Raw genomic sequence first — 55077 nt, 5'->3', positions numbered from 1 at the left:
AAAGCAGGAAATAAACACTAAGATTATCGCTGTCCAGATGTGTCTAGACTTTGGTAATTTTGGGTAAGTTTTATAGAACGGAACGTCCTTACATTGAAAATCGTAATTTGGGGCGTGAACTACCACACACTGACCTTATGTACAGTGCGGGCTTCCCAATTCATCAGGAATAGCCTCTAGAACTTTGTAGTTCTATTGGTCTGACATTCCCTCCAAGGGCAGAAGTCCTGATTCCCAAGACCCAAATCTTTTGCTTGTGACACTTACCTATTAGCTTGGTTTTCGCTTACGGCATTGGCCTTACAAGGCTTACACCTCGTATTAGTTGAGAACGATTTCGGTTTTTCCCGCCTTATATCCCATCACTGATTTAGAGTAGCAAATTCAGTGGGGGACTTACGGCGAATAGTTAAAACCCTTGCACCAAGGTGGCGCGAGCTAAACTATCTAAAACACCACCAACTATGTTCAATGCCAAAAATGCCAGGATAGGGGAGAAATCCATACCACCCAAGGGGGGAATTATGGAACGAAATAGATTGAGGTAGGGATCACTAATTTGGCTTAAAGCCGCAAATGGTTGACTAGACCAGTCAACCGTAGGGAACCAAGTCAACAAGACTCGAATAATCAGCAAATAGCTGTAAAGGGAGACAAAGGTGGCTAGGGTTGTAATTAGTAAATTCATGGGTAACTTTCCTGTTAAATGTCAAACATAGATTCATGATTGATTTTAATTTAGCTCACGTCGCATTGTGTAGCCAATCAATATAACTAAGGGAAAGCTTAAGAATGCTCATTAACTTCCTGGGATGAGTTGCTGTTGACATTACCTAATTGCTTCCGCACATCATCAATTGTGGCATTAAGTTGGGCAATTTTATCTTCGAGCGATCGCCTGGTTGCTTCTATTTCCAAACTTTCATGAGCAGAAGCTCTCATTTGCCGTTTTTTAGCCCCTGTTTGGCTATCATTTTCCCCAGTAGTTAAACCGTCATTTTCTTCATCTGCAAATTTAGCATCTAAGCGCGAAGTAATCACTGCCCCTAAAACACCACCAACTACACCCCCAATCAATGACCCCAGTAACAAACCACTAGCAAAACCATCTTGCTGACTCATATTTTTTACCGTCTTCTCGAAAATAAGCAACTTTGACAATACTTTAGCTATTTTCCGGCCTTAGCGGCATCCTAGCTTAAGTTCCAAAAATGCGATCGCCCGCATCACCCAACCCTGGTACAATATACCCATGATCATCAAGCGTTTCATCAATAGTAGCGGTGTAAAGGATTAAGCCAGGATAGACAGCAGCCAATTTTTTTAACGCTGGGGGAGCAACAACTACAGATATAATCCGAATTAACGCCGGATCAACACCTCTTTGGCTCAATTCCGCCATTACTGCCATTATAGAGCCTCCAGTAGCCAACATCGGCTCAGTAATTAACACCCGCGTTTCGGGGGCAAATCTTTCAGGTAATTTATTTAAATAACAAGTAGGTTCTAGAGTTTCTTCATTTCGCACCAAGCCAACATGGTAAATTGATGCCAAAGGCAGTACACCCTGCGCTCCCTCCAACAAGCCTAAACCAGCCCGTAAAATCGGTACAACAGCCACGGGTATGTGAGGATTAATAAAAGTTGCTGAACAGGTAGTCAGAGGCGTTTGCACCGTTGTTTCTTGAGTCGGCAACCACTCCCTAGCAGCTTCATAAGTTAGCCACCTGCCTAACTCAGTAATAGCAGAACGAAATAATACTGATGGTGTAGCTACATCACGGGCAACTCCCAACCAGTGTTGAATTAGGGGATGAGGTGGAACATAAACACGGAGTTGTTGTGTCATAGCTAGAAAAGGGCGACTGGATAATTGTCTTTTTACTGGAACATCATAGCAGAATTCACCGAATCAGGAGTCAGGAGTCAGGAGTCAGGAGTCAGGAGTCACCGAGTCAGGAGTCAGGAGTCAGGAGTCAGGAAGAAGAAAGGAGAAAGAAGAAAGAAGAAAGAAGAAGGTAGGGGCGCAGGGTCTGCGCCCAGGAAGAAGTCAGGAGTAAATAGGGGTTGCTGATAGTTAGCCATATAAACCGAAAACCTAGATATATTAAGAGTTTCCGGGTTAAAAAAGTGAATTATGTGCAAGCCCTAAATATATTTATTGATAAATCTTATCATTAATAGTTGACAAAGATTCTCAATCAGAGTTATATTATTCTCAAGTGTTCTCCTCTCTTTAAAGAATCGGCAGGCGGGATTAGTCAGCAGCAGCAGACTTTTCCCTCTTTTTTGGATTAAATTACAAATTATGAGTTCTGAATTATTTGATGTCATTATCATTGGTTCTGGTATTGGTGGTTTAGTGACAGCCACCCAATTAGCAGCCAAAGGTGCAAAAGTTATAGTTTTTGAAAGTTATCTTATTCCCGGTGGTAGTGCCGGTTATTTTCAAAGCCAAGGATATACATTTGATGTCGGTGCATCAATGATTTTTGGCATGGGAAATAAAGGAACAACCAACTTACTCACCCGTGCCTTAGATGCAGTCAATGTTAATCTCGAAACCATTCCTGATTCTGTCCAGATTCACTATCATTTACCCAATGGCTTGGACTTAAAAATTGATCGAGATTATGAAAAATTTCTCCAAAATCTAATTGCTTATTTTCCCCAGGAAGCCAAGGGAATCAGGCGATTTTATGATGAATGTCAAAAAGTTTTTAATTGCCTGAATAATATTGAATTATTATCATTAGAAGAACCTAAATATCTCCTGCGGGTATTTCTCAAAAATCCTTTAGCTTGTCTAGGTTTAGCCAAGTATTTACCCTTAAATGTAGGAGAAGTGGCACGAAAGTATATTCAAGATCCTCAGTTATTAAAATTTATTGATATCGAGTGTTATTGCTGGTCAGTAGTTCCAGCGGACATGACACCAATGATTAATGCTGGTATGGTTTTTTCTGATAGACATTATGGAGGAGTTAATTATCCTAAAGGAGGAGTTGGGAAAATTGCCGAAAAATTGGTAACAGGTTTAGCACAATTGGGGGGTGAAATTCAATACCAAGCGCGAGTGACAAAAATCATCACCAAACAGGGAAAAGCTGTAGGTGTACAATTAGCAAATGGTCAAGTTTATTATGGTAAAAAAATAGTATCTAATGCCACACGCTGGGACACCTTTACAAAACTACTACCAGCCGAAAAAATGCCAGTTAAAGAAAAAAATTGGCAACAACGATATATAAAATCGCCCAGTTTTTTAAGCTTGCATATAGGGGTAAAAGCATCAGTTTTACCTGGAGGAACAGAATGCCATCATATTTTATTAACAGATTGGCAGGAAATGACCACAGCAACAGGAACAATTTTTGTTTCTATTCCTACCCTCCTTGACCCGGATTTAGCACCACCAGGATATCATATTATTCATGCTTTTACACCTGACTGGATTAGTAATTGGCAAGGACTTTCCGAAAGCGAGTATACGGCTAAAAAAGAAATAGCAGCAGGGCAAATTATTGACAGATTAGCCGCAATTTTTCCTGGTTTAGATGCTGGGTTAGATTATTTGGAAATCGGGACTCCACGTACTCACAGACGCTTTTTACAACGGATAGATGGAACTTATGGACCAATACCTAAACGTAAGTTGTGGGGGTTATTGGGAATGCCTTTCAATCGCACTGTGATTCCTAATTTGTATTGTGTGGGAGATAGTACATTTCCTGGACAAGGTTTGAATGCTGTGGCTTTTTCTGGGTTTGCTTGCGCTCATCGGATTGGAGTAGACTTACAACTAAGAAAATAGTTGGGAATAAGATCCCCGACTTCTTTAAGAAGTCGGGGATCTTTTAAGCTCTTCTTCAATGATCAACTATTGCTTTGGTTTTACGTATCCAAGAATTTGATCAAGTTTCTTCTCTAATTCTTGGTTTTTCTTCTCCAAATTGCCAATTTTATCCATTAGTTTTTGATTTTCGGAACTCTCAGTAGCCGCCCGTAACTTGCGAACATCATGACCAAAACCCATCAAAGCTGGACGTTCTACATAAGTCACACGGTGTAAAACCCGCCAGGCTTTATTGGGTTTTCCGGCTTGAGCTTGACGTAACGCTCGTGCTTCCTCATCATTACTTGCTAACCATTCTGGATCAACCACATAGTTAAAGAAGTCTTGGAAGTGATTGGTGCTACCTTCGAGGTAGAAACTCATAAACCGATATCGGTCTACTTTTTCCCCGGGTAAAATGGGTCGGTCTTTGTAGTCGGTGATGCCTTTATACTCTAAACCACTCAAATCCACATTCAACTCAAAACCCTTACTCCGAGCTTCCGTTTTGCTCATGGTTTGGGTGAGGTTAACAGTGGCTAGGGCGGACAATTCAAACATAGCACCAGCTACACCAACATTCGCTTCTCCTCCCAAACTTGCATTCATGCTAAAAGAGCCACCAATGGTATGCTCTACCGTATTCGCAAAGCTTTGTTGCTCCGTTCGCAAGCCCCCATCAGCATCCCAAACGTAGGTATTGACGATGTTGCGTTTGCCAGCCCGAATTTGCAAACTTTCCATCCGTTTTTGCCAACCAGCAAAACTGTTCGTTGCTTGGACTCGTTTCTCTTGGTCGGCAATTTTGCTTTGAATTTCTGCTTGTTTCTGCTGGGAAGCGGTTTTTTGCTGCTTGGTTTTTGCTGCGGCTTCAGCTTTAATTGACTGAAGTTTTTCCTCCTCAGCCTTTTTCTTCTCCTCATCACTCATCTGAGTGCTGGGTTTATCTTCTTCCCGTTGTAGCCCAATAGTGCTTGGTCCCTGACCACTGTCGATATTCCGATCTAAAGAAGTTTCATCGACTAAACGCACATCAAAGTTAGAAAAGTAAGATTCTCGGCGTTTATCTTCCGCTTCAATTTGGCGTTTTAATTCATAAGCCTCTTTCAGGCGATAGTAACTAGCGGGATAAAGGGAACCATATTGGCTACGCATTTCGGGAACGTGTTTGAAGAAGCGATCGCTCGTCGCACTGCTGCCGGTCATCCCGTCCAAGCTACCGTTCATTGTGTAGGCAGGATTCATCAAAAAGGTGATGGTGTTGACATCTGGGGGAATGCCATCTACCGGCTGCACTTGGTAGCCTACCATTTTGCCAGTGCGGGCAAGTCGGGTGACAAACACATCTGCCAATGCAGAGACGACCAACGCATAGCCAATGTTTTTGGGAATAAATCGTGTCCCCAAATGGGGGAACTTAGTGCTTTCTTCTGGTGTGCCGCGTAGTTCCAGTTTATCGGTCATGCTCAGGGATGAACTGGAGGTGATACTACTCTCATTCTGGAATTGGTAGCTGAAGTCAAAGTTGGCTTTGTAACCCGCACGCAATTTGGCAATCCTTTTGGAAACTACAACCCCTCCCTCGACTTCATCATCTAATCCAGCAAAAGCTTCTATACTTCCACCCAAACCGCTATCTTGCGATCGCGTCCAATTAAATTCCACATCTTCCGACATGGTTAATTCTACAGATGTCGCACCGTTGTAATCTTCTTCTAAGGTCAAGTTTTCGCTGGGAACGGGGGGTGGTCCTTCGATGTAGCCCAACAACGTCGGCGCAAACTGGGCGTTACCAATCCATTTCAATTCCAAAGCCTCAACCCGCTTATCAGGGAGTAATGTAACTCCATTGGGTGAGGGATGAGCAAAGAAACGGCGCATCATCGCTACTTTCCGTTTAGTATTGGAATCTAAGGAAACGCTACTATACTCATTAGAAAGGAGGCTACTAGGGACAATGGGTAAAGTCTGATCATCTACAGTAATCGCCTCAATCACCGTACCGTGATTATTAGCCACTAAGTCTAAGACTTTTTGCACAGAACCTTCAGACCTGATTTCATTGAGAGGATAGTAAGCCACTAAATTGGCTTCTTTGCCAGTGAGACGCTCATACATATTTCCCTGAATTTCAGCTTGAGTGCGGGCGACTTTCCAGATACGGACTTCAGCGATTTTACCTTTAGAAAACTCTCCTGAGCCGTTGTAAGAGCCAATACAAATACCTGTACCAGCGGCAGTAGCAGATAGTGACACATTACTACTGTTTTTCTTTGCCACAAGCACCCCATCCAAATAACTAACAAAACCGTTGGTAGTGTTGCGTTTCCACGTCATGGCAATGTGATGCCAACTTCCATCTGTGGCAGTTGCACCCACGCTAATACCCCCGGTAGTACCTCCATCTGTAGAAATAACATGAGTATCACCCCAGCCAGCAATAATATAAGAGCCAGCGCTATCTTGCTGTCTGACAGCAGACTGTAAACTACTACCCTTGAACCAGTATTCGATCGTAACTGCGTCACCAGAGGTAATCTTGGCTGTGGTCTGAATATAATCATTCACCCCATCAAACTTCATCACCGTATTTCCCGGGTTCCCAATAGGAGCGGTACATCCCCACCAAATTGCACCGGATACCGTACCATTATTCCCTTGTCCAGACTGATCTCGAATAACTTCTCCCGTTGCTTCATTAAAGGGATAGTAGGCTAATAAACCGGGTTCATTACCACTGAGTAAGGTTTTGCTATTGACAGCGATCTCATCATCTGTCAAAGCTACTTCCCAGATACGAACTTCTGCCACTTTACCAAAAGGCTGTCCACCGCCTTGATAATTGCCAATGGCGTGAACATCACTAGCCACTTTCACAGTAGCTTTTTTGATATTCTCAAGTTTTTGCTTGGCGGTAGCATCATTGGGGGCTTTCTTGAGATTTTCTTCTGCATCTGCTAAGGCTTTAGCTTTGGTATTACCGACAGCCTTACCGTCAATATAGAATAAGGTGGTGTCGCCTTTTCCGAACGCGGCAAGATGATGCCATCCTTCAGACAATAACCCCATATTGAAACCACTATCATAGAAGTTTTGTCCTAGAGGATCATTGCTCAGAAAAGTCCCTAATTGTTTGCGATTTCTCACCAAAATATGATGATCTGCATCTTTCCCTCGGGTGAGCGTATTCCATTCTCCCGCTTCAGGCAAAGGATGGACAAACCATGCTTCAATACTCCAATCTTTGGGAAGATAGAGGGGTTGATTTAATTTAACAACACTATTGCTATTGTTAAAATTTAAGCAAGTCCGTTGAGCATCAGGAATCCACTGTTCAAAGGTAGCATTTTTACTATCCGCAGTTGCATCATAGTTAGTTTGTCGCATTCGTCCTTGGTTATCAAAATAACTCAGTTGGACATTACCTTCGCTAGTTTCTATAGCGTTAAGACGAGTCACAGGATTGACAAAACCAAGTACCGCTCCTTGAGTGACTAAACCCTTGCTATCTTTGGCAATTTGGGGCATAGTTTGGGGAGTTTGTTGGGTACTTTTTACTCCATTAAGGAAATCAGTGTTTAAGGTGTTGATTTCAGTTTGCAGGGTGGTAAGTTGAGCGATAACTTCTTTGAGACGATTTTCCCAAAGGCTTTTTTTCTTTGTCCCTTCGTTAATAATCTCAATGAGATTAGCTAACTCTTGTTCTTTGAGTTTGATGATTGCTTGTAAGTCATTTAAAGATGTGAGTAAATTTTCAACTTTCCCATTGAGCGATTTTTCTTCGACCTTGGTTAAACGAAACTTCTCATAGTCATTGTTGAGTCGTACCCTTGGGAATTTTACCTGATCTTTGTAAAACATTCCTCCACCTTGACTCAAGATTCTTCCCGTTTCTTTAATCTGGATGTAATAGTATCCATCTCCAGTATCAATCAATTTAAACTTATGGCGATCTGGATATTGCTGTAAATATTCATCACCCGTTAATGTGCCCCAATGATCCCCCTGATCATTCTCACCACCTCGAGACATATAGGATGATGCTGCTACGTAGCCAACGATTTTAACAATAAACCATCCATCTCCCTGATCCACGAAAGTCCATTGAAATTGAAAATTTCCCTGATCCACGAAGACCAATATAGGAGCCGACATTAAGAACGCAGCGGACAAGGACATCAGATTAATTGCTAATCCAGAGCCTTTATTTTCTAAATACCATGCTCGATAGTTGGCCGGATTATTTTTTTCTTTGTCGTAGGTAATTTGTTGATCATTTTTTTGCTGTCTTAGCTTTGTTACTTCTAGGCTAAGAGCATCTTTTTGAGCAATTGTAGCATTAAGATTGCTTAGTTTAGCCAATTTATCCTGCAAATCCTGTTTTTCTTTGAGCAGCAGAGTTTCTTGTTGCTCTTTTGATTGCAGTTGATTCATTTTAGCGACTAATGTTTTTTGATTATCCGCTAAAGTAGTTAAACTAACACTATCACTGTATTTAAACTCAGTAATACTTTCAGACATTAAACGGATGCGATGTTTACGAATTTCTAAAGATTGCCAGTTACCTTGAACATTAGCAATCTCAAAAGAACGTAACATACTAATCCCATCAGGAATCGTGACATTCCCAGAGACTCGATACCAACCTCCTCCTAAATCTTCAAATTTGTTTTGTTTAATTTGTTCAGGGGCAATAATCTGTTTTGCTTCAGCACTGCGACTGGCTTTTCCCCAATAGGAGAGCTTAAAAAGCTTCGTCCCTAAATTCTTGTTGTCTGCATTATCTAAATAGGCAAGATTAACAGCAGAGGAGGAAACAACCTTAAACTCAAAACTTTCCTCATAGGTTGCTCGTTCACTGACCGCAAACAAGTCATCATTGCTATACTTAACCGCATCTAACCCGCCCGCAAGTTTACGGCTAAGGGTAGCAGCACTGACATAAGCATCCCCATAAACAGTCCCATCCTGTCCATTAATGGAAAAGTCAATCACTTGTCCTTCTCCAATTGCTCCTAACCGCCAATAACCAACTAAACCGACTTCTTTACCTGTTAGTTGCAGGTACATATTATTTTTGATGTCTTCAGCCGTACGGCTTGTTTTCCAGATGCGGAGATCGCTGATTTTGCCTTGAAAATACGGATCAGTAGACCAATTACTACGGGCGATGTAATTCTTAGTCCGATTAATGGTTTTAGGAAGATGAACAGACCCTGTTTGGATGACTTCACCGTTTTTGTAGAGAGTAGCACTACCCGACTCGTCAATACTGGCGGCTAAGTGCATCCATTTTCCGGTTTCTAAGACTCCTTGGGCTGTAATACTTTGGGCTGTTGTTCCCTGAAAGACATGGAAGCCTAGATTATTGGTTGTTGCTTCATTGGCAAAGAGAATGTTTTCTACACCTGATCCACTGCCAAAGTCAATAATTCTTGACCAGTTGTTAAAACTGTCATACCATACCCATGCTTCTATGGTGATGCCTTGGGAGTAGTTATGATTCATTTCCGGCAGGGCAACATGGTCATCTACGCCATCAAAAACGATGCCCCGTCGTCTGCGAGAGACGAGTTTAATGTTAATAGCAGAGGCGGTTGTCCATTGACGTTCAATGACAAAATGGGTATCATCCAGTTTTTTGACGGGATAACTGTCGTTATAGTTTTCTGTTCCGGCAATTTGAACTTCATCGCCATTGTCTAAGCCATGATTAGGACAGGTTACTCGTAATTTACCATCAGCCGTCTTTTCGTAGGCTGTAATCATGCCATCAAAAATTAAGCCGCCTTCTTCTTCGTCTTGTTTTTCCCAGTAACCTAATCCTTGGGTTAATCCTAAGTCAAGGTCAAAGGTATTTTCATCAACGGTTTTGGCTCGATAAAGCCCTTGATAATCACTGGTCCCCATGATTTTCACCAAGTCGCCATTCGTCAATTCACTGGCTTTACCTTGGGTGGCAATTTTGACTAAATTTTCCGCATCATCTTCGTCTGTTCCTTCGGCTAATCCTGTGATCATCCCTTGGGGAGGGGGAGTTCTGTCGGCTAGGGCTTTGATTTCATCAAGGGTGTTTAAGGGCAGGAGGATTTCTCTGGTCTTACTGCGAATGATGGTTTTGTCGGGGGTTTCATCAATCTCTGCGAGAGTTCCGTCTCCAGCAATGGCAAAATTAAGTGTAGCTGTTCCTTTGTCAGTGGGAATGGCTAACATTAATCGTGTAGCTGTTTTTAACAGTTGCATTTCCCCGGACTGGGTTTGTTGTTCCTGTTGGAGGTCGTATTGGGTAGCGGTTAAGCCGTTTGTAATTGTTGTTCCTGATATGTCTAGGGTGCGTTTAATGATTCCAGCAATTTGACGAGGAACTAGGGTTTCATTGATTTCTTCAAAAACAGTATAATCTTTGACCTCAAATAACCCTTCTTCTGATGTCCGAATGGTGGTTAGTTCGACTTGCTTGGTTTTGCTGTTGTAAGCGAAAATATGCCAGCGATGAACATCATTTTCAATTGTCGGAACTAACACCACAGAAAACCAACCTTTATGTAGGTTATTTACCAAACATAATTCGGTGGTGGGTTCGTAGAAAAAGTTCCCGTCAGCATCACGAAAGTCTAAGGTGTCAATATTATTGAGGACTCCATTAGACCCCTTATTCATGTTCTTTGTGGGGGTGTGTTTCTGCTTACTGCGCTTAAACCGCACTTCTAATTTACGGTTTAGCTTATTAGTCATCCCGTCTAATACAAACCTGTCTACCAAAAGGGTATTAGACTTGGACTGACGGAAAATATAAATGTGTCCCAATGCCGAAATTGCTTGTACTGGAGCAACAGCAGTCTCCGTGTGGGTTCTGTAAAGTGACTTGAGAATAAATGCGCCTTTTTGGTCAGTGAGTTCGGCTTTTTCCTTGTCAATGACGGACTGATCATCTTTTTCTTCCTTGGGAAATTCCAGTTCTTGCCACCTTTCCCACCCAGTTTTTTCAGCTTCTGGAGTGTTAAGGTAACTATCTTCAAAGCCATCTTGCTTGACTGTGTACCAAATTTTTCCATCAATGTCAGTAGTGAGGACGACTACTTTACCTTCATGGGCAATGGTATTAATGTGTTGGAGTTTTTGCTGCGCTACTAATAGCATATTGTACCTGAAAAACGAATTACAACAGCAATTTTACCGCAATTCTCTTTAATTTCTCTGATTTGATTAGTAAAAGTGATATTTTGCCTAATTTTAAACGACAAAAACTTATAGTTACTTTTACTTAATTACTTAGTCATCTTTTTTCTTGCCTTTTTCCACTTTTTCAGCAAGCCCTATTTAGAAATCGGGATTCCACGTACTCACAGACGCTTTTTAGGACGGATAGATGGCACTTATGGACTAATCGGAAATAGATACCCGACTTTTTTAATAAGTCGGGGATATGGTATTTAGCGAAATAAATTTTTATGGGAAAAGCCAACTTTTTTAGGTACGTATTCAGAACAGTCTATGGCTGCTTCTGTGAGAACAGAATCAGGTTTGACAGCACATTTTAAATAATGGTTATTGGCAAAAAATTGACATTTTTTACAGGGAACTTTTTGTAGAATTTTACTTTTCACGCATACCCGATCATCTGTATTGGTGCGGATTTTATGAAAAAGTAGGAGAAACATAGCCCAAACAAAAATAAATCCCAGAGGAGCTAAAGATAGTGCTAAATCTGGTATTTGGATGTTGTGATATTGGACTTGGACTTTTTCTTGTTGAACTGCACTTTGAGCAATGGACAAATTGGTATTGTCGGCCATGAGTGTATTTCCCAATACCTGCTCTATATACATCTTATTTTCCTTAATAATCTATAATGGTTCTTAATTAACAAGTGTGACAGAACCAAGTGGCAAACCCCTCAATATAAAGTCTGTTTTAATTGTGACTGATGTTGAATTTTCAAACTTTTAATTTAAGTCTAGGATTTGTTTAGGTAAAGCTGTATATAGCTTCTGATTATAGGTTTAGCAAAAGTAAAGATTAGTTATCTCTGTCAATAGTTTTGTTTTTTATTATGTGAATATATACCTGAAGTGGTAGGTGGATATTAAAAATACAGTATTGTAATAGTTGTTTAAATTTTTGAATTTCTAGAAGACCGATACATTAGACCTCTCCGAAAATGAATGTAGAGACGTTCTATAGAACGTCTGTACAAGGGTTTCAAACCACGCACATTTAATTACCGGAGATGTCTATTAATTTAATGGTAGGGGTAAACCCTCGTGGTTGCCCTGATAGGGTTTTGGGGTAAGCACAGGATCATTGCCCCTACAGGGGACGAATGATAGTTGTTGGTGGTGCAATTTCTGGTTGAAAGATTCCTTGTAGTGCTTGTTCTAAGGTGGGTGCCATGATGATGCGATTTTCATAGGCTACAACTACTCTTACTAATGTTGGTAAACTATTTTGTGTGGCTTCTAAATAAATTGGTTCAACATATAGTAATGATTGCTCAATGGGAACTATTAACAGATTACCTTGAATTACTCTTGAACCTTGACGATTCCACAGAGAAATTTGTTGAGAAATAACTGGATCTTGATTTATTCTGGCTTCAATTTGTTCTTGTCCATAAATTAAGCGTTCTTTAGGAAAGTTATATAATAGTAATTTGCCATAATTTTCGCCATCAGAACGTGCTGCTAACCAAGCGATTAAATTGGTGCGTTGTTTGGGTGTGTAGGGAAGTAAGAGGATGAATTCTTCAAAGGAGACGTTGGGGAGACTGGTTATTAAATAGTAGGGTTCAACTTTACGGCTTTCGTTGTCATAGATTTCATTGGGAATTTGCCATTGATCTTCTCTGTTATAAAATACTTGAGGATCTGTCATGTGGTAGATCATTAAGCGTTCAGATTGAATTTTGAAATAATCTACTGGATAACGGAGATGACTGCGGAGATTGACTGGTAAATTCCTCAGTGGTTGAAACATTTTGGGAAATATTTTTGACCAAGCTGTAATCAATGGATCGGCGGCATCGGCAATGTAAAATCTGACTGTACCGTTATTAGCATCAATAACGACTTTGACGGAATTACGGATATAGTTAATACTATTTTTACCTGTGTCTGAGTAAGGATAGCGATCGCTTGTGGTGTAAGCATCAACTATCCAATAAAGATAATTTTCTTGGCCAGGAAATTGTTGATTTTTACCATCTATATGGGCATCTACCGCAACTAAATAAGGATCACTATCGAATTTTAAAAAAGGGGCAATAGTTTGAATTCGTTGGTTAATATTTCGTCGTAATAATACTTTAGTTTCTGGCAAAAAATCTCTGGTAAATACCATTTTCCAATCTTTTAAATATATAGAAAATAGCCATCTTTTCCATAGAGAGTTGATATGAATACCACCTAATCCATCATAGGTATTATAAACATTATCGCTGCCACTGGGATAATCTAATTCTTTAACTTTTGTCCCAGTCATAACATGAGTATTACTAATTTCTCCATAATAAATTCGGGGTTGTCCGATGGGAATACTGGCACGAATATTGGCATTAGAAGTATTTAAGACGCTACCATTTTGGCTAATATCTTTGACAAAATATTCTGGTAATCCAGCAGCAGCAACGGTATTAACTGGACTCATAGTGAAGCCATAACCATGAGTATAAATCATATTTTGGTTTACCCATGTTTGTGCGGGGAGAGGAACATCTGGATAATTTAATTCTCTCGCTGCAATTAGTACCTGTTGTTTTTCTTGAGTCCCGTTATTTTTAATTAAATATCTATCAATATCAGCATCAGGGAATTGATAATAAGGACGAATTTGTTGTAATTGACGATTGGTTTTTAATAATGGTTCTTGATCCCAAAGCCGAATATTTTTAATTGTTAATTCATTAGCTTTAATATCTGCTTCTGTGAGTTTTCCTGTGGGGTTAAATATTTGAGAATCAATGACATCTAAATTAAATGCTTGACGAGTTAGGTCAATATTTCGCATTATATAAGGTTGTTCTTTTTGTAATTCATTTGGCTCAACAATAAAACTTTGTACAGCCATAGGTAAAATAAAATTACCGATTAATATAAAAGTTATATACATACCTAATGTATAAATTGCCCAGCGATGATGTGAGGATTTTTGTTGCCAAAATACAGTTAACCACAATAAATATAAGGCTATAGCTACCGATAAAATATATAATATTGTATCTGCTGGTAATTGGGCTTTAACATCAGTATAACTAGCTCCATAACTCACTCCACGAACCGAGTAAAGCAGTTGATAACGACTCAGCCAATAATTTAAAGATACTACTAACATTAAACAGCCAGATAAGCCCAATAAATGGCGCATTTGTGGAGAAGAAAATCCTGGAAAAATAGCTTCTCTGAAGCTATTAGCTGATAATAAATAGGTGAGAATAACGCTAATAAAACCATATAGAGATAATCCTATTAACCAAAATCCTAAGAGTTCCCAGATCGGCAGATGGAAAATATAAAAACTGATATCTTTGCCAAATAATGGTTCAGAATGATCAAAGGAAATAGGATGAAAAGATAAGAGAATTTTTGACCAATATTGAGACATTATCCAGCCCAAACTGAGACTAAAAATAATAGCGATCGCTCTGAGGAAGAATTTGCTATAAATTAATATAGCCATGGACAATCCCCCAAATAATCCTAAATACAAAGGTTGAGAAATTATCTGTTTTCCCAACTGCAAAATTATATCTACTCGCAATAGCAGTGGCACTGATAAACTGGATTGATTAACTTTCCCTGGCCAATAAGAGAGGGCAATTTCTCCATATTGTGCTAACACTAAACACATCAAAAAAATTAATCCTAGGATTAGAGGTAAAAGCCATCGCAATTTAATTTTATTGGTATAATTATGCCATTGAGGAGATTGATTATTTGTGGGATACTGAGGACTAAGAAAAGTGGTTAATTTGCGACTAATTTTTATTTCCTGTATCGGACTAGAATTAGGAAAAGGGGGATATTTTAACCTTTCAGCTAAAGTGAGATTTCCTAACAAGTAAATGGCACTCAAACTCACAATAAATAACCATAAACTCCCCTGAGTTAACAATCTTTGTAGAAATACTTCTAGATAACCAACTTCCTGAAACCAAAAAATTTCCGCACCCAAATGAGCAGCTATATCTAAGAATAGCCACAAACCCAAACAGCCTATAAAAACTCTAATAGTTTTCATTTCTAAAACATTTAATGTCATTTTTAACTAGGATTTTAAACATTCTTGAATAAATCTTTGAGGTATTTCTCTACTTTCTCCCCAATGTTGATGAATATAGGAAGCATGAACATTAGGTAAATACCAACCTTCAAAACCTGTATTTTCATCACAATCATAGCGATAGGTATTAAATAATGGTTGGGGAGAATTAGTGATTAAATGAGAACGATGAAATTCATGGCCAAAAATATGTTTATTGCTATCAAGTAAAAAAGTATTTTCTAAAATTACCGCGCGACGATATCCTAATGTTAATCTTTTATCCATTTGTGCATGAGTGGGTAATATTCCCACCATTGGCCAAGAGTTACCGTCAAAGTCAATAATTTGCTCACACAAATACATCAATCCTCCACATTCAGCAATTGTGGGTATTCCTGCTGAAATTGAATTTTTGACTGCTTGAATTAGGCTAATATTTGCAGCTAATTGTTGTGCGAATACTTCAGGAAACCCTCCACCAAAATACATTCCTTGGATATCTTTTGGTAATTGATCATCATTTAATGGACTCCAAAATACTAATTCTGCTCCTAATTCTTCTAGTAGATCTAAGTTATCTTGATAGTAAAAATTAAAGGCTTGATCTCGCGCTACAGCAATTTTTACTGAGGAATTGGTAATTGGTAATTGAGAATTGGGAATTGGGGAAGATGATGATTTTAAAAGTGGTAGAAGTTTGTCCCAATCAAAGTAAGTATCACCTATATCTGCTAAACTATTAATTATCTGATCTAATTCTGGTAGTTCTGAAGTGGGAATTAAACCCAGATGACGGTCAGGAATGGTAATGTTATCTTGTCTTCTTAAAACACCAAGTATGGGTAATTGTAAAGGTGCAAGGGAAGTTTTTAATAATGATAAATGTCGATCACTTCCCACCCGATTTAATACTAAACCAGCAACTTTAATTCTACTATCTAAAGAACAATAACCGTGTGCAATTGCCGCTACTGAACCCGATAAGCGACTACAATCTATGACTAAGATGATGGGGATATCTAATAATCTGGCAACGTGCGCTGTACTTGCAAAGTCTGTTTTTCCATTTGTATTTGCTAACTGACCAATACCATCAAATAAACCCATTACACCTTCAACTAAAGTATATTCACTTTGCGGAGAATGATGGTTAAAGCATTTTTGAATATAATTTTCTGAGGTTAGTACAGCATCTAAATTTCGACAAGGAAGACCAGTTACATATTGATGAAACATAGGATCAATATAATCGGGTCCGACTTTGAAAGATTGTACTTTCACACCACGACGACGTAAAGATGCTAATAGGGTAAGTGTAACTGTTGTTTTCCCGACTCCACTCCGTTCTCCAGCAATAATTATAGACATAGATCAACAATTAAAAATTCAAAATTAACAATTAAAAACTAAGATTATATATTCTAACTCCTGACCACTGACAATTATCCTTCCCGTTGTCTTTCTTCAATTTTTGTTGGAGAAATCATACTGTTGATTTTTTCAATATCTGTCATCATGATAATAACACCTTTTACTGTTTCATTCATTAGGGGACTACAGGCAATATAACATTGGATTTGTCTGCCGCGACGATTAGTGCCATTAAGGAGTATTTCCTGGAACTTCTTTTTACCGGACATAATATCACGAATTGGATTTCGCAATTTTTCTACAGGTAAACCAATATCCAAGCTAAACCAAGATTTATGAACTACTTCCTCACTGTGTAAACCCCACATATCTTCAACTGTATGATTCCAAATTAAAATATTCAAGTTATTATCTAAGACTACCATTCCCATTTGCAGACAGCCTAAAATAGAAGAAAGAAAAATATTACTTTGGTCAAGTTCACTGGTGCGATCGCTTAATTCATGATTAATTGTTTGTAACTCCTCATTAGCCGATTGCAGTTCTTCATTCATTGTCTCCATTTCTTGATTTGTTGATTGCAATTCTTCATTGGTTGTTTCTAATTCTTCATTGGTAGATTGTAATTCTTCATTGGTTGTTTCTAGCTCTTCATTAGTTGATTGCAATTCTTCATTGGTTGTTTCTAGTTCCTGTCGAGAAAGTTGTAATGCTGTCTGGAGTTTCAGATAACGGGTGACATCATTAAACGTAACTGTTACACCCAGAATAATTTGATTATTATCTTGTAAAGGAATAACCCGCACATCTAAATTTTGAATTTCTGAATTAGACTGATAACGTTCAACATTTGTGAGTATAATCGGATGACGTTCATTATATACTTGCTCAATTACTGAGCGTAATTCCACAGGTCTATAGGATAATTCTAAATCCTGAAAAGGGCGATTTAAATCCTTTATTGTCAGACCAAATAAATTACGAGCTTGTTCATTAATCATAATTAATATGCCATTATTATCTACTACAACTTGGGCGCTAGATGCTGTATCAAAAGCCAAATCTCTAATGCGTATTTCTTGAGACAAATCAGTAGTTGATTCTTGATTTTCTAAATTGTTCATAACTAGTTGACGACTGCGGAAGTTTCCTAAAGCTACTTTTTCAAATACACGGTCTTTTAAATCTATAGGGATAAATAAATTAGAGTGCATAACTAGCATTTCTGCTTTTCCTAAAAACAGATAGCCATGATCATTAAGAGCAAAATGAAAGCGATTGATAATCTTTCCTTGGGTTTCCGAATTAAAATACATTAAGGTATTGCGACAAATCAATAAATCTAACCGAGAAATCGGGGCATCTTGAAGTAAATCATGACGACCAAAAATTACACAACGACGCAAATCTTGGCGAAAAACATAATTTTTATTGACTATATCAAAATATTTATCGCGTAATTCTGACGGGACTTCATCAATATTTTTGCTTGAATAACTAGCTTGACGAGCTTGAACGAGAGATTCTTCATCTACATCTGTTGCGTAGATTTTTACCCGATTACGAAACTCTTCTATTCCCAATATTTCCGCTATTATTATTGCTAAAGTGTAAGCTTCTTGCCCAGAAGCACAACCAGCACTCCAAAATCGAATCTGTTGATCTGGTTGTTTATTTTTGATGATATTAGGAATAACTTCTTTAGCTAAATATTCCCACGCTGAAGCATCTCTAAAAAAAGCGGTGACGTTAATTAAAATAGTATTAAATAAATTTTTAAACTCATCTGGATGAACTTCTAAATAATCTTGATAATTGACAAAAGTATCTATATTTAAAGTCTCCATTTCTTTAGTAACACGGCGCATTAAAGTTGAACGTTTATAACCTGTGAAATCAAAGCCTCGGTTGATTCGCAAATATTCGAGGAGGTTTTCAAAATCAGGGTCTTTCTGTGGGACATTCATAAAATAAATCATGATTTTGCTAAGAGGTTGTTTGAAAAGTATTATATGAAACCCATAATCTCCAAAAACCTAACCCCCCTTCCCCCCTTCCCTACAAGGGAATGGGGGTTTTAAAGCCTCTCCCCTGGTAGGGGAGAGGTTTGGAGAGGGGTCTGTTTACACATTAAAAACTTTTAAAACATCCTCTAATAAATGAACTACGTTATAGAGATACAGAATCACCAGATCCCCCCAGATACTCGACTTCTCAAAGAAGTCGGGTATCTATGTTATTATAGTCAATTTTTTGTAATAAACTAAATTGGTAATAGATTACAAATCAGGATGAGGCATCACCAAAGTTAGCAAAGCTGAAGAAATTTCTGCTAAAGGGAGGATAAAATCTACATTCCCAGTCTTAATTGCTGCGGACGGCATTCCTGGAAATTCAGCACTTTTTTCATCTTGGGCAATTACCGTCCCACCCATTTTTTGAATTGCTTCTACTCCCATTGCCCCATCACTGCCAGTTCCTGTGAGGACAACAGCGATCGCTCTTTCTTTATAACTTCCAGCCAGAGATTCAAACAATAAATCTGCCGAAGGACGGAGAAAATGCACCATTTCCGACTGCGATAAAGAGGCTGTACCATCACTATTCACCAACAAATGATTATTAGGAGGAGCAATATAAACAGTCCCGGGTGTGAGTTTGTCTCCTTGTTTTGCCTGTACTACTTTCAGTAGAGTCCGACGACTGAGAATTTCTGCCATGAGAGATGGATGACGAGGATCTAAATGTTGAACAATCACAATTGCTGCTTTGAAATCTGCGGGTAAATGTGAAAGTACCTCAATTAACGCCGTCAACCCCCCAGCAGAAGCCGCTAAAGCCACAATATCAAAGTTAGGAAGATTTGGCATATTTATCTTGAAGATTATAGTTTCCCCCATCCTTAAAATATCAAAATTTTCAATTCATTCCCTGTATCCACAGACGTATAGAACTTTCCAAATAAGCATTTGGGGACAAAAATGTAGAGCCGAGAATCCCTACCCATGGAACGTCTCTACACAGGATCTTTTAATTCACTAATTTTCTGCTTCTAAAGTTTTTTTGGCTGCTAATAATTGCTGTTTATGTTCTTCACTCATTTGCGGATATTGCAAATTTAATTCCTGCAATTTTTGGCAAATAATATCTGCTACCACTAAGCGTGTAAACCATTTACGATCAGCAGGAACAATATACCAAGGTGCAAATTCTGTACTTGTATGGTTAAACACCTGCTCATAGGCATCCATATAATCATCCCAAAAAGCCCTTTCCCGAACATCACTAACAGAAAGTTTCCAATTTTTCTCCGGTGATTCAATCCGTTCTAAAAACCGTCTTTTTTGCACCGATTTTGAAACATTTAGAAAAAACTTGAGGACAATTACCCCATTATTGAACAAGTATTTTTCAAAATTATTAATTTCCTCAAATCGCTGTTTCCATATATGATTATCTTGAGGAAAATTGGGTAATTGTTGTTTTTTAAGAATTTCTGGATGGACACGGACTATGAGTAATTCTTCATAATATGAACGATTAAAAATGCCAATTCTTCCCCTTTCTGGCAAAGACTTCATTGAACGCCATAAATAATCATGATCTAGCTCTTCTTCACTCGGTGATTTAAAACTAAATACCTGACATCCTTGAGGATTAACGCCAGACATCACGTGTTTAATCGTACTATCTTTACCAGCAGCATCCATTGCTTGAAAAATAATCAATAAAGAATAGGTATTTTGAGCATAAAGAATATCTTGATATTTCGCTAATTGTAAAATACCTACCTTTAATTTTTTCACCGCATCACCTTTTTGGTGAAACTCACATTTATAACCTGGGTTATAGTCCTTTACCAAAGAAATTTGATCACCTGGTTTAACAATATAAGGATCATGATTCATAAAAAAATTAGCACTCCTATAAAATTCATAAATTCATCTGCGTTCATCTGCGTTTATCTGCGTTTAATTATTTTTGAAATCTTATTCTATGGAGCTTCATCTTAATTTAGTATAACCTCCTTCTCTCTGTGTTCTCTGTGCCTCTGTGGTTAGATAAAAAACCTTTTCACCGCAGAGAGACAGAGTGAAAACTTATTTTAAAAAACAGCAGATTGCAATTTTGTTAACTTTGCTAAAACTTCCGTACTGTGAATACTCGGATTAACTCCCACAAAAGTTGCTCTTAATATCCCTTGAGGATCAATAATAAAACTATGGCGCATAGAGACAACACCTATCCAAGAACCATAAGCTTTACTAACTTCACCCTTAGTATCAGCTAACAAAGGAAATTTTAACCCTTCTGAATCACAAAATTCTGCATGGGAATCAATATCATCAGCACTGATACCAATAATTTCAGTATTTTTCTCAATGTACTTAGGTAGATCTTGCTGAAACCGTCTTGCTTCAATAGTACAACCGGAGGTAAAATCTTTCGGGTAGAAATAGAGAACCACCCACTTACCCCGGAAATCAGCCAGGGAAACCTCACCATTCCCCGTATTAGTTGGTAAGGTAAATTCAGGTGCAGGTTGATCAATTGCCGGTAATATACCACCTAAAGCTTGAGCAGGAGGGGTAAAATTCAACCAACTGATAACAGCCAAGCAAGTGGCAAATAGAATGCTAATAAAAGTGCGGCGCGAAATCATAGTCTTCACCAGAAATATAACTTAATATAAGTTTACATTCTTGTTAGCCGCTATTCTGAATCTGACTGGTTTTCTAGTGGTTTTTCGATACTCTCAATGTATTGGCTATCTATAAGAAAAGCGCCTCTAGTCAAGCGTATACCCCAATAACCACCAGGGCGACGGTCAAGAACTATACCTTCCTCACCAACATAAATTACATCAGCAGGACGTAACATAGGCATTGGGTCAGCGGTTTTGACATAAGGTGGCAATGATACCACACGGACTTTACTACCAATTGGGAATTCTGACGACATTTTACAACAGTTTGTAATTTTGAATAACGGTAAATATCGATTTTATTTTACTCTTCTTCCTTTCCACCTATTTGTTAATAAATGTAAAGAACATATTCCACATCCAAAATGAAATGATATATTAAATCCATAGGACACCAAGTTAAGAAGAAACCAACTAAGAGAAAGGGCAATTGATCTAGTGTCCCCCGTCATTAGCCCCACAAGTACAGCATTATTGATCATAAAGTGGCAACTAGCCAAACTTTAGATAAGATGGCGAAGCCAAATCCCAGAGCGGAAAGACGTAGAGATGCTGTGTTTGCGTTTTAGAAAGTCCACCCTTAGTAACTTACAATCACTTACTTACTTTAATCATTTGAAACCTGCAAATTCACTAGAACCCGGTCAACCTTGATCGGGTTTTTAGATGTTTATACCTAGTTTTGATGGAAAAATGTTAAGATAAGGACTTAGATACTCAAATTATATAATTTAATCTCGCATTTACTCAATGGATGAACAGGGGGAAGTTCAACTCACACCTGGTGGACTGAAAAAACTTGGCAATCTTGTTAATATTAAAGATAACTTCATTGCTGATGCTATTCGTGAACGTGGTGGAGGACAAGGACAGGTTAGTCAATTACGCAGCGATTATCAGAATATTAGGGTGGCAGAGTTAGCTAATTTAGCTGCTAAGGGAGATACAGACGCGGAAACTGCTATTAAAATTCTTAAACAAGCCAGGAAAAAGCGTGATAAATATGGTAATCAATGAATTTCCTATTGGACAAACTCTACTAGGAGTATCAACTAATGAAGATCAAGAATTTGAAGGTGATGAACTTTGTCTTGATCAAGTTAAACTTTATTTTGAAGATACAGAACATAAGATTACATGGATAACTCTATCTCCTCTTGTTGATACTGATGAAATTGACGTAAAAATAGAAAAAAATACCAAAAAACCTACTAAAAAAAATCCCCATCCCCCTTTTCATGCTGATGGTAATATTGGTAATAATCAATTAGCGACTTCATTAATTCGGGGTAAAAGGTTGATGGCGGTCTGGATATGCGAGAATGATCAGGGCTATAAAGATCAGATAATTTTTGCTTTTGAATCTCTACATCCTCAGATTGCATTTGTAGCGGAAGGTTCTGTGATTAAAGCATTTCTTAATCAGCAAATATTGAAGGATAAAAAACTAGAAGAAGCACGAATAGAAGCAGTAGAAGCAGAAAGAAAATTTCAGTTCCAAATGCAGTTCCAAATGATGACAGAAGTAATTTTAGCTCAGATTAAAAATAATCCTGAATACATCAAATCTTTAACTCCTACAGTAATCGAATCTTGTACAGGTATTCCCGAAGATGAAATACAACCAGAACTAATTTTAAGGATTCAAGATAATCCTGAATTAATTAGGTCTTTAACTCCTGAAACAATCAAATCTTTTACAGGGATACCCAAAGATGAAAATAGTTTTCAAAGTGCAAAAGTTAAACCAGTTATCCAAAACCAGCAATCATCTCAACTTATGACTAACCCTGTTAGCAATGCAGTTATTGCAGTTGAAGAAAGCCACCAAACATTAGCAAATCCAATTAAAGAATTAGAAGAGAGAATTTTAAATCAAGAATCAAAAATTCTAGAAATAGAAGCTTTTACATCTAAAATGAAGCTTGCAGATAATGGTAATATATTAACAATGATGCAGCTTGCAGAAACTGGATTTCAGGAGTGGAATGACCCAGAAGAAGATATTTATAATGATGAAGCCTAAATCTTTAGAAATCTGGTTAGTCCGTTTCCCTTTTAGCGATTTAACTGCTACAAAATTAAGACCAGCCCTTATTTTATCAGTTCATCGAGAAGAATTTATTATATTGGGTATTTTTTCCAAAGTTCCCACTGATGATTTAAGTGAAAATTGGGTATTAATGTCAGAGACACACACTGACTTCATAAAAACAGGACTAAAAAAAACATCATTGATTAGGGCTGATAAAATTGCTACTGTCCATAATTCAGTTTTTCACAAAAGAATAGGAATTTTACCATCTGATCTATTTAATCAGGTGGAAGTAGCATTAAAAAAATCTCTTAACATTACTTAAAAATAAAATAAAAGTTAATAACCACGTTTTTACAAGCATAAGGCACAATAAAGACAAGTATCATTTATTTATTTATGAGTTATTGTCTTAATCCCCATTGTTCTCACCCAGAAAACACTGATGATGTTAAGTTTTGTCAAACCTGTGGGACGAAATTATTCCTAAAAGAACGTTACCGCGCTATTAAACCTATCGGACAAGGTGGTTTTGGTAGAACCTTTCTCGCTGTAGATGAGGATAAACCCTCAAAGCCACCCTGTGTAATTAAGCAATTTTTCCCCCAATCCCAAGGGACAAATACGGTACAAAAGGCAGTAGAATTATTTAATCAAGAGGCTGTTCAGTTGGATGAATTGGGACAACATTCCCAAATTCCTGCACTTTTGGCATATTGTAACCAAGATGACAGACAGTATTTAGTTCAGGAATTTATTAATGGACTAAATTTACACCAAGAATTAGAACAAAATGGGGCTTTCAATGAAACGCAGATTCGACAATTACTGCATGATTTATTGTCAGTGCTGCAATTTTGTCATGGTAAACGAGTTATACATCGAGACATTAAACCAGAAAATATCATTCGTCGCAATAGCGATCGCAAATTAGTTATAGTTGATTTTGGGGCAGCGAAATCCGCCACAGAAACAGCCCTAAACCGCACGGGAACCAGTATAGGTAGTCTCGAATATGTCGCCCCGGAACAAATGCGCGGGAAGGCACTTTTCGCCAGTGATATCTATAGTTTAGGGGTAACTTGTATTAATCTGTTAACAGAGCGATCGCCTTTTGACTCCTACGATACCCATAACGCAGCTTGGATATGGGGACAATATCTAAAAACTCCTGTGAGTCAAGAATTGAGCCGAATCATTGACAAAATGGTAGAAACCGTCCCCAGTCACCGCTACCAAACAGTTGATGAAGTGATCAAAGATTTGAATTTTCAACCATCATCTTTACCACCCAAACAAATAACTCCACCCACGTCTCAACCTCCCGCTGTGGTTAGAACTTCCACCCAAATCGAGAAAGAATTACAAGAACTAAAAACTCAATTTACAGGTGGTAAACCCCAACCACAAAACCCTAATTCTCAACCACAATCTCCTAGCAATAATCCCATAGATAAAGAATTAGAAGAATTAAAAGCCAGGTTTCTTGGTAATGGCTGAAGAAATCATTTAATTCTGCTGAATTGTATTGGTGTTTTGAGCCGATTTTTTACCTAACAATTCCACAGCCTTAGCAAATTGAGGATCTTCAAGAGTCGCTAATTTATCCCTTCCGCCTAACCATAACTTTTGACGTTGGGCATCAGTTAATTCTACCTTCACATCTGGATCAATACCGTGTTTATTAATATCTTTACCGCTAGGAGTATGATATTTAGCAATAGTTACAGCCAAACCAGCGCCAGATTTTAAAGGTTGTACAGACTGGACTAAACCTTTACCAAAAGTTTGATTTCCAACTAAAGTCGCTCGTTTATTATCTTGCAATGCCCCAGAAAGAATTTCACTAGCACTAGCTGACCCTTTATCTACTAATATCATCAAAGGTTTATCAGTTAAAGCCTTGCCATTGGCAACTTGTTTATCTTGTGTACCTTGGCGGTCAATAGTAAAGACAATCGTGCCTTTATTCATCCACATTTGAGCAATTTCTATACTCGCGTATAACAGCCCTCCAGGATTACCACGTAAATCTAAAACATATCCAGAAACCTTTTTAGCTTCTAAACTTTGAATAGCATTTTTCATTTCCTTGCTGGCATTAGCACTGAATTGATTCAAGCGAATATAGCCAAGATTCCCCGCTGGAGTTTTCTTTTCCGAAAAGCGGACAGGATGAATTTCAATGCGCGCTCGTTGAATATTAAATTCTTTTTTCTGACCATTCCGCAGAATTGTCAACCTCACCTTGCTGCCTGATTGTCCACGAATTAGGGATACTGCATCATTAGTATCCATACCTTTGGCGTTTTTACCATCAATTTCGAGAATAATATCTTTAGCTAAAATACCGGCTTTAAATGCTGGTGTATCTTCAATGGGAGCAATTACAACCAGTTGTTTAGTTTTTTCATCCTGACTGATAGTGATACCAATACCCGTAAGTTCACCAGAGGTATCAACTTGCATATTCTTGAATTCCTCTGGGTCCATAAACCGGGTGTAAGGATCTTCCAGCTTTTTCAGCATTTCCCGAATGGACTTATAGGCCGCTTTATCATCAGTATAGGACTTGCTTAAATATTCCTTGCGAACAGCTTGCCAATCTACCTGATTAAAAGTGCCATCTACATATCGGTAGTAAATATTTTGCCAAACTTCATCTACCAAATCCTTGTGACTATCTTTAAATGAAGCCTTACCAATTGAGTGAATACCCAGACCAGTAACGGCGATTGTAGAAAGCGTTACCACCGTAGCACTCAAAACCAGTTTACTTTTTGTAATTACCATAATGGCGGCTGTGTCAAAGGAAAAAATATATATCAAGTATGCCCAATCTAACACAGGGATTAGTAATTGGTAATTAGGAATTGGCCGTTGAACGTTGTTTACGGATAGAACTGGATTAATGAGCAATTAATAATTCCTAAAAGTAGAGAAAATCTCCTCAAAACGCACAACTTAATCCTAACTTCGCAAATATGCTATTATAAATTTACCAACTCGTGCCGATAGATCCGTACTCAGGCTGATGGCTTGAGCATTCTGATTGCTTGCAACAATTCTGACACGGCTGAAGCAACCCATTTACCTTCTGTCCCCCTTCCTGTATTGAGGATGAAGCGGAGATTGTAGGCACAAGGATAACCTTCCACCTCCATCCATAATAAATCGCTTTCGGCTTCACAGGCAATTTTTTCATCGTCCATCAACTCCGTACTTAGATGCTTCATCGTATCTGCAAGCTGATTAAAAAGGCGACAAAATTCGTTTAATTCTGCTTCCGTTAATTCTATCGCCCAATCTTCTGTACCGACTAATCCTGTAAATTCTGGTGCAACTGGATTCCAACCTATGCGCCAACCAATCCCACTTTTAATGACCCGTTCCATACCTATATAGTCACCAGACTTGCTATTATTTATTTTTATTGTGTTCACCTACTTAACGTCCTTTATCGCGTTCCCAGTCAAAAATTGCTTTTTCGATATACCATCTGTCTGTGTGTCCTGGATGTTTCCCGCGCAATTGGGAAATTATCCTTTCAGTAGTTGAGGTATCGCCACTGAGTTTAAGGGGACCTAGAAACCCCATCTTCAACGAAGTAAGATGGGGTAGTTCATAGGCTGATAAATATCCTCAGAACTAGGATTAAGATAAGGATGCTGCATATCAACTAAATTTTGGGCAAAGTGTTGATTAATAACTTCTATCCGTTCCTCCAGGGCATTTTTACCCTTTTGCCAAGATTCTAACAACGCATTGGCCACAATTTGACAACGATTCATCCCAAAACTTTCTTGAGGAGCAAATTTTTGATTTGGTTCTTCTGCTAACCCTAACCCCGGTGCTAAAAATTTAGTAAATAAGGGAATTTCTGGCTGAAAATAAGCTTGATGTTCTTGATAAATATCTTGAAGAATAGTCCGAATTGTCGGGTAATCTTGGCATTCAAAATGCAGCACTCCGGCATCATAACGCCCATAAGCTGCGGGATTATAAAGAACCTGAAAACTAAAGGCAATAGCCGCATTATTTAAGGCTTGGGTTAGGCTCTCCATAATAGCAATTGCCCCTGTTGACGTAAAATTAAAATAAATTCGTCCTCCTCCTAAATCAGCATTTTCTGCATTTTGGTTTTCTATTCCTATATTGCTAACTGCCACATAACAGCCATTTTGCAAGCGATTTTTAGGCATCCATATTGCTATTAATTCCCCCACTTTGGGCAACTTTTTCCGGGGTTGTAGATAACATTCTGGCTCAATATATAAGGTTAATCCGTCCTTAATCACAGCCATACTACCATCAGGTTCAATTCTCAAAATCTGCCAATTGGGTTCATAATGGCCTGTACCATGATTGCTATGATGTAGTTGTTCATAGAAATTTTCATCTACACCTAAACTATTATTTTCTAGGAAATTTACCTGAGATTGGCAATTATTATTATTTGCAGCTAAGACTGTTTGCAGTGAACCATTATAATAAATTCCATAGAGAAAATTTCTCAGCAGTATGTTCAAATACTTCTGTTTTAAAGAAGGTGGATTTTGTTGAAACCTATTTGCTATATTCGCGGGTAAAGCAAAAGGTTGATAATGGGGATGGTAAATACAAAAATTAGGTTTAATCTGGATATTACTGGCAATATCGCATAATGACTGGAAAATTTGATTGGGAGAATCATCAAACATTAACTTGTTTTGCACCTCAAATTTCAGGAAAATATATTTGTAAGTATCAGGAATAACATGACTAACAACCGCGCAGACGAGTTTTTTCGTAATAAAGACGGACTAATTGTTGTTCCTTTTGGGGTTGAGGAAGTTTTTGCAATGTGGGGACAGATTGGAAAATTTCTGCTGCGGAGATCCCAAAAATTGTCAATACTGATTGCTCGGGCATAGTCAACAGGCTTTTAGCAACTTCGAGCATACATAAGTTACTATTATCAAAGGATTTTTGGCATTCAATTCTATTTTGAATCTGTTGAATTAATGCTAAACCTGCAAACTTAATTACCCGCACAATGAAGTCTTGATGATATTCTAAAATCATGGGGAAAGCATCAAGATAAGCCCGGATTAAAGCCAGAATTGAAGGTTGTATTTCCTCTAGAGGAATCATGGCTAAACTTAAAGATTCTGCTAACTCTAATGTTGGATCTACTATTAAACTAGACAGCCAAATTCTTAAATAACTTGCTAATAGCGTTCCTAAATCAAAAGCTGGATCTCCCCAACTGCAAGCTTCCCAGTCAATCAATTTTATCAGGCAATTATCTAGCTGTTCCCATCGGGAATGAACTAAAATATTACTTAGATGTAAATCGTTGTGAGTTAAACAAGATGGTTTCCACTCATAAGCTAAATCAGCAATAGCGGATTCTAAACTTTCGTAACGCTGATAAAGCAGATGAAATTGTAGTGCTTCAGTGGGAATTGTCCCAAATGTGTCTGGATTTATTGATGGTATGCCTTGGGCGGGATTGTAAAAATTATAGCGAAACTGTCCTGCGGGCGCAGTGGACATAAAATCACGATACTCACGTTTATTAAACGTGGCTCGGTGTAATCCTGCTAACGTAGTACCAATCGCGCTGGCAATTTCTGTGGGAAAAATACTGCTGTGTTGATAAAATTTTCCTAACTCCACATATTCGCTTAAGTAGCTCCGCACCAGGATAGAATTTTCCGCATCAAAGTGGAGCAATGATGATGATATCGCGCCAATATTACCAATTACTGGAAATTGCTGTAATAACTGGTGAAATAGCGACTCATTAAAAAGTTCATGAGAACTTTGATCATTATTAATGTTCCGTTCCTGTTTAATCAGCAGTTGGCGATTATCTGCCAGTATGACCAGTAAATTTCGATTCTTCTTGGTATTTTCTGGCAATACAGATCTATATGCAGCGCCATCTTCCGCGCTACACAGTCCTGCATTGAGCAGATACTGGATAACATTTTGAGAAGATAGTGATGATAACATGAATTATTTCCTAATGATTTTAATGGCTAAAGAATTACCGCAGTCAATATTGAGGTGGCTGTAGCAGTTCTTAGTTAATGGTAAAAAATTTACGAAACATTGCTACTATCTACTAATATCCCATTTGTGTCAGAAAGACCTGCCAAAATGGCAATATTAGCTATTTTTTTACTTTCAAATCTACGGAAGAAACTATAAGATCTTGACAATATCTGTAGTATAGCCTTGCACCTTGAATAAAACATTACTGCTTCCAAATTAATTGGTAGTAGATATCCAGCGACAACAACGGTTACTTACAGTCGTCAGTGATCCATATTCTCTGTATATATGTTAGTAATTTATCCTGATTATAATCAGTATTGATTTACTTTCATCCCCAATCCTCTCTACTTTAATATATAAATGGCTACACTTGTATTCCTGTAGGTATAAGTTTTATGTAACTTTTCACGGGTGTTATAATTTACTCTTCCTTCATCAAATCAGCTAAGATAAAAATGCCATAGTCAAAAGTCACTATTATACTTAAACTCATAGTGAGAGATAATTTACTCAGTTGATTGATGGATCATCTAGCAATGCTTACGGCAAATACTACATCTTATTCGGCAGTTCAATTTCTACAACGCCAGGCCGCGTCCCTTTTACTGTACCAATCTGTCCTAGAAAGCGACGTAGGCAGAGCGTTTCTGAATTTATTACAAACCATCCGTTACACTGATGGAGATGGGCGGGATTGCCTCCTGGCTTACGGTAGTTATTTCCAAGCTTTAGCCAGTAGTCATCAAACCTGGGAAGAATATCTGATTCAGCAAATTCTCACTGCGGATAATCCTTTGAGTAAATTGGCACAACAGCAGGAATTTAGGCAATTACCCTCAGCTTTAGTAGTCGCTGGACAACATGACTTGCAAATACTACAAAGTTTATATGAATGTAACAGTGCAGTTTTAAGCGAGTGGGTACAAATGGCAACTCATTTACCTATTTCCCCTGTGGTTTGGTATCGAGAACCGGAAGCAGTGGGGACAGAAATGGGTTTAATCGCATCTATTCCTGAGTTAGAGAATTGGGGTGATGCTGTGGCAGATTTAGCCGCTTATTATCGGCAACATGGAACTGGTTTATTTGCTAAATATGCGGCTTTTCGTTGGCAAAATGGGCAGTTAGTGGGTATTGCTGATGCTGATTCGGTGAAACTGTCTACATTGGTGGGTTATGAGTGGCAAAAAGATGCTTTAGTGAAAAACACAGAGTTTTTATTATCAGGAGAAACTGCGTTGCACGTATTACTTTATGGTAGTCGTGGTTCGGGTAAGTCTTCTTTAGTTAAAGCTTTATTAAATGAATATAGTCATAGAAACCTGCGCTTAATAGAAGTTTCTAAGTCAGAATTGCCAGATTTACCGAAAATTGTCGAATTGTTGCGAGGTGTTCCCCAGAAATTTATTATTTTTGTTGATGATCTTTCCTTTGAAGAAGATGATGATAGTTTTAAAGCAATGAAAGTAGTTTTGGAAGGAAATTTAACTGCTAGACCAAAAAACGTAGTTGTATATGCTACTTCTAACCGTCGCCATTTAATCCGGGAATATTTTACTGATAGACCTGCTCCCAAGGATAACAATGAAGTTCATGGTTGGGATACAATGCAAGAAAAGTTATCTTTTAGCGATCGCTTTGGTTTAACATTAACTTTTACAGCCGCAGATCAAAAAACCTATTTACAAATTGTCCAACATTTAGCCGCAAACATCAATATTTCTGCCGAAGATTTAGAATTTGAGGCTTTACAATGGGCAACTCGGCATAATGGTCGTTCTGGCAGAACCGCAAGGCAGTTTATTGACTTTTTAAACTCAGATTTAGCTGTGTTTGGTGAAACTAAAAATCTTCCTATAGACTCATGACAAAAGTCACTTATCATGTAATATGAACCTAATTATAACTGTATATTTACCAATGAAAATGTGAGGAATAATGACGTTAATTACTAATAATACTAACAACTTGAGTACCATAAAACCTCGTAAAGTCCAATCAACAATATTTAATTATCAAGTTGTCTTAGGCATAGCCGCTTTTAGTATCAGTTTTGGTTTAAGCCTCGTCCCCAGTTGGGATTTCCCTAAAGCCTTTCTCACTGGGATAATTACGGTTTTGGCTACCTATGCAGCCGCATTTCTTGTTGATAAACGACGCAGAAATGATGAACTGAGGATGATTGGTTCTCTTCAGAGACGCATTCGGGATATAGAAGGATTGAAATCCCGCATTGTTAGAGAAATACAGCAATTAGAAGAATATAGAAATTTATTGTATACAGAAACTCAGCAACTAGAAAACCAAATTGGAGATTGTCGAAGTCAAAGGGATAGTTTACATCGAGACATAGGGACATTTGCTGCTCAGAAAAAGCAAATTGAAGCCGAAGTATGTAATCTTAAAAATGAATTTGTCCATTTAGAAAATAGTAATATAGAACTGAATAATAGCTGCAATAATCTGATCACAGAAAAGCGGAGATTAGAAATAAATTGTCATGCTTCTCGTGCCGAACTTAACCAAATTCAACCTCAAATTGATATATTAAAACAGGAAAGACAAGAACTAGGAAATGATGTAATTTTGCTGGAAAGACTCAAGCCACAACTAGAAGAAAAGCTTTATGAACTAAGAATAGAAGTTCAAACTCAAGAACTGAAAATTGCTAAACAAGATGATTTAATAGTACAGACAAGTACAACTAAATATCATCTTGAAACTATTCTCAATTCTTTACAAAATAAGACATTAGAACAAAAATCTGAAGTTAATCAACTGCAAAATCAAATTTCTGTCTTACAAGACGAACGGGATTTATTGCAAAATCAAGTTTGGGAATTACTGCAACAAGTGGAAACTATTAATCCCCAAACATTTCCCGATAATGAAGAAGATAATTTAGATTTATTTCCTTTTGAGGAATTATTAGAACCATTAGATTCCATAAATGGCAAACATGATCACACAGGAACTTTACCAACGGAATGGGATACTTTTTTAAACCATCTCCCCGCTTATGAAATTCAAGTTTTGAAAGCTATCCTTGAGCAAGATAACCCCAGAGCTACTATTAAACAAATTGCTGAAGCTAATATTACTATGCCCAATCTCTTGATTGATGCTATTAATGAAATTGCGAGTAATACTATTGGTGAGTTAATTATTGCAACCAATACCGAAGTTCCCGAAATTGTTGAAGAACATTTATTAAATGTGAAAACAATGATTACTAAATATTCAGAAATTAGTTAATTTTTAGCAAGAAAATTTTAGGGGTTTAGCATTGTGCTTTACCCCTATAGATGAGTTATGGCATCTTAGTCCCTGGGTGCAGGATCTGTTACCCTAGATACTTATACATCAATCAAAATGTTGCCTGCTTCCACTTTCAGAGGATAGGTTGGTAAGGTTTTTTCTGAGGAAACCATTGACAGTAATTTACCAACTACGGGTGGGAAGGGACACCAAGTTTTGACTTCACCATTACCCAAATCAAATGCACTGCGGTGGAAGGGACAAACTATCGCCCCATCTTCGATTTTTCCTTTTTTCAAAGACATTTTTAAGTGAGGGCAAGTATCATCTACAGCATAAAGCTGATTTTCGTGGTTTAAGAGTAGGATTTTGCGATCACCCACTTTGACTACTTCCCGCGCACCAGCAGCCAGTGCGTTAGCAGCTAAAACTTGAGTCCAAGCCATGAGATTCTCCTAATTTTAAAGACCTATTCTTAGTTTCTCGCAATTGTGTCCTATGCGATCGCTAATCATAAGTTACCAGTTTGCAGATGTTCCACCATTGAGTCTGATATTATCTTTTTGTATTATTCATCCAAAATTGATTATGGAAGCAAGCTTATTGACTAAAGTTATGTTACCAATAGCTTTGGCTATCATTATGCTGGGAATGGGTTTATCTCTTGCACCCGAAGATTTCCAACGGGTAAGGAAATATCCGAAAGCCGTCTCAATTGGCTTAATCAGTCAGTTAATTTTTTTACCTATTATTGGTTTTGTCATTACTAAAGTTGTCCCCATGCAACCGACAATGGCAATGGGGTTAATGATAGTGGCACTTTGCCCAGGTGGAGCATCCTCAAATATATTTACATTCCTCGCTCAAGGTGATGTTGCACTTTCAGTCACACTGACTGCTTTTAGTAGTGTGATTACAGTATTTACAATTCCGATGTTAGGAAACCTTGCATACCAGCACTACATTGGCGAAACTGCGGCGATTACCCTACCGATTGGGGCAACAATAGGACAAATTTTTCTGATGACGCTTTTGCCTATCGGATTGGGAATGGGAATGGGGCAGCTATTTCCCGAAATTGCCCGTCGTTTGGAAAAACTGACTAACCGCCTCGCAGTTGGTTTGCTGGCGCTAATTATACTCATGCTCATCATTCGTGAGTGGAACAGTATCCCCGAATTTATTCTCCAAGTTGGAGTTGCGGTTGTGCTGTTAAATGTGATCTCAATCTTGGCGGGATTTTATATTAGCAAGGTGTTTAAACTCAATCCTCCTCAACAAATCTGCATTGCCATCGAGGTTGGTATTCAGAATGGCACATTAGCGATCGCAATTACGGCTGGACTACTCAACAATCCTGATATGGCAGTACCGGCTGCGGTTTACAGTTTGTTTATGTATGTAACCGGCTTTATTGCTATTAGTTACGGTAAAAAATTGGCTACAACCAACTCTATTCATTGAACATTTTCAAAATTACTAAACCAATCAATTTTGTAGGGGCAAATCCCCTGTGGTTGCCCCAAATACCGGGATAGGCACGGAGGCGCTACCCCTACATTAAATCCAAATATTTTATAACCAAAGCCATTAGGGGCGCAGGACCTACGCCCAAAATAGGGTTATCCCTTAGATTTAGGCAAACTCAATCGTACGCACAAAATCTAAAATAGCTTTTTTCATTTTTTTCGCTTCTGCTTTCATAGAACCAGGTACTTCACCATTTAAAAAGCTGCGTTGACTACTAACTATATACAAACATTCATTATTGACAAAGGACAATAATCCTCTATAGGCATCTAATCTCATCCCATTGCCATTAGTTTCATGCTTGGATATAGTTGAACCTTGAGGCATATTTACTAATACATAGTAATAACTTTCTAAAGTATCTTGCCAATATTCTTTATGTTTCACTTCCGCCGTAGGAACATGAGAAATAATTGCTTGAGGCACATATTTATCTACCAAAACTTCATGCAGATATACTTCATTTTCTTGGGATTCTAGATCACCAATTTGTTCTAGAGAGAGAGGATAATAATCAATTCTGAGTAAAGTACCAGTATCGTCCGAAAAACTTACCATTCCTTCCTCTGTTTGCAGTTTTCCTCCCTGTTCAACATTTAAAGGAATAGGAACTATAAAGTTACCCAAAGGTGATTGATAAAATTGTTCACCAGCTTCATTAAAAATGACTGCTTCATATTCTTCTTCGAGATATTCTTCCTCATCTCCAGCTTCTACTGAGTCAATTATCTCTTTGATAATTTCTTCTGCTTCTTCATCGTCCAATTCTAAAGCTATTTGTAGTTGTTTCAGAAAAACTTTTTTATTTGCTGGAATAATTAAATTTTCCGCATCTAAAAGCATAATCACTCCAGCCGCAAAACCATCTAAAACTGCCTCATCAGAAATCCCCGCACTGGCAGCATTAAATAAAGAACCTAATCCAGCCTCTCCGGCAATTTCTATGAGTCTGTCCACCGTTTCTAGCATTTCTTCTTCTGAGTATTCATCAAATATCTCAAACTCCCAGAGAATATCAGCTAAACTTTCTGCATCTATGTCTTCACTGCCAGAATCAACTATGGTGGTAATCACCGCAATTGCCGCTACGGCTTCTTGTTCATTCAATGATTCTTTGATCGGCTCTTTCGATTTGAAAATATAATCATACTTTGTCATAACTTCTATCTCCTCAATTAATTTGTTGTTTGCACTTAATTACTAGGTTGAGAAATCCGGGTTTCAATATCTTCTAGTGTCCGTAATAATAGACGATTTGCCTGTAATTGCCAACCCCATTTTTGAATTCTAAAAGCCGCTACAGTCCCCCCGATAGCTGCTAATAAGCCCATGGGTTGATTTAGGGAAATCCCCAATAATAAACCCAAACCAGCAATTCCCCAAAATGGCAAGGCCACCGTCTGTCTTTGCTCCTCCACAACTTCTGCAATTTTACCAGATGGCATTGTAGCTAATAATGTCGCTTTTAGTTGCCTCTGTTCCGCTAATGGTACTGATAAACTAATCTTGCGGCGGAGTTTTTCCATTTTGCGGGCATCAGTGCTATACTCCGTAAGTTCATCTTCTGCCATTTTTAGCAGTCGTTCTAATTGTGACATAGTAGATTAAGTTTTTTGACTGTATTAGAGCTATTATTCTATATTTGTGGACAACAAGATCCCCGACTTTTTAGAGAGGTCGGGGACCTAACTCGAAAAACACCTCAAGAACATCATGAAAAAAACTTGGTTTCGATTAGGCATAATAGGCATATTTCTACTTTCCTTGAGTTTACGTTTTTGGGGAATCAGCCGATTTAATACTTTAGTATTTGATGAAGTTTATTTTGCCAAATTTGGTAACAACTATCTTACTCATACACCATTTTTTAATGCTCATCCACCATTAAGCCAATATTTGATCGGGTTGGGGATTTGGATTAGTAAATACATTCCCCTTGGTCGAGATACTGTAAATAGTCTCACAGATTCTTTATTATCTCCTTGGAATTATCGGTGGGTAAATGCGCTAACTGGTTCATTAATTCCCGTAGTTATAACTTTATTAACTTATCAATTTAGTTATCGTCATCGGTTTGCTTTATTGGCAGGATTTTTTACAGCTTGTGATGGCTTATTTTTAGTAGAATCTCGTTATGCTTTAAGTAATGTCTATATAGTTATCTTTGGTTTACTCGGACAATGGTTATTATTATTAGCATTAGAAAAGCAAAAACGGTGGTTTTGGTTAATTCTCTCTGGAATCAGTTTTGGTGCTTGTATTGGCACAAAATGGAATGGTTTATGGTTTTTAACTGGTGCTTATGGTGTATGGATAGCAGCTTGGATAATTCGCTGGTTGCAATCATTTGATCATACATCTCGCGTGCCATTATTTTCTTATTTACACTTTTTTAATCACCCTAATAATTCCCCAACTGATACCATAAAATTACCCTTGCAAAATCTGACAAAAATAAATATTTGGCAGATGTTTTCCTATTTAGGAATTATTCCGGCAGTTATTTATAGTCTGATTTGGATTCCTCATCTCCAACTTGATAAAAGATATGGATTTATTGAAGTTCATAAACAAATTTTACACTTTCATCTCCAATTAGGTGGAAATAGTCCTAGCGTTCATCCTTATTGCGCTGCATGGTATAAATGGCCATTGTTAACTCGACCAATGGCTTATTATTATCAAACTGCTCAAAGTACCAAGAATTCCTTACCTGTCTTTGGACCGCCCTTACCTGATGGTGCTGGTAAAGTAATTTATGATGTTCATGCTATGGGGAATCCTTTTTTATGGTGGTTTGGTTTAGCTGCAATGATCTTTTTAATTGGTATGGTAATCATCACAATTACGATGCCGATAATTGAAAAAAAGCGGTTATTTATCCCGAAAAATCTCACCATTGATACTTGGATTGGCTTATTTTTAGTCATAAATTATGGAGCTAATCTCCTCCCTTGGGTGGAGGTAACAAGGTGTACTTTCATCTATCATTATATGTCTGCGGTTGTATTTACATTCATAGCGATCGCTTGGTTTGTTGATCAATGTCTACTTAGTTATTATCGGCAAATTCGGGCAGTAGGTGTGACTATAACTTTTATCATTGTCGCTGCCTTTATTTTCTGGATGCCTATTTATCTAGGTTTACCCATGTCTCCTGATGGTTATAGAATGCGGATGTGGTTTAGTTCCTGGATTTAGTTAAAAGTAGGAATAGTGAAAGATTGAACGCAGATAAACGCAGATAAACGCAGATAAATTAATAGACATCTCCGAAAATGAATGTAGAGACGTTCTATAGAACGTCTCTACAAGGGTTTCAAACCACGCACATTTAATTACCGGAGATGCCTAATGAATTAATGGCATTGCTGACTTGAAGTATGAAATTAGAGCGAAACACAATTCATACCTTCATTATGCAAAGACGAATTAATTTCATGATTTTGTGCAGCCACACATAAAATTGAAATTTCTTAATATATGTACACAAAGACTGTGGCTTTGATTATCTTCTCTTTTACATTTCTTATCTATATATTAGGTAACAGATATTTAAATTGTGTGAAAATAGTGGGTGAGGGCAACTAGGACTATGGGCTTTGCCACTATCAAGGCTACTAAATCAATGGTGATTTTTAGAGGTGTGAGGAGTTTAGATTAAACCTACAGGTTTTATGCTCCAAAATTATAGGGAAAGGGTTTTATGGATATCAATGTCAAGCAGCAGCATATTAATATCACCAGCTTAAAAGAAGCAGCGATACATCTAACTAGTGAAATTCAACCTCATGGAATTTTATTAGTCTTACAAGAGCCAGATTTACAAATATTACAAGTTAGTCAAAATACTTTCAGCACTTTTGGCATATCGCCAGAAGATATCGTGCAACAGGAATTAGAAGATTTACTAGATCCTTACCAAATCCAGAAAATCAAATTTTGGTTGTCAGAAGAAAATCTGGATTTTATTAATCCTACAAAAATTTGGATTAAGAAACAAGGGGATGAATATACAATATTTGATGCCACTTTCTATCGTAATTCTGAAGGATTTTTAATCTTAGAACTAGAACCTACAGCATCTCAAGAAAATATTCCTTTCTTGAGTTTTTATCATTTAGCTAAATCCTCAATTAATCGCTTAGAAAAAAGTAAAAGTCTCCGTGATTTCAGTCAAATAATTGTGCAAGAAATCCGCAAAATAACCGGATTTGACAGAGTGATGTTATATAAATTTAGTGATGATGGACATGGTTCTGTGATTGCTGAAGAAAAAATAGCTACTTTAGAGTCTTATTTAGGATTACATTATCCAGAATCAGATATTCCTCAGCCAGCACGACAATTATTTCTAGAAAATTCTATTAGAGTTATTCCCGATACAAACGTTCAATTATCAGCCGAACTTTTTCCTAAAATTAACCCAGTTAGCGGTAAACCAATTGATTTAACTAATTCAATTCTCAGAAGTCCTGCACCCTGTCATCTAGAATATTTACATAATATGGGCGTGGCTGCATCTTTGACAATTTCCTTAATTAAAGATCACAAACTTTGGGGTTTAATTGCTTGTCATCATCAATCACCTAAATACGTTTCCTATGAATTACGGAAAGCCTGTGAATTTTTAGGAAGAATCATATTTTCAGAAATTTCTGGAAAGGAAGAAACAGAAGACTACGACTATCAAATAAGTTTAAAACAAGTTCAATCACTATTGGTTGAATATATGTCTCAAAAAGAGAACTTTATTGATGGTTTAGTCAAAAATCAAATAAATCTGCTCAATTTAACTAATGCTGAAGGTGCAGCAATCTATTTTGCTGGAAAGTATACTCTGATTGGGAATACTCCTCAAGAGGAAGAACTGAATTTTTTAGGAGAATGGCTGAGAAATAATGTCAAAGATGAGGTATTTTCCACAAATTCCTTACCTAGTATTTATCCAGACGCGATCAGCTTTAAAAATGTCGCTAGTGGTTTATTAGCTATTCCCATTTCCAAGCAAAATTATGTATTATGGTTTCGACCAGAAGTCATTCAAACTGTAAATTGGGGTGGAAATCCCCATCAGGCTTTTTCAGTTGATCAATCTGAAGGAAATGTCCGTTTGTGTCCCCGTAAATCATTTGACTTATGGAAAGAAATAGTGCAGTTAACATCTTTACCCTGGCAAAATGTAGAAATCAAAGCTGCATTGGAGTTGCGAAAATCAATCATCAATATTGTCTTACGTCAAGCTGATGAATTAGCCCAATTAGCTGAAGATCTACAACGTTCTAATGCAGAATTGAAAAAATTTGCCTATGTCGCTTCCCATGATTTGCAAGAACCACTCAATCAAGTAGGTAATTATGTACAACTTTTAGAAATGCGCTATGAATCAGAACTAGACGCAGATGCAAAAGAGTTTATTGGTTATGTTGTCGAAGGTGTAAGTTTGATGCAGAACTTAATTGATGATGTACTCGCATATTCCAAAGTAGATACATTAGGAATTGCTTTTCAAGTTACCGAAGTAGAAACAGCTTTAAATCGGACTTTGAAGAATTTACGTCAACGCATTGGGGAAACCGGCGCAATTATTACCCATGATCCTTTACCCACAGTTATGGCTGATGAAACACAATTAATTCAGCTATTTTTGAACCTCATTGGTAACGCTATCAAATTCCGCAGCAGTCAACTACCAAAGATTCATATTAGTGCGAAAAGATTGGAGGATGAATGGTTATTTTCAGTTCAAGATAATGGAATTGGTTTAGATCCACAATTTAGCGATCGCATTTTTATTATCTTCCAACGTTTACACACTAGAGACGAATATCCAGGTACAGGAATGGGTTTGGCTATTTGTAAAAAAATCATCGAATGTCATCGGGGACGAATCTGGGTAGAGTCCCAACTCGGTCAGGGTACAACTTTCTACTTTACCATTCCCGTCAGAGGTTGTGATCATGAGCATCGAAATGACAGGAACACACAAAATTATCTTTTTAGTGGAGGACAATAAAGCTGATGTTCGTCTCATTCAAGAAGCCTTAAAAACCAGTTCATTACCTCATCAAGTGGTCACAGTTAGGGATGGTGTAGAAGCTATGAATTACCTCCATCAAGAAGGAGAATATGCTAATGCACAACGACCTGATTTAATTTTATTAGATTTGAATTTACCCAGAAAAGATGGGAGAGAGGTATTAGCAGAAATTAAATCTGATCCTCAACTAAAACGCATTCCCGTCGTCATTTTGACAACTTCAAAAAATCAAGATGACATTTTTCATAGTTACGACTTACACGCTAACTGCTACATTACAAAACCTCGTAATCTGAGTCAGCTATTCCAAATCATCCAGAGTATTGAAGACTTTTGGTTTTCTACCGCGACCTTACCATGAGAATAACAAGAAAAATACTCAATGTCCAGGGCTATTTCGTTCTAAACATAATCCACCCAGAACTAAAGTATGGCTTACGCGACGCTTCGCTATCAGGGCTAATAACTCAAGTCCGTTAAAACGGACTACAAACTTTCTTTTAGTCGTCTTTAGACGACTTTTGCTATTAGACTCAGAATTCATTCTGAGACGGGCTGAAAACTTGCAAGAGGTAAAACCAGGAAATGATTACCGCAACTTCCACATTAAAAATCCTATTAATTGAAGATAACTTAGCAGAAGCCAGGTTATTACAAGAGTTTATTAAACTCACAAAATCTCAAAATTTTAGTTTAGTTCACGTCCAAAAACTCCAAGACGGAATCAACCAATTAAACAGCGAAAAATATGATGTAATTTTGTTAGATCTAACCCTTCCTGACAGTCAAGGATTAGCTTCCATACCCCAGTTACTCAAGCAAAATCCTAGCAACCCTATCATAGTTTTGACTAACACCAATGATGAAGAATTAGCCATTGAAGCAGTCAGACAAGGAGCGCAAGATTATCTAGTCAAAAGACACGTAAATCCAGATACATTGGTGCGTTCTGTACGATATGCTATAGAACGTAAACAATTTTTAGAACAATTAAATCAAATTAATCAAACATTAGAAACTCAAGTGGAAGAAAAAACTGCGGAACTTTTGAAATCCCAAGAAATTAATCAGCTTAAATCTGAATTTGTTTCCATACTTTCCCATGATATTCGTAACCCTTTAAATACCATTCTTCTCGCAGCGGGATTACTACAAAGGCATAATCAAGGACAGAAAAATGATGAAGAAATCAATCATTTACAACTGATTCGCTCTGCTATCAAAAATGTATCAAATCTATTAGATGAAGCTTCATTAATTGGTAAATCTGATTCAGGTAAATTATTCTACGAACCACATATACTCGACTTAGAAAAATTATGCTATGAATTAGTACAACAATCTCAATTATTTGCCCAAGAAAAACAGTTGAATTTAATTTTTACCAGTTCCGAAAACTGTTTTGAATTCCTGGGAGATGAAACCCTATTAAAGCATATTGTCAGTAATTTACTCAATAATGCCATTAAATATTCACCTCCCGATAGTACAGTCCTATTTGAATTAATCAAACAAGAAAAAACCGTAATTTTAAAATTTCAAGATCAGGGAATTGGGATGACAGAAACCGATCAAAAACAACTATTTCAACCATTTCACAGAGGAGAAAATGTGGGAATCATTCCTGGTAGTGGTTTAGGATTAACAATCGTCAAACAGTGCATTATAGCCCACAGAGGAGAAATTACAGTTAATAGTCAAGTGGGAGTAGGTTCAACATTTACCGTGACTTTGCCGATCACAAAATAGATCCCAGACTTCTTTGAGAAGTCGGGGATCTGGGTATTATTAAACTACAGCTTCTGCTTTTTCCTTAACAGGTACATAAGGTGTTTCTGCACCTTGGGCTAAATATTCAGCTAATTGACTTTCGATTTCATCACGGACAATTTGCCGATATTCCATAAAATGCTCAATGTGAGCGCAGGTAGAAACGTATTGTTCAATTACCTTGGGGTTATGCTTGAGAATACTAAAGAAGTGATGCCAGAATTTCCAACGAGTTTCTCGTTTAAATCCTTGTCGCCAAATTACAATTAATAAGGCTCTGACAACTACCCATTCTGGTGTTTTTGCTGGTGCTGTCCATTTGGGAGAACCCAACATCATAAAACAACGATAGGTGCGATCTAAATAAGCAGCAGGGTCATACAAAGCACAGAAAGCTTCCACATATTCCCTAGCCAATTCTTCTAGAGGACGGGTAGGAATGAAATTCATCAATGTAGTTTGATTGATGTTACCATCTTGGTTTTCCCGCAATCTGCCTTCTTTGGTCAACCGATGCCACAAGGCGGTATTGGGTAACGCTTGCAACATGGCAAAGGTAGTAGAAGGAATAGCTGCAAGTTCGGCAAAACGGACAATGCGATCGCCTGCACCCGCTTTTTCACCATCAAAACCAATAATAAACCCAGCCATTGGCCGCAGTCCAGTTCTAATAATGGTTTCTACCGACTCAGTTAAGGAACTGCGAGTATTTTGGAATTTCTTAGTTAGTTGTAAACTATCTTCATCTGGGGTTTCAATTCCCAAAAATACCGCTTTAAATCCACAGTCAACCATCAACTCCATCATTTCTTGATCTTGTGCTAAATCAATGGAAGCTTCTGTGTCAAAATTGAAGGGATATTGATGATCTGCCATCCAAACTTTTAACTCTTTCAGCAACAATTTCACATTGCGCTTATTGCCAATAAAGTTATCATCCACCATAAACACACCCCGTCGCCAACCTAAATCATAGAGATAATCTAACTCGGCTAAAAGTTGTGCAGGAGTTTTCGTTCTAGGTTTGCGACCATATAAAACAATAATGTCACAAAATTCGCACTGGAAGGGACAACCCCGCGAAAACTGCACAGACATCATATCATAGGCATTAAACTCTAATAAATCAAAACGGGGAATGGGTGTACCAGTGACATCAGGCTTTTCAGCAGCCCGGAAAACTCCAGATTTTTCTCCCCGTTTGACTGCTTCCACAAACATGGGTAAAGTCAGTTCCCCTTCATCGAGAATCAGGTAATCTGCCCCTGCGGCTTCCACTTCATGGGGTGTAGAGGTAGGATAAGGACCACCCAAAGCCACCAATTTACCGCGTCTTTTCGCTTCCCGAATTTGCTCAAGTAAGTCTTGTTTTTGGACAATCATGGCGGAGAAAATCACCATATCTGCCCATGCCCATTCTGCTTCTGTGGCGGCGCGAATGTTACGATCTACAAGCTTAAATTCCCATTCTTGGGGCAAAATTGCCGCTACCGTTACTAAACCCAATGGTGGTAACAATACCTTTCTGTCAACTAGTGCCAGAATTTTCTCATAAGACCAAAAGGTGCTTGGAAATATTGGATAAACTAGCAAAACACGCATAGTCTCACCCCTCACGATTTATTTGTGATCTAACTGTAACTAAAATTAAGACTAATTGACTTTTTTATCAAGCCTGTTGTATGGGAGGATGTCTGAATCAGGATGACCAGGATTTAAGGATTTGCGGGATGAAGACTGGGAACAATTAAAAAATACAAATAGTTTTGAGCTTATTCTACTCATGCAGTCTGGTCAATTAGCATCTACTCTAAGATTATTACAGCAAGGCTTTCAAGTCGTTGATTTTCCCGATAAGTAGGTGAACGGAAAAAAACCGTAGACGCGGAGCGGCTTCTCGAAGAGTAATATGTAACGAAACGTAAAATCGCCCAAACCCTCTTCACTCTTGCCTCTTGCCTAGTGCCATAACGACGATTTTCAATGCTACGAAGAAAAGAAGGAAGAAAAGAGTTATTTTTAATTTATTGGTAAGAGGATGTTTTAAAAGTTTTTAATGTGTAAACAGACCCCTCTCCAAACCTCTCCCCTACCAGGGGAGAGGCTTTAAAACCCCCATTCCCTTGTAGGGAAGGGGGGGGAGGGGGGTTAGGTTTTTGGAGATTATGGGTTTCATATAATACTTTTCAAACAACCTCTAAGTCGCGCAAATAGTAAAAGCGATCTTTTTTCCAATAATCTTCTTTAATTCTTCCCAAGTAGCCTGTTAATGGTGATGATAGTTCTATGAGAATGTCGTATAGTTCTTTATCTTCTAAGTTTTGTGGTGGATGATCATAAAGATATGCTATGCAAAGATTACTAACTTGAGCATCTTTAGTATCTGTCTTTTCTAGATGTTTTTTGACGAGTTGGATAATATGCGATCGCAATTTAATCTCTTTTTCTATTTTATCTATATATTCGTTAATTTTATCATCAATTTGTCCTGGTTCTAAGTATTGCTTTAATTCAATTAAGTTTATCGCACCGGGATATTTTGCTTTAAGTTCAACTAATTTTTGTAATGTCATAGCTTTGATAATACTGACTTTAGAGATTTGAGCCGATTCTTTCAAATTTTTAGTAGGTTCACCAGGTCCAATAATTAACCGCACAGCTTGAAGATAATTTTCTTGAAGATGTCTTTTACCAATTCTATCTAATTCTTCTACTGTGTTATGAGGAATGCTTTTACCTGCTTTACATTCGCAAACTAAAGAATAAGGTTGTGAACAATATAAATCTAAACCTCCAGCACCACCTTTATGATCTTCCTCTACTTTAAATCCTAAAAAATTAAGGCTTTTGCGTGTAATAATTTCAAAATTTGTACCTGCTTGATAGTTGCTTGTAGTATCATCTTTTTCTATGCTTCTATCTCCTAATGTTGTAATTGTTTTTATCCAATCTAAATCAGCATCTATTGTATTTGTAGTTGGTGCATTACTCCAACCTAAAAATACTTTAATTTCATTTTCTAATTGTTGTGCTACTGGGTTATTATTGGCTATTTGCGATAATGTACTTTGTAAATCTTCTAATTCAGGATGTAGGGGAGGTTGGCGGTTTTCTAGTTGTTGTTTACGTTGATTAAATACATAATCACTTAATACGGGTTTATCTTCAGATACAGAAATATTATTAGGTAAAGGTGCAAATTTTCCTAGTTTTTCTTGAATGTTGGGAATAGCTCGAATTTCCAAAGGTTCAGGTAAATGATAAACCCGCAAATAAGCCAGAAAAAAATGCGGACGGTTTTGTAATATTTCCTGAAATATTTCTGGTTTCCAGATTGTTAATTGAGATAACATATCTAAAGGAGTTGTTTGATCTAGAATTTCGCAAAGTTCACATTTAGCCCATGCTTTAATTGAAAGCATATTTACTGAAGTATCAACAGGATAAAGAGCAAATTTATGCCCATGAGTAAGCAATTTACTAGGTATAGCAGCAATAATTCGCCCTTGTATTAAAGCTTCAACATCGGGAGGATATAAACATAAGGCGTTATAGATTGAAACAGATTTATTCATAATTAATTAACCAAATAAATCACTTAAATCATCGGTATCTTCTGTTTCATTGATATTTGAAGGAGTGAGAAATTTATCTATAATATCTTCATCATCAATATCAGGCATATTACCAGATGGATCACTTAAAATCTCTTTCAGTAACAGATTATCAAAGGTAATATTATTCTTAGAAATACAATCAAAAATTTGTTCTTCTGTTAATTGATAATTTTCTCGCTTTTGATAAATAGCGAATATTGCTATAAGTGGACGAATTTGATCTTCTATTAAATCTACATTTTCTCCCCCTTTGTGTAAAATTAACTCATTAAGCAAACTATATGTTGCCGCTGTTTTTTTCATTTGTTTTATTTTGGAATGAGAACGCACTAAACAACCACGGGTTAAATCAAAAGTATGATAGTCATTTAACCGTTTTAAACACGCATTTAATGTAAATTGAGAATCTTGGACAACTGCTACACCAATTTTTACCTCTTTACCATTTTCATTACCAATAATTTTGAAGTTGATAAAGTTGTTGTTCTTGGATTTAGGTAGAATATCTTTGGTAATTTCTTGAATCATGACTTCTTCTAAAGTCTGTCCTTTTAAAGTATTAAAGCCAAAATATAGGGCTTCAGCTATGAGAGAACTATCCTCGATATATTTTTCAAATTTTACTTCACTTTCCCTTATAAATGCTAATTCAAACCTTTCAAATGGATCAGCAGGGAGTTTCTCTTCTTCAACCTTAAAGTTATCAGCACACCATCGCAAAGCTTCTCTAACAGTTGGTTTATTTTTACCGTATTCTCTCAGATGACTTTCTTTAAATGGGTAAAGTGTATGTGGAGGAATTAAGTTTTTTGAACTATAATATTCTCGTAACCACACCGTTGCTAACTGTACCATATAATCAGCACTAACAGGTTTTAAATCTATTGGTTTTCGTTGTGTAAATTTGGAAATTCTATCAGGCGTACCACCTTGAATGGAGTTTACTTTATCTCTCCATGTTTCTGGTAGCATTACCGTCAGAATAACTACACCTTGGCTAAGGTCTGAATTTTCCAAAGTATCATGGAGAATTTTCACGAAATTAGCAATTACACTTTCTGTTGGGAACCCATCCTCAGTGGAGTTATTTTTAACATCTATTTCATCAAAACAAATAATAATCGAGTTGTAATAACCAACTAAATTCAAAATTTGTTGAATATTTTTAAGAGCCTCAGCTTCTCTATCTTGATTAGTTTTACTAGGATTGGGTAATCCCAATTCATCAGCATTTAATTGAGCTAATTCTTCACCAGATAGCCATTTAATTGCATAAGGGGCTTGGGTTTCTGAAAGTGTCCATAGAATAGCTCGAATAATATAGGGATCTGCATCAGATTTATTTTTAATAATCTGTTTTTGCAGAGCATTCATGAGATTTTTATTTTTAGCTAAACTACTTTTATATGCCTGGTCAAATTTTTTGACTAACTCTGCTGGAGTAGTAGCATTTTCTCTACCTTCGTTGGCCATAGCTGCGGCTACTTCTTGCCATTGCATGACTTCTTGGCTACCAGTCTTACTGAGACTATCTGCTAAAGTTTGCTGAAATTGATACTTAACTAAATTTAAGTCTGTATAGTTATTACCACCTGCATAAACGAATAAAGCACCACCTACTTTTTCCAGTTCATGACGAATGCGACTCAAAAGATGGGTTTTACCAACTCCCTGCTGTGCAGTAATAGCAATTGAAGTTACTTTATCTTGACTAGATTGACTTTTGCGAACAAATTCAATGGCTTTAAAAACTTGATTAGAAGCATGGGCATTTAATGTGGGTACGTCGGGGACTCCTTTTCCCCAAACATCCTGTTCTTTAACAATCCCAGCGTTAATAAATGGATTGTGACTATTAATTGCAGCATTAACGGCTTCTATGGGAGAAATAGGGGTATCTGTCATGGTGATTTCGTATGGTGCGAGGAACTAGAAACTGCGGGGATAATTTGATTAACTCAAGCGTTTAGCGTAAGAACGTAGTTGTGTACCAGGTATAGAAATTGAATCTTCCCGTTTATCAGAGGTAAAGTCTGGTATTTCTCCGGCAATTAGCTGCAAAATGTCATCAGCTTGCATTTCCACTAGCCATTGATTGAATTTTTCACGACTAACTTGTTCACCTATTTCTCTTCTAATGCGATAGATAGGTACTAAATCATCTAGGCTGTAGTCCCTGTTCAACTTGTCATAAACATCCAATGCAACAGATTTAAACTCCTCATAAGAACCAATCACCGCACCACCAGATGCAACCGGCGCAGCTACTACAACATCAATCTGACGAAACAATCGCAACAAAGAATTTCCTACCCAAGCACCAAGATTGGTATTAAACTCAAACTCATCACTACGCAAACCCGCCTTTAACACATCTAAGCCCGTCGGTGACGTGAGAGTATAACTGGTTGAAGATCCCTTTTTAGTAACAGTAACAGCCCCCTGTGCTTCCAAATCCTCTAAAATAGCTTGATAATCCGCTTTATTCTGACTCTTGGAGTCTATCCGCTTCGTCAATTTACCCCTAGCCACTTTCTGCTGACTTCCTCCCAAATCCCACAATGCAAGCAGTAAGCGAGTTTTAGCATATAAAGTCTGTAAATTCTTGGCTTGGGCGTTCATATTCAGTATCCTACTTAACTAAAAAGATATTATAAGTATTTTATTTCTTACTTGGACAAAGTTCACATAATATTGACTCTTTTGATGTAAATAAGACAAAAATCAATATTTTTTTTCTAGACAATTATCGGATTTGTAACCAATAAAATTACCAATTACCAAAATAAATCAATATTTATCCCACATACCGCAAATACACTGAGTAACGGTTTAGCACTGCTAAACCCCTACATTTATACTCAGGATTGGGATATTTTTTTTAGTTGGAAGTGGCAGCTAAAAAACTAGTCGCAGGGGAAATTGCATGATAAACGTGATGCGATTATTTGCACTTGCAACATGAATTAATCCATGCAAACGCTGTACCATTGTCTCTACCAAGATTAATTCTAAGCCAGTGTTCTGTGCTTGCCATGAGGAATGTTTGGGAATGCGGTAAAATGGCTGAAAGACTTGTGATAGTTCATGGTGAGGAATTTCCACACCAGAAATACTGATTTTTAATTCTACCGTGGCTGCATTTAAATCGGCGGTAACTGTAATTGATTCACCTGCGGGAGCGCATTGACAAGCTTGGTTGAGTAGCAAGGTAATAATTTTTTCTAAATCAGTGATATCTGTGGAGAAAGGGGGAATTTCTGTGGAGATATCCAGGTGTAACTGTTGTTGCTGACAATTGGTAACATCTCGAAAAGATTCAATAATGGGAGATAACCAAGTTGGAAAATCAATAGTAATTAAAGTAGGAGATTCCGAATGGGTTTTCAGATATGCAAAGCTGAGAAGATCGTTAAGTAATTTATTTTCTCGTCCACATTCATGATGGAGAATTTGTAATAGTTGAGATCCTATTTCTATATCTAAAATTCCCGTTGGTGTCATCAGACTTTCTAATGTTTGTACAGCAAGATTAATATTAGTAATCGGTGTGCGTAACTCTTGGGAAAGCTGTTTGAGAAATTCATTTTTTTGCCGTTCTTGTTTTTCTATTTCCTGAATCTGCGCTTTGGTTTTTGCCTGTAGTCGAGATTGACGAATTGCGATCGCACATTTATTAGCTATTTGCTGCAAAAAGGATATTTCTTGTTCTCCAAATTTTGCCTCTGTGTGCCAAATTAGCCAAATATTACCCAAAATACCTCGATGATCAAAAATTGGACAAGCTAATTGATTCATCATCTGTAATCCAGAATAATGTCCTGGGACAATTTCTATAGATTGCCAAATTTGTTTTTGCAATAGAGATTGATAAATTTGAGGAAAATCAGCAATTACTGTGGTTAAGTCTTGAAAATGGGGTAAAACAACACTATATTCATAGGTAACTGTGGCAGAAGTTAAACAGGGATTATAAAGTTCAATTTGACAGCGATTAAGTTGTAATAAATCAACTAATTCTTGAGTAATAATTGTTAATATCTTCCGATCATCTAGACTATCGCGGATGTGTTCAGTAATATGTTGAAGTAACGTCTGAAATTTCTGAATTTGCTGGATTTTTTGAAGATGTTCCTGTCTTTCTGACTCCAATTGGATTTGTAAATATTCTACCTGCTGTTGTAATTGGGCAACGGATGTATCTATACTCAATTGCATAGATACTTCTGCACAAAATATAGATGGAGATGGTAATTGTGTCCATTTGGGGATGGATTTAACTTGATTTAGATTCATGTAGTAGTTAAGGAAAGAGGTAGTGGATAATTGGTGATTGGGGAAGAGGTAAGTGGAAAGAATACTTACTCATGACTGATCTTTCCATTTGCCTATTACCTATTCCCTAACTAAAAAATGACATTAGTACGGGTAAGTATACCAAATATTGTGTATTGCTGGTAACAACTATTGTGACAGTTTGTGAACAGGTACGTTAAGTTACAGCTAATCCCATGATACTATCCTACTGCATTGTCAAAAATTAATACTAATTTTTTATAAATCTGCATATAAAAAGCTTATACCCCACATTCCGCACTTCATTTTGTAGTACAGATGCAAGTGTAACAAGTAACAGAAACAGCTTAAATATAAACACATAACTAAATTGGCAATAAATATAGACAGTAATATAAAAATTGCCAACAAATTGAAATTAATAAGGTATTAACAATAAATTCAGAAGAAAAAATGAGAAAATGAGTCTGAATGAAATCAAAATACCAAAAAATATGAATTACCAAAAAGAAGAATTTGAGAGTAAAAACTTAGATCACTTAGGAATAATAGCAGGAATCATAAGTAGGTGAACGGAAAAAAACCGTAGACGCGGAGAGGCTTCTCGAAGAGTAATATGTAACGAAAAGTAAAATACCTACACCATTAATACCAATAAAAACGGTTGGTTCTTTTTTATCAAAATCTATTGTTAAATCACCAATTCCGCGAAAAGATTGCATTTGTAGCCGTTTAACTCTCATAGTTTTCAATAAAAATTAGCGAAGTTTATAACATTTCATCTCATCTTTGTAATTCACTCAGTAGCAAGTAAAGAATAGATTATGAAGAATATTATAATCCGTAGTTGACGTATGGGGCGAGAAATTCTCGAAAACATTAGTGATCTAATAACAACTAATGACTAAAATAGGAGTGGTTAGGCATTATGGGGTTTTAGGAAGATGAGTTGGACAGAAAAACTAGAGCAGTTAAAAGAGTTCTTTACAGAAATGGAGCAGGCTTTAATAGCCTATTCTGGCGGAGTTGACAGTACATTAGTAGCTAAGATTGCTTATGATGTGTTAGGCGATCGCGCTTTGGCTGTAACTGCGGTTTCTCCTTCTTTATTACCAGAAGAATTAGAAGACGCAAAAATTCAAGCCGCAACTATCGGAATATCTCATAGAATTGTCCAAACACAGGAAATGGACAATCCCAATTACACATCTAATCCAGTCAATCGTTGTTATTTTTGTAAAAGCGAATTACACGACACCCTCAAACCTTTGGCTTTAGAATTGGGTTATCCTTATGTGGTGGATGGTGTAAATGCCGATGATTTACATGATTATCGTCCCGGAATTCAAGCTGCAAAAGAAAGAGGTGCGCGATCGCCTTTAGCAGAAATTGGCGTAACAAAAGCCGAAGTTCGGCAAATTTCCCAACAATTAGGTTTACCTTGGTGGGATAAACCGGCGCAACCCTGTTTAAGTTCGCGCTTTCCCTATGGTGAAGAAATTACCATAGCCAAATTACAGCGAGTAGGAAGAGCCGAAATTTATTTGCGAAATTTAGGTTGGCAAAATTTACGGGTTCGTTCCGAAGGTGATACAGCCAGAATTGAATTATCACCAGATCAAATTAAAGATTTTGTTACCATGACAGATTTACCAAGTCTAGTATCTGTATTTCAAAACTGGGGATTTATTTATATAACTTTGGATTTAGAAGGTTATCGTAGTGGTAAATTAAATCAGGTTTTACCTCCAGTTGCTTTACAAAAATCATAAACCTAAAACAGAACCTTGTCTAGATGGGCAGGGTTTGTTTTTAAGATTCGATTTTTAGCTACATCTTGATTAAATCCAGAAGTGTTGAATGTTAGGATTTTGATGATATTGTCCAAGTTGTGCATTGGCATTGATGATACCAAATTTGAGCAGTTAATGACTCTATTCTCAATAGACAAGGGATTTTACCTGGCTAAAACCCAAACATTGTCAAGTTTTATTGGAGGATTCAACACTTCTGATATTGGAGTAAAAGCAAAAAATGTCAAGATATTAGGAGTTACTCATTGACAGAATAACAAAATCTTGCATTGATAAATATAGGTCGTCTACTTACGAGGTATCGGACAATCAGAAAAATTACGAAACCATCCACAGCGCAATGCAATCTAGACCTATACACCTTATTTTTACTGTCAGAGCCAAAGTTGGGGGGTGCAGTAGGTTAGCAGAGATATTGGGAGACGTTTCACATGATAGTGTGAATTTTTGTATAATATTCCTGTTCTGGTAAAGGTGTCATAATTTCCAAAGTTTCATCATCATAAGCCACTCTAGCCGCCCGATTTTCTCCCAAATCTTGCAGCAGATTCTCAAATTGTTGCCAACTGATGTTATACAGCGGTTTCCGCTCTTATGAGGTACAAAGTTGAATCATGAAACTCTTGTAGTGCGGGCATCTTGCCCGCTAGATATGTACCTCATAACACCGGGAAGTGCTGTAACTCTATCAGCGCGATGTTTGGTGATGATCATTTGTATATCTAAGAATAAAATACAAGTTAATTTAATATAGTAACTGGTAGAGAGGAAAGTTAAAACTAGGATTTACGCAAATGTGATACTAAATATTTTTTTAGGGTGCGTCAGACTCGATAACTCAGTAATAATGAATATATTTCCAACATCTGACACACCCCAAATTGTCAACTAGAATTGGTAAGAAATACCAAGAGAAAAAACAGGATAAATATTCAACCAATTCAGATCACTTTCTTGTTTTTTCCTTTCTGCTTCGATGTTACTATTAATTTCCGCTTTTATAGCATCCGTTGCATCTGGACCAAACCCAGGTGTTAATGATACCTTTGGGGAGCCAGAAAACATTGCCCCTAAATTTGCCGAAAATCCCCAACGTTTACCAGGCTTCACAGCATTACCCCAACCCAGTCCAATATATGGTGCTACACTATTTTCAAAGGAAACTTTAGCGTTCAATGATGTAAGCACAGTTTTGCTATTATAGTCTTTGCCATTGATATTAATAGTCACACCATTCTTGGGTTTTCCAGTTCCTTCTATATTATTGTCCTGAAATACTAAGCCTCCAGTCAAACGGAAACCGCCATTTTTCCAGGGATGGTAGTCAGCGAGGGTAGACACATTAAATAGGTTGAGGTTAGCTTTATAATCAACATCGGACAAGCTAATATCTCTACTTATACCTAAGCCATTAATGCCTAATTTAGCATTGACATTAGGTGTTATGGACTTAGTGACTGTTGCACCAACACCTAATGTACTAATTTCAGGTGTAATTGCCCAACCTCTAGTTTTTACAGAAGTTTGGCTCATTTCTTCGCTAGGTTTAGATTCTTGAGTAGGTTTTGACTCTCCCCCCTGTGGTTTTGATGGAGTAGAACGCTCAGTACAGCGAGAATTTAAAGGATAACTTTTGCAAAATATATCTAAATCCAGTGGTCTTTTTGCCAGTAAATCACCAGCACTATAACTGAAAGTTCCTGGTTGAGGATGAGTTTCAGTTTTTTCAGGAGTGATTGATGTGGCAATAACTTCATTTGTAACTACTGGCTGAGTAATTGGTTCTACAACAACTTCCTCAGCTATAACAACTTGATTTATTGATGTCCCCATTACCAAACCAGCAGCAACTGTTAATACAGATGTGCCGAACTTTAGCTTATTCATTGCTTAACCCTGAGTAAGATTGATTTGTTACATTATATATTAGCAGCAATGTTTAATTATTGTAAGTACCTGTGCAAAATTTATTTTAAATTTTTACTCTTACTTAATAAAGCTTAATGTGTGAACTTACACAGAAAACCACAAAAAAAGCCCTTGCGGTGAGGCAAGAGCTATCAAAAGCATTATATTCTCAGTAATGAAATTAAGCTAAAAACAACCTAGTCGAGGTCAGGCATAAACATTACTGGTTCTGTTTCACGGTTAATACCCTTCTCAAAACCACCAGCAGCAGCCCGGGCGCGGCCTGCGTGCCACAAGTGACCAATCAGGAAGAAGAATCCTAAAACGAAGTGTGAAGTCGCCAACCAAGCGCGAGGAGACACATAGTTAAAGGAGTTAATTTCTGTAGCCACACCACCCACAGAGTTCAAAGAACCCAAAGGCGCGTGAGTCATGTATTCAGCAGCACGGCGAGCTTGCCAAGGCTGAATATCATTCTTGATTTTTTCCAAATCAAGACCGTTGGGGCCACGAAGAGGCTCTAACCAAGGACCACGAAAATCCCAGAAGCGCATGGTTTCACCACCGAAGATGATTTCACCAGATGGAGAGCGCATGAGGTATTTACCTAGACCTGTAGGCCCTTGGGCAGAACCGACGTTAGCACCCAAGCGTTGGTCACGAATCAAGAAGGTTAAGGCTTGAGCTTGTGAAGCTTCCGCAGCCGTAGGACCATAGAATTCGCTAGGGTAAGCGGTGTTATTAAACCACACCATGACAGAGGCAATGAACCCCATCAAAGAAAGCGCACCTAAACTATAAGATAGGTAAGCTTCACCAGACCAAATGGAGGCCCGACGTGACCAAGCAAAAGGCTTTGTGAAGATGTGCCAAATACCACCGGCAATACAAGTGAAAGCAATCCAGATGTGACCGCCGATAATATCTTCCATGTTATCAACGCTAATAATCCAGCCTTCGCCACCGAAGGGAGCTTTAATTAAATAGCCAAAGATAACAGCGGGGTTGAGTGTGGGATTAGTAATCACACGCACATCACCACCACCTGGAGCCCATGTATCATAAACTCCACCAAAGAACATAGCCTTCAGCACCAACAACAACGCACCACATCCTAAGATGATCAGGTGGAAGCCGATGATGTTGGTCATTTTGTTCTTGTCTTTCCAGTCATAACCAAAGAAGGCAGAGTATTCTTCTAGGGTTTCAGGACCACGAACGGCATGATAAATACCGCCAAAGCCTAGAACTGCGGAGGAAATCAGGTGAAGTACACCGACAACGAAGTAGGGGAATGTATCAAAAACTTCACCACCTGGACCAACGCCCCAACCCAGTGTGGCGAGGTGAGGAAGCAGAATCAAGCCTTGTTCATACATAGGCTTCTCTGGGACGAAGTGAGAGACTTCAAACAAAGTCATTGCTCCAGCCCAGAAGACGATTAAACCAGCATGGGCTACGTGAGCGCCAAGTAGTTTACCAGATAAATTGATTAAACGGGCGTTGCCAGACCACCAAGCGAAGCCGCTGGATTCTTGGTCGCGTCCACCACTAATAACTCTATTAGAGAGCGTTACCACGTGGGAGTACCTCC

Annotated in this window: 41 protein-coding genes and 2 pseudogenes; 15 read left to right on the top strand and 28 right to left on the bottom strand. The window is 37.6% G+C overall.

What is annotated here, in order from left to right; all coding sequences use genetic code 11:
• Positions 1 to 409: 409 nt before the first annotated feature.
• The 3 genes from FJR08_RS12735 to upp form a co-directional block, all read right to left on the bottom strand.
• Positions 410 to 688 carry a YggT family protein gene (locus tag FJR08_RS12735; protein ID WP_015080346.1) on the bottom strand — a complete coding sequence of 93 codons (279 nt, stop codon included), beginning with the start codon at positions 686 to 688 and terminating at the stop codon, positions 410 to 412.
• Positions 689 to 786: 98 nt separating this feature from the next.
• Positions 787 to 1122, bottom strand: coding sequence for a hypothetical protein (locus FJR08_RS12730; protein WP_168633408.1), 336 nt, complete (start codon positions 1120 to 1122; stop codon positions 787 to 789).
• A gap of 76 nt (positions 1123 to 1198) precedes the next feature.
• The gene (gene upp / locus FJR08_RS12725; protein ID WP_168633407.1) at positions 1199 to 1849 is read right to left on the bottom strand and encodes a uracil phosphoribosyltransferase; all 651 of its coding nucleotides are present in this window, start codon (positions 1847 to 1849) and stop codon (positions 1199 to 1201) included.
• A 24-nt stretch (positions 1850 to 1873) separates the two neighbouring features.
• On the opposite strand from upp, the gene FJR08_RS12720 reads away from it, so the two are divergent.
• Both FJR08_RS12720 and crtH read left to right on the top strand, forming a co-directional pair.
• Positions 1874 to 2074, top strand: a complete 201-nt coding sequence (locus FJR08_RS12720) for a hypothetical protein (protein ID WP_168633406.1) — start codon at positions 1874 to 1876, stop codon at positions 2072 to 2074.
• A 234-nt stretch (positions 2075 to 2308) separates the two neighbouring features.
• Positions 2309 to 3814: a carotenoid isomerase gene (crtH, locus tag FJR08_RS12715; RefSeq protein ID WP_168633405.1), complete on the top strand. Its 1506-nt coding sequence runs from the start codon at positions 2309 to 2311 to the stop codon at positions 3812 to 3814.
• A 66-nt stretch (positions 3815 to 3880) separates the two neighbouring features.
• Here the strand turns inward: crtH and FJR08_RS12710 are convergent, their stop codons facing one another.
• From FJR08_RS12710 to sipA, 9 genes are all read right to left on the bottom strand, one after another.
• Entirely contained in the window at positions 3881 to 10975 is a 7095-nt protein-coding gene (locus FJR08_RS12710; protein WP_168633404.1) for a LamG domain-containing protein, read from the bottom strand.
• Between the two features lie 293 nt (positions 10976 to 11268).
• On the bottom strand, positions 11269 to 11664 hold the full coding sequence (locus tag FJR08_RS12705; RefSeq protein WP_168633403.1) for a hypothetical protein: 396 nt from the start codon (positions 11662 to 11664) through the stop codon (positions 11269 to 11271).
• A gap of 481 nt (positions 11665 to 12145) precedes the next feature.
• A complete protein-coding gene (locus tag FJR08_RS12700; protein WP_168633402.1) occupies positions 12146 to 15091 on the bottom strand; it encodes a UPF0182 family protein in 2946 nt (981 codons plus the stop codon).
• A 6-nt stretch (positions 15092 to 15097) separates the two neighbouring features.
• Positions 15098 to 16462, bottom strand: coding sequence for a cobyrinate a,c-diamide synthase (locus FJR08_RS12695; protein ID WP_168633401.1), 1365 nt, complete (start codon positions 16460 to 16462; stop codon positions 15098 to 15100).
• Positions 16463 to 16536: 74 nt separating this feature from the next.
• A complete protein-coding gene (locus FJR08_RS12690; RefSeq protein WP_168633411.1) occupies positions 16537 to 18432 on the bottom strand; it encodes a CheR family methyltransferase in 1896 nt (631 codons plus the stop codon).
• Between the two features lie 312 nt (positions 18433 to 18744).
• Entirely contained in the window at positions 18745 to 19335 is a 591-nt protein-coding gene (locus FJR08_RS12685; protein WP_254435749.1) for a chemotaxis protein CheB, read from the bottom strand.
• Positions 19336 to 19503: 168 nt separating this feature from the next.
• Complete coding sequence (locus FJR08_RS12680) at positions 19504 to 20373, bottom strand: polyphosphate kinase 2 family protein (RefSeq protein WP_168633399.1); 870 nt, start codon at positions 20371 to 20373, stop codon at positions 19504 to 19506.
• A gap of 197 nt (positions 20374 to 20570) precedes the next feature.
• Positions 20571 to 21128: a peroxiredoxin gene (locus tag FJR08_RS12675; RefSeq protein ID WP_168633398.1), complete on the bottom strand. Its 558-nt coding sequence runs from the start codon at positions 21126 to 21128 to the stop codon at positions 20571 to 20573.
• 50 nt (positions 21129 to 21178) lie between these two features.
• Positions 21179 to 21427: a regulatory protein SipA gene (gene sipA / locus FJR08_RS12670; RefSeq protein ID WP_015080334.1), complete on the bottom strand. Its 249-nt coding sequence runs from the start codon at positions 21425 to 21427 to the stop codon at positions 21179 to 21181.
• 493 nt (positions 21428 to 21920) lie between these two features.
• On the opposite strand from sipA, the gene FJR08_RS12665 reads away from it, so the two are divergent.
• The 4 genes from FJR08_RS12665 (at position 21921) to FJR08_RS12650 (ending at position 24705) form a co-directional block, all read left to right on the top strand.
• Complete coding sequence (locus FJR08_RS12665; RefSeq protein WP_168633397.1) at positions 21921 to 22187, top strand: hypothetical protein; 267 nt, start codon at positions 21921 to 21923, stop codon at positions 22185 to 22187.
• Positions 22174 to 23196: a DUF6334 family protein gene (locus FJR08_RS22985; protein ID WP_174783084.1), complete on the top strand. Its 1023-nt coding sequence runs from the start codon at positions 22174 to 22176 to the stop codon at positions 23194 to 23196. The genes FJR08_RS12665 and FJR08_RS22985 overlap by 14 nt, the downstream gene beginning before the upstream one ends.
• Complete coding sequence (locus FJR08_RS12655) at positions 23159 to 23530, top strand: type II toxin-antitoxin system PemK/MazF family toxin (protein ID WP_254435748.1); 372 nt, start codon at positions 23159 to 23161, stop codon at positions 23528 to 23530. The genes FJR08_RS22985 and FJR08_RS12655 overlap by 38 nt, the downstream gene beginning before the upstream one ends.
• Before the next feature lie 74 nt (positions 23531 to 23604).
• Positions 23605 to 24705: a serine/threonine-protein kinase gene (locus tag FJR08_RS12650; RefSeq protein WP_168633395.1), complete on the top strand. Its 1101-nt coding sequence runs from the start codon at positions 23605 to 23607 to the stop codon at positions 24703 to 24705.
• A 9-nt stretch (positions 24706 to 24714) separates the two neighbouring features.
• On the opposite strand, the gene ctpC is transcribed toward FJR08_RS12650, so the two are convergent.
• The 4 genes from ctpC to FJR08_RS12630 all read right to left on the bottom strand — a co-directional run bounded on the left by ctpC (position 24715) and on the right by FJR08_RS12630 (position 29205).
• The gene (gene ctpC, locus FJR08_RS12645) at positions 24715 to 25998 is read right to left on the bottom strand and encodes a carboxyl-terminal processing protease CtpC (RefSeq protein WP_015080332.1); all 1284 of its coding nucleotides are present in this window, start codon (positions 25996 to 25998) and stop codon (positions 24715 to 24717) included.
• A gap of 233 nt (positions 25999 to 26231) precedes the next feature.
• Complete coding sequence (locus tag FJR08_RS12640; RefSeq protein WP_148765577.1) at positions 26232 to 26600, bottom strand: DUF1818 family protein; 369 nt, start codon at positions 26598 to 26600, stop codon at positions 26232 to 26234.
• Between the two features lie 204 nt (positions 26601 to 26804).
• Positions 26805 to 27905 carry a T3SS effector HopA1 family protein gene (locus FJR08_RS12635; protein WP_168633409.1) on the bottom strand — a complete coding sequence of 367 codons (1101 nt, stop codon included), beginning with the start codon at positions 27903 to 27905 and terminating at the stop codon, positions 26805 to 26807.
• 61 nt (positions 27906 to 27966) lie between these two features.
• Positions 27967 to 29205, bottom strand: a complete 1239-nt coding sequence (locus tag FJR08_RS12630; RefSeq protein WP_148766099.1) for an aminoglycoside phosphotransferase family protein — start codon at positions 29203 to 29205, stop codon at positions 27967 to 27969.
• A gap of 566 nt (positions 29206 to 29771) precedes the next feature.
• Between FJR08_RS12630 and FJR08_RS12625 the strand changes: the two genes are divergently transcribed.
• On the top strand, positions 29772 to 31118 hold the full coding sequence (locus FJR08_RS12625) for an ATP-binding protein (protein ID WP_015080328.1): 1347 nt from the start codon (positions 29772 to 29774) through the stop codon (positions 31116 to 31118).
• A 70-nt stretch (positions 31119 to 31188) separates the two neighbouring features.
• Entirely contained in the window at positions 31189 to 32505 is a 1317-nt protein-coding gene (locus tag FJR08_RS12620) for a tellurite resistance TerB C-terminal domain-containing protein (RefSeq protein ID WP_168633394.1), read from the top strand.
• A 101-nt stretch (positions 32506 to 32606) separates the two neighbouring features.
• On the opposite strand, the gene FJR08_RS12615 is transcribed toward FJR08_RS12620, so the two are convergent.
• Positions 32607 to 32954, bottom strand: coding sequence for a Rieske (2Fe-2S) protein (locus FJR08_RS12615; RefSeq protein ID WP_015080325.1), 348 nt, complete (start codon positions 32952 to 32954; stop codon positions 32607 to 32609).
• 52 nt (positions 32955 to 33006) lie between these two features.
• Here FJR08_RS12615 and FJR08_RS12610 point away from each other — a divergent pair, with 52 nt between their 5' ends.
• Positions 33007 to 33972 carry a bile acid:sodium symporter family protein gene (locus FJR08_RS12610; RefSeq protein ID WP_148766104.1) on the top strand — a complete coding sequence of 322 codons (966 nt, stop codon included), beginning with the start codon at positions 33007 to 33009 and terminating at the stop codon, positions 33970 to 33972.
• 171 nt (positions 33973 to 34143) lie between these two features.
• Here FJR08_RS12610 and FJR08_RS12605 read toward each other — a convergent pair whose 3' ends face one another.
• Positions 34144 to 35196 carry a tellurite resistance TerB family protein gene (locus tag FJR08_RS12605; protein ID WP_168633393.1) on the bottom strand — a complete coding sequence of 351 codons (1053 nt, stop codon included), beginning with the start codon at positions 35194 to 35196 and terminating at the stop codon, positions 34144 to 34146.
• 35 nt (positions 35197 to 35231) lie between these two features.
• Positions 35232 to 35636, bottom strand: a complete 405-nt coding sequence (locus tag FJR08_RS12600) for a hypothetical protein (protein ID WP_015080323.1) — start codon at positions 35634 to 35636, stop codon at positions 35232 to 35234.
• A gap of 115 nt (positions 35637 to 35751) precedes the next feature.
• On the opposite strand from FJR08_RS12600, the gene FJR08_RS12595 reads away from it, so the two are divergent.
• From FJR08_RS12595 to FJR08_RS12580, 4 genes are all read left to right on the top strand, one after another.
• A complete protein-coding gene (locus tag FJR08_RS12595; protein ID WP_168633392.1) occupies positions 35752 to 37239 on the top strand; it encodes a dolichyl-phosphate-mannose--protein mannosyltransferase in 1488 nt (495 codons plus the stop codon).
• Positions 37240 to 37744: 505 nt separating this feature from the next.
• Entirely contained in the window at positions 37745 to 40054 is a 2310-nt protein-coding gene (locus tag FJR08_RS12590; protein WP_168633391.1) for an ATP-binding protein, read from the top strand.
• Positions 39999 to 40439 carry a response regulator gene (locus FJR08_RS12585; RefSeq protein WP_168633390.1) on the top strand — a complete coding sequence of 147 codons (441 nt, stop codon included), beginning with the start codon at positions 39999 to 40001 and terminating at the stop codon, positions 40437 to 40439. The genes FJR08_RS12590 and FJR08_RS12585 overlap by 56 nt, the downstream gene beginning before the upstream one ends.
• Positions 40440 to 40663: 224 nt before the next feature.
• Positions 40664 to 41827: a hybrid sensor histidine kinase/response regulator gene (locus FJR08_RS12580; RefSeq protein WP_168633389.1), complete on the top strand. Its 1164-nt coding sequence runs from the start codon at positions 40664 to 40666 to the stop codon at positions 41825 to 41827.
• 39 nt (positions 41828 to 41866) lie between these two features.
• On the opposite strand, the gene FJR08_RS12575 is transcribed toward FJR08_RS12580, so the two are convergent.
• The 6 genes from FJR08_RS12575 to FJR08_RS23250 all read right to left on the bottom strand — a co-directional run bounded on the left by FJR08_RS12575 (position 41867) and on the right by FJR08_RS23250 (position 50504).
• Positions 41867 to 43450, bottom strand: a complete 1584-nt coding sequence (locus tag FJR08_RS12575) for a B12-binding domain-containing radical SAM protein (RefSeq protein ID WP_168633388.1) — start codon at positions 43448 to 43450, stop codon at positions 41867 to 41869.
• A gap of 584 nt (positions 43451 to 44034) precedes the next feature.
• Entirely contained in the window at positions 44035 to 45423 is a 1389-nt protein-coding gene (locus tag FJR08_RS12570) for a DUF1802 family protein (protein WP_168633387.1), read from the bottom strand.
• Between the two features lie 6 nt (positions 45424 to 45429).
• The gene (locus tag FJR08_RS12565; protein WP_168633386.1) at positions 45430 to 47370 is read right to left on the bottom strand and encodes a P-loop NTPase fold protein; all 1941 of its coding nucleotides are present in this window, start codon (positions 47368 to 47370) and stop codon (positions 45430 to 45432) included.
• Between the two features lie 48 nt (positions 47371 to 47418).
• Entirely contained in the window at positions 47419 to 48087 is a 669-nt protein-coding gene (locus FJR08_RS12560) for a hypothetical protein (protein WP_168633385.1), read from the bottom strand.
• A 276-nt stretch (positions 48088 to 48363) separates the two neighbouring features.
• Positions 48364 to 49761, bottom strand: coding sequence for a HAMP domain-containing sensor histidine kinase (locus tag FJR08_RS12555; protein ID WP_168633384.1), 1398 nt, complete (start codon positions 49759 to 49761; stop codon positions 48364 to 48366).
• 539 nt (positions 49762 to 50300) lie between these two features.
• Complete coding sequence (locus FJR08_RS23250) at positions 50301 to 50504, bottom strand: hypothetical protein (RefSeq protein WP_217357515.1); 204 nt, start codon at positions 50502 to 50504, stop codon at positions 50301 to 50303.
• 201 nt (positions 50505 to 50705) lie between these two features.
• Here FJR08_RS23250 and larE point away from each other — a divergent pair, with 201 nt between their 5' ends.
• Positions 50706 to 51533: an ATP-dependent sacrificial sulfur transferase LarE gene (gene larE / locus FJR08_RS12550; RefSeq protein ID WP_168633383.1), complete on the top strand. Its 828-nt coding sequence runs from the start codon at positions 50706 to 50708 to the stop codon at positions 51531 to 51533.
• 359 nt (positions 51534 to 51892) lie between these two features.
• Positions 51893 to 52020: pseudogene (locus tag FJR08_RS24260) on the top strand (IS701 family transposase); the annotation flags it as partial.
• On the opposite strand, the pseudogene FJR08_RS12545 reads toward FJR08_RS24260, so the two are convergent.
• From FJR08_RS12545 to psbC, 3 genes and pseudogenes are all read right to left on the bottom strand, one after another.
• Positions 52018 to 52155: pseudogene (locus FJR08_RS12545) on the bottom strand (Uma2 family endonuclease); the annotation flags it as partial. The pseudogenes FJR08_RS24260 and FJR08_RS12545 sit on opposite strands and share 3 nt — an antisense overlap.
• 308 nt (positions 52156 to 52463) lie before the next feature.
• Positions 52464 to 53462, bottom strand: a complete 999-nt coding sequence (locus FJR08_RS12540; protein ID WP_015080311.1) for a hypothetical protein — start codon at positions 53460 to 53462, stop codon at positions 52464 to 52466.
• A gap of 218 nt (positions 53463 to 53680) precedes the next feature.
• The gene (psbC, locus tag FJR08_RS12535) at positions 53681 to 55063 is read right to left on the bottom strand and encodes a photosystem II reaction center protein CP43 (RefSeq protein WP_148760367.1); all 1383 of its coding nucleotides are present in this window, start codon (positions 55061 to 55063) and stop codon (positions 53681 to 53683) included.
• Between the last annotated feature and the right edge of the window lie 14 nt (positions 55064 to 55077).

Source organism: Dolichospermum sp. UHCC 0260 (assembly GCF_009711985.1).
GTDB lineage: Bacteria > Cyanobacteriota > Cyanobacteriia > Cyanobacteriales > Nostocaceae > Dolichospermum > Dolichospermum lemmermannii.
Note: the sequence above shows the minus strand (reverse complement) of the source record. Positions and strands in the feature narration are given on the sequence as shown.

Bases quoted from the DNA above. Each gene is read 5' to 3' on its own strand.
- FJR08_RS12735 (WP_015080346.1), bottom strand. From the start codon at position 688: ATGAATTTACTAATTACAACCCTAGCCACCTTTGTCTCCCTTTACAGC.
- FJR08_RS12730 (WP_168633408.1), bottom strand. From the start codon at position 1,122: ATGAGTCAGCAAGATGGTTTTGCTAGTGGTTTGTTACTGGGGTCATTG.
- upp (WP_168633407.1), bottom strand. From the start codon at position 1,849: ATGACACAACAACTCCGTGTTTATGTTCCACCTCATCCCCTAATTCAA.
- crtH (WP_168633405.1), top strand. From the start codon at position 2,309: ATGAGTTCTGAATTATTTGATGTCATTATCATTGGTTCTGGTATTGGT.
- FJR08_RS12710 (WP_168633404.1), bottom strand. From the start codon at position 10,975: ATGCTATTAGTAGCGCAGCAAAAACTCCAACACATTAATACCATTGCC.
- FJR08_RS12705 (WP_168633403.1), bottom strand. From the start codon at position 11,664: ATGTATATAGAGCAGGTATTGGGAAATACACTCATGGCCGACAATACC.
- FJR08_RS12700 (WP_168633402.1), bottom strand. From the start codon at position 15,091: ATGACATTAAATGTTTTAGAAATGAAAACTATTAGAGTTTTTATAGGC.
- FJR08_RS12695 (WP_168633401.1), bottom strand. From the start codon at position 16,462: ATGTCTATAATTATTGCTGGAGAACGGAGTGGAGTCGGGAAAACAACA.
- FJR08_RS12690 (WP_168633411.1), bottom strand. From the start codon at position 18,432: ATGAATGTCCCACAGAAAGACCCTGATTTTGAAAACCTCCTCGAATAT.
- FJR08_RS12685 (WP_254435749.1), bottom strand. From the start codon at position 19,335: ATGCCAAATCTTCCTAACTTTGATATTGTGGCTTTAGCGGCTTCTGCT.
- FJR08_RS12680 (WP_168633399.1), bottom strand. From the start codon at position 20,373: ATGAATCATGATCCTTATATTGTTAAACCAGGTGATCAAATTTCTTTG.
- FJR08_RS12675 (WP_168633398.1), bottom strand. From the start codon at position 21,128: ATGATTTCGCGCCGCACTTTTATTAGCATTCTATTTGCCACTTGCTTG.
- sipA (WP_015080334.1), bottom strand. From the start codon at position 21,427: ATGTCGTCAGAATTCCCAATTGGTAGTAAAGTCCGTGTGGTATCATTG.
- FJR08_RS12665 (WP_168633397.1), top strand. From the start codon at position 21,921: ATGGATGAACAGGGGGAAGTTCAACTCACACCTGGTGGACTGAAAAAA.
- FJR08_RS22985 (WP_174783084.1), top strand. From the start codon at position 22,174: ATGGTAATCAATGAATTTCCTATTGGACAAACTCTACTAGGAGTATCA.
- FJR08_RS12655 (WP_254435748.1), top strand. From the start codon at position 23,159: ATGACCCAGAAGAAGATATTTATAATGATGAAGCCTAAATCTTTAGAA.
- FJR08_RS12650 (WP_168633395.1), top strand. From the start codon at position 23,605: ATGAGTTATTGTCTTAATCCCCATTGTTCTCACCCAGAAAACACTGAT.
- ctpC (WP_015080332.1), bottom strand. From the start codon at position 25,998: ATGGTAATTACAAAAAGTAAACTGGTTTTGAGTGCTACGGTGGTAACG.
- FJR08_RS12640 (WP_148765577.1), bottom strand. From the start codon at position 26,600: ATGGAACGGGTCATTAAAAGTGGGATTGGTTGGCGCATAGGTTGGAAT.
- FJR08_RS12635 (WP_168633409.1), bottom strand. From the start codon at position 27,905: ATGTTTGATGATTCTCCCAATCAAATTTTCCAGTCATTATGCGATATT.
- FJR08_RS12630 (WP_148766099.1), bottom strand. From the start codon at position 29,205: ATGTTATCATCACTATCTTCTCAAAATGTTATCCAGTATCTGCTCAAT.
- FJR08_RS12625 (WP_015080328.1), top strand. From the start codon at position 29,772: ATGGATCATCTAGCAATGCTTACGGCAAATACTACATCTTATTCGGCA.
- FJR08_RS12620 (WP_168633394.1), top strand. From the start codon at position 31,189: ATGACGTTAATTACTAATAATACTAACAACTTGAGTACCATAAAACCT.
- FJR08_RS12615 (WP_015080325.1), bottom strand. From the start codon at position 32,954: ATGGCTTGGACTCAAGTTTTAGCTGCTAACGCACTGGCTGCTGGTGCG.
- FJR08_RS12610 (WP_148766104.1), top strand. From the start codon at position 33,007: ATGCGATCGCTAATCATAAGTTACCAGTTTGCAGATGTTCCACCATTG.
- FJR08_RS12605 (WP_168633393.1), bottom strand. From the start codon at position 35,196: ATGACAAAGTATGATTATATTTTCAAATCGAAAGAGCCGATCAAAGAA.
- FJR08_RS12600 (WP_015080323.1), bottom strand. From the start codon at position 35,636: ATGTCACAATTAGAACGACTGCTAAAAATGGCAGAAGATGAACTTACG.
- FJR08_RS12595 (WP_168633392.1), top strand. From the start codon at position 35,752: ATGAAAAAAACTTGGTTTCGATTAGGCATAATAGGCATATTTCTACTT.
- FJR08_RS12590 (WP_168633391.1), top strand. From the start codon at position 37,745: ATGGATATCAATGTCAAGCAGCAGCATATTAATATCACCAGCTTAAAA.
- FJR08_RS12585 (WP_168633390.1), top strand. From the start codon at position 39,999: ATGAGCATCGAAATGACAGGAACACACAAAATTATCTTTTTAGTGGAG.
- FJR08_RS12580 (WP_168633389.1), top strand. From the start codon at position 40,664: ATGATTACCGCAACTTCCACATTAAAAATCCTATTAATTGAAGATAAC.
- FJR08_RS12575 (WP_168633388.1), bottom strand. From the start codon at position 43,450: ATGCGTGTTTTGCTAGTTTATCCAATATTTCCAAGCACCTTTTGGTCT.
- FJR08_RS12570 (WP_168633387.1), bottom strand. From the start codon at position 45,423: ATGAATAAATCTGTTTCAATCTATAACGCCTTATGTTTATATCCTCCC.
- FJR08_RS12565 (WP_168633386.1), bottom strand. From the start codon at position 47,370: ATGACAGATACCCCTATTTCTCCCATAGAAGCCGTTAATGCTGCAATT.
- FJR08_RS12560 (WP_168633385.1), bottom strand. From the start codon at position 48,087: ATGAACGCCCAAGCCAAGAATTTACAGACTTTATATGCTAAAACTCGC.
- FJR08_RS12555 (WP_168633384.1), bottom strand. From the start codon at position 49,761: ATGAATCTAAATCAAGTTAAATCCATCCCCAAATGGACACAATTACCA.
- FJR08_RS23250 (WP_217357515.1), bottom strand. From the start codon at position 50,504: ATGAGAGTTAAACGGCTACAAATGCAATCTTTTCGCGGAATTGGTGAT.
- larE (WP_168633383.1), top strand. From the start codon at position 50,706: ATGAGTTGGACAGAAAAACTAGAGCAGTTAAAAGAGTTCTTTACAGAA.
- FJR08_RS12540 (WP_015080311.1), bottom strand. From the start codon at position 53,462: ATGAATAAGCTAAAGTTCGGCACATCTGTATTAACAGTTGCTGCTGGT.